This is a genomic window from uncultured Adlercreutzia sp. (assembly GCF_958431955.1).
In the GTDB taxonomy this organism is placed as follows: domain Bacteria; phylum Actinomycetota; class Coriobacteriia; order Coriobacteriales; family Eggerthellaceae; genus Adlercreutzia.
On the sequence record NZ_CAUASN010000005.1, the window covers coordinates 1 to 57,671 of the forward strand.

General features: G+C 66.1%; 47 protein-coding genes. 28 read left to right on the top strand and 19 right to left on the bottom strand.

Going from position 1 to position 57,671, the window contains the following annotated elements; all coding sequences use genetic code 11:
• Positions 1-530 (top strand): rubrerythrin family protein (locus Q5064_RS02615; RefSeq protein ID WP_302962036.1); only part of this gene is annotated, 530 nt, incomplete at its 5' end.
• A gap of 38 nt (positions 531-568) precedes the next feature.
• On the opposite strand, the gene Q5064_RS02620 is transcribed toward Q5064_RS02615, so the two are convergent.
• Positions 569-1,477 carry a LysR family transcriptional regulator gene (locus tag Q5064_RS02620; protein ID WP_302962037.1) on the bottom strand — a complete coding sequence of 303 codons (909 nt, stop codon included), beginning with the start codon at positions 1,475-1,477 and terminating at the stop codon, positions 569-571.
• Between the two features lie 174 nt (positions 1,478-1,651).
• Here Q5064_RS02620 and Q5064_RS02625 point away from each other — a divergent pair, with 174 nt between their 5' ends.
• A complete protein-coding gene (locus Q5064_RS02625; RefSeq protein ID WP_302962038.1) occupies positions 1,652-2,272 on the top strand; it encodes a hypothetical protein in 621 nt (206 codons plus the stop codon).
• 318 nt (positions 2,273-2,590) lie between these two features.
• Complete coding sequence (locus Q5064_RS02630; protein WP_302962040.1) at positions 2,591-3,388, top strand: SDR family NAD(P)-dependent oxidoreductase; 798 nt, start codon at positions 2,591-2,593, stop codon at positions 3,386-3,388.
• A gap of 188 nt (positions 3,389-3,576) precedes the next feature.
• Here Q5064_RS02630 and Q5064_RS02635 read toward each other — a convergent pair whose 3' ends face one another.
• Positions 3,577-5,304: an FAD-binding protein gene (locus Q5064_RS02635; protein ID WP_302962042.1), complete on the bottom strand. Its 1,728-nt coding sequence runs from the start codon at positions 5,302-5,304 to the stop codon at positions 3,577-3,579.
• A gap of 177 nt (positions 5,305-5,481) precedes the next feature.
• Here Q5064_RS02635 and Q5064_RS02640 point away from each other — a divergent pair, with 177 nt between their 5' ends.
• On the top strand, positions 5,482-6,936 hold the full coding sequence (locus Q5064_RS02640) for a response regulator transcription factor (protein ID WP_302962045.1): 1,455 nt from the start codon (positions 5,482-5,484) through the stop codon (positions 6,934-6,936).
• Positions 6,937-7,036: 100 nt separating this feature from the next.
• Here Q5064_RS02640 and Q5064_RS02645 read toward each other — a convergent pair whose 3' ends face one another.
• The gene (locus Q5064_RS02645; protein ID WP_302962047.1) at positions 7,037-8,032 is read right to left on the bottom strand and encodes a helix-turn-helix domain-containing protein; all 996 of its coding nucleotides are present in this window, start codon (positions 8,030-8,032) and stop codon (positions 7,037-7,039) included.
• Positions 8,033-8,234: 202 nt separating this feature from the next.
• On the opposite strand from Q5064_RS02645, the gene Q5064_RS02650 reads away from it, so the two are divergent.
• From Q5064_RS02650 to Q5064_RS02690, 9 genes are all read left to right on the top strand, one after another.
• Entirely contained in the window at positions 8,235-9,011 is a 777-nt protein-coding gene (locus tag Q5064_RS02650; RefSeq protein ID WP_302962049.1) for an energy-coupling factor transporter transmembrane component T, read from the top strand.
• On the top strand, positions 9,008-10,543 hold the full coding sequence (locus Q5064_RS02655) for an ABC transporter ATP-binding protein (protein ID WP_302962051.1): 1,536 nt from the start codon (positions 9,008-9,010) through the stop codon (positions 10,541-10,543). The genes Q5064_RS02650 and Q5064_RS02655 overlap by 4 nt, the downstream gene beginning before the upstream one ends.
• Before the next feature lie 39 nt (positions 10,544-10,582).
• On the top strand, positions 10,583-11,203 hold the full coding sequence (locus tag Q5064_RS02660) for an MptD family putative ECF transporter S component (protein WP_302962052.1): 621 nt from the start codon (positions 10,583-10,585) through the stop codon (positions 11,201-11,203).
• A 9-nt stretch (positions 11,204-11,212) separates the two neighbouring features.
• Positions 11,213-13,042 carry an ABC transporter ATP-binding protein gene (locus Q5064_RS02665; protein WP_302962055.1) on the top strand — a complete coding sequence of 610 codons (1,830 nt, stop codon included), beginning with the start codon at positions 11,213-11,215 and terminating at the stop codon, positions 13,040-13,042.
• Positions 13,032-14,765, top strand: coding sequence for an ABC transporter ATP-binding protein (locus tag Q5064_RS02670; protein ID WP_302962057.1), 1,734 nt, complete (start codon positions 13,032-13,034; stop codon positions 14,763-14,765). The genes Q5064_RS02665 and Q5064_RS02670 overlap by 11 nt, the downstream gene beginning before the upstream one ends.
• Before the next feature lie 217 nt (positions 14,766-14,982).
• Positions 14,983-16,503, top strand: coding sequence for an IMP dehydrogenase (locus Q5064_RS02675; protein ID WP_302962059.1), 1,521 nt, complete (start codon positions 14,983-14,985; stop codon positions 16,501-16,503).
• 196 nt (positions 16,504-16,699) lie between these two features.
• Positions 16,700-18,790 carry a hypothetical protein gene (locus Q5064_RS02680; RefSeq protein ID WP_302962060.1) on the top strand — a complete coding sequence of 697 codons (2,091 nt, stop codon included), beginning with the start codon at positions 16,700-16,702 and terminating at the stop codon, positions 18,788-18,790.
• 4 nt (positions 18,791-18,794) lie between these two features.
• Positions 18,795-19,793 (top strand): VanW family protein, encoded by a 999-nt coding sequence (locus tag Q5064_RS02685; RefSeq protein ID WP_302962061.1) that lies wholly within the window; start codon positions 18,795-18,797, stop codon positions 19,791-19,793.
• 213 nt (positions 19,794-20,006) lie between these two features.
• Entirely contained in the window at positions 20,007-20,825 is an 819-nt protein-coding gene (locus Q5064_RS02690; protein ID WP_302962063.1) for a hypothetical protein, read from the top strand.
• A gap of 62 nt (positions 20,826-20,887) precedes the next feature.
• Here the strand turns inward: Q5064_RS02690 and Q5064_RS02695 are convergent, their stop codons facing one another.
• Positions 20,888-21,772 carry a LysR family transcriptional regulator gene (locus Q5064_RS02695; RefSeq protein ID WP_302962064.1) on the bottom strand — a complete coding sequence of 295 codons (885 nt, stop codon included), beginning with the start codon at positions 21,770-21,772 and terminating at the stop codon, positions 20,888-20,890.
• Between the two features lie 236 nt (positions 21,773-22,008).
• On the opposite strand from Q5064_RS02695, the gene Q5064_RS02700 reads away from it, so the two are divergent.
• Complete coding sequence (locus tag Q5064_RS02700) at positions 22,009-22,998, top strand: TDT family transporter (protein ID WP_302962066.1); 990 nt, start codon at positions 22,009-22,011, stop codon at positions 22,996-22,998.
• A 230-nt stretch (positions 22,999-23,228) separates the two neighbouring features.
• Here the strand turns inward: Q5064_RS02700 and yihA are convergent, their stop codons facing one another.
• A complete protein-coding gene (yihA, locus tag Q5064_RS02705; RefSeq protein WP_302962067.1) occupies positions 23,229-23,813 on the bottom strand; it encodes a ribosome biogenesis GTP-binding protein YihA/YsxC in 585 nt (194 codons plus the stop codon).
• A 464-nt stretch (positions 23,814-24,277) separates the two neighbouring features.
• Here yihA and Q5064_RS02710 point away from each other — a divergent pair, with 464 nt between their 5' ends.
• A complete protein-coding gene (locus Q5064_RS02710; protein ID WP_302962068.1) occupies positions 24,278-24,508 on the top strand; it encodes a hypothetical protein in 231 nt (76 codons plus the stop codon).
• Between the two features lie 141 nt (positions 24,509-24,649).
• Here the strand turns inward: Q5064_RS02710 and Q5064_RS02715 are convergent, their stop codons facing one another.
• The 3 genes from Q5064_RS02715 to Q5064_RS02725 all read right to left on the bottom strand — a co-directional run bounded on the left by Q5064_RS02715 (position 24,650) and on the right by Q5064_RS02725 (position 27,820).
• Positions 24,650-26,197 (bottom strand): 4Fe-4S binding protein, encoded by a 1,548-nt coding sequence (locus tag Q5064_RS02715; protein ID WP_302962069.1) that lies wholly within the window; start codon positions 26,195-26,197, stop codon positions 24,650-24,652.
• Between the two features lie 207 nt (positions 26,198-26,404).
• On the bottom strand, positions 26,405-27,334 hold the full coding sequence (locus Q5064_RS02720; protein WP_302962070.1) for a LysR family transcriptional regulator: 930 nt from the start codon (positions 27,332-27,334) through the stop codon (positions 26,405-26,407).
• 108 nt (positions 27,335-27,442) lie between these two features.
• Positions 27,443-27,820: a hydrogenase maturation nickel metallochaperone HypA gene (locus Q5064_RS02725; RefSeq protein WP_302962074.1), complete on the bottom strand. Its 378-nt coding sequence runs from the start codon at positions 27,818-27,820 to the stop codon at positions 27,443-27,445.
• A 986-nt stretch (positions 27,821-28,806) separates the two neighbouring features.
• Between Q5064_RS02725 and leuS the strand changes: the two genes are divergently transcribed.
• A complete protein-coding gene (gene leuS / locus Q5064_RS02730) occupies positions 28,807-31,380 on the top strand; it encodes a leucine--tRNA ligase (RefSeq protein WP_302962076.1) in 2,574 nt (857 codons plus the stop codon).
• A 121-nt stretch (positions 31,381-31,501) separates the two neighbouring features.
• Here leuS and Q5064_RS02735 read toward each other — a convergent pair whose 3' ends face one another.
• Entirely contained in the window at positions 31,502-34,255 is a 2,754-nt protein-coding gene (locus Q5064_RS02735; protein ID WP_302962077.1) for an ATP-binding protein, read from the bottom strand.
• A gap of 186 nt (positions 34,256-34,441) precedes the next feature.
• Between Q5064_RS02735 and Q5064_RS02740 the strand changes: the two genes are divergently transcribed.
• Together Q5064_RS02740 and Q5064_RS02745 are read left to right on the top strand one after the other, a co-directional pair.
• The gene (locus Q5064_RS02740) at positions 34,442-35,137 is read left to right on the top strand and encodes a vancomycin high temperature exclusion protein (protein ID WP_302962078.1); all 696 of its coding nucleotides are present in this window, start codon (positions 34,442-34,444) and stop codon (positions 35,135-35,137) included.
• 10 nt (positions 35,138-35,147) lie between these two features.
• The gene (locus Q5064_RS02745) at positions 35,148-36,011 is read left to right on the top strand and encodes a hypothetical protein (protein WP_302962080.1); all 864 of its coding nucleotides are present in this window, start codon (positions 35,148-35,150) and stop codon (positions 36,009-36,011) included.
• Here the strand turns inward: Q5064_RS02745 and Q5064_RS02750 are convergent.
• Positions 36,008-36,448: a hypothetical protein gene (locus Q5064_RS02750; RefSeq protein WP_302962082.1), complete on the bottom strand. Its 441-nt coding sequence runs from the start codon at positions 36,446-36,448 to the stop codon at positions 36,008-36,010. The genes Q5064_RS02745 and Q5064_RS02750 overlap by 4 nt on opposite strands.
• A gap of 244 nt (positions 36,449-36,692) precedes the next feature.
• Here Q5064_RS02750 and Q5064_RS02755 point away from each other — a divergent pair, with 244 nt between their 5' ends.
• Entirely contained in the window at positions 36,693-37,322 is a 630-nt protein-coding gene (locus tag Q5064_RS02755) for a TetR/AcrR family transcriptional regulator (protein ID WP_302962084.1), read from the top strand.
• A 124-nt stretch (positions 37,323-37,446) separates the two neighbouring features.
• Complete coding sequence (locus Q5064_RS02760) at positions 37,447-38,367, top strand: 3-phosphoglycerate dehydrogenase (protein WP_302962086.1); 921 nt, start codon at positions 37,447-37,449, stop codon at positions 38,365-38,367.
• A gap of 136 nt (positions 38,368-38,503) precedes the next feature.
• Here Q5064_RS02760 and Q5064_RS02765 read toward each other — a convergent pair whose 3' ends face one another.
• Positions 38,504-38,974, bottom strand: coding sequence for a hypothetical protein (locus Q5064_RS02765; RefSeq protein ID WP_302962087.1), 471 nt, complete (start codon positions 38,972-38,974; stop codon positions 38,504-38,506).
• Positions 38,975-38,979: 5 nt separating this feature from the next.
• On the bottom strand, positions 38,980-39,786 hold the full coding sequence (locus Q5064_RS02770; RefSeq protein ID WP_302962088.1) for a DUF3990 domain-containing protein: 807 nt from the start codon (positions 39,784-39,786) through the stop codon (positions 38,980-38,982).
• Between the two features lie 224 nt (positions 39,787-40,010).
• Here Q5064_RS02770 and Q5064_RS02775 point away from each other — a divergent pair, with 224 nt between their 5' ends.
• The 7 genes from Q5064_RS02775 to Q5064_RS02805 all read left to right on the top strand — a co-directional run bounded on the left by Q5064_RS02775 (position 40,011) and on the right by Q5064_RS02805 (position 48,898).
• Positions 40,011-41,447 (top strand): phosphopantothenate--cysteine ligase family flavoprotein, encoded by a 1,437-nt coding sequence (locus Q5064_RS02775; protein ID WP_302962089.1) that lies wholly within the window; start codon positions 40,011-40,013, stop codon positions 41,445-41,447.
• 97 nt (positions 41,448-41,544) lie between these two features.
• Positions 41,545-42,216: a response regulator transcription factor gene (locus tag Q5064_RS02780; RefSeq protein ID WP_302962091.1), complete on the top strand. Its 672-nt coding sequence runs from the start codon at positions 41,545-41,547 to the stop codon at positions 42,214-42,216.
• A 3-nt stretch (positions 42,217-42,219) separates the two neighbouring features.
• On the top strand, positions 42,220-43,269 hold the full coding sequence (locus Q5064_RS02785) for a sensor histidine kinase KdpD (protein ID WP_302962092.1): 1,050 nt from the start codon (positions 42,220-42,222) through the stop codon (positions 43,267-43,269).
• Positions 43,270-43,431: 162 nt separating this feature from the next.
• Entirely contained in the window at positions 43,432-44,115 is a 684-nt protein-coding gene (locus Q5064_RS02790; RefSeq protein WP_302962094.1) for an ABC transporter ATP-binding protein, read from the top strand.
• Complete coding sequence (locus tag Q5064_RS02795) at positions 44,112-47,186, top strand: ABC transporter permease (protein WP_302962095.1); 3,075 nt, start codon at positions 44,112-44,114, stop codon at positions 47,184-47,186. The genes Q5064_RS02790 and Q5064_RS02795 overlap by 4 nt, the downstream gene beginning before the upstream one ends.
• 165 nt (positions 47,187-47,351) lie before the next feature.
• Positions 47,352-47,651, top strand: coding sequence for a helix-turn-helix domain-containing protein (locus Q5064_RS02800; protein ID WP_302962097.1), 300 nt, complete (start codon positions 47,352-47,354; stop codon positions 47,649-47,651).
• Positions 47,652-47,653: 2 nt separating this feature from the next.
• Entirely contained in the window at positions 47,654-48,898 is a 1,245-nt protein-coding gene (locus tag Q5064_RS02805) for a type II toxin-antitoxin system HipA family toxin (protein WP_302962098.1), read from the top strand.
• Positions 48,899-48,943: 45 nt separating this feature from the next.
• Here the strand turns inward: Q5064_RS02805 and Q5064_RS02810 are convergent, their stop codons facing one another.
• The 6 genes from Q5064_RS02810 to Q5064_RS02835 all read right to left on the bottom strand — a co-directional run bounded on the left by Q5064_RS02810 (position 48,944) and on the right by Q5064_RS02835 (position 54,711).
• Positions 48,944-50,302 (bottom strand): MATE family efflux transporter, encoded by a 1,359-nt coding sequence (locus tag Q5064_RS02810; RefSeq protein ID WP_302962100.1) that lies wholly within the window; start codon positions 50,300-50,302, stop codon positions 48,944-48,946.
• Positions 50,303-50,429: 127 nt separating this feature from the next.
• The gene (locus tag Q5064_RS02815) at positions 50,430-50,906 is read right to left on the bottom strand and encodes a MarR family winged helix-turn-helix transcriptional regulator (RefSeq protein ID WP_302962103.1); all 477 of its coding nucleotides are present in this window, start codon (positions 50,904-50,906) and stop codon (positions 50,430-50,432) included.
• Positions 50,907-51,009: 103 nt separating this feature from the next.
• Positions 51,010-51,714, bottom strand: coding sequence for an ABC-2 transporter permease (locus Q5064_RS02820; RefSeq protein WP_302962104.1), 705 nt, complete (start codon positions 51,712-51,714; stop codon positions 51,010-51,012).
• On the bottom strand, positions 51,711-52,595 hold the full coding sequence (locus tag Q5064_RS02825) for an ABC transporter ATP-binding protein (protein WP_302962107.1): 885 nt from the start codon (positions 52,593-52,595) through the stop codon (positions 51,711-51,713). Before Q5064_RS02825 ends, Q5064_RS02820 begins: the two co-directional genes overlap by 4 nt.
• Before the next feature lie 18 nt (positions 52,596-52,613).
• The gene (locus Q5064_RS02830; RefSeq protein WP_302962109.1) at positions 52,614-52,988 is read right to left on the bottom strand and encodes a GntR family transcriptional regulator; all 375 of its coding nucleotides are present in this window, start codon (positions 52,986-52,988) and stop codon (positions 52,614-52,616) included.
• A gap of 220 nt (positions 52,989-53,208) precedes the next feature.
• Positions 53,209-54,711: a LuxR C-terminal-related transcriptional regulator gene (locus Q5064_RS02835; protein WP_302962110.1), complete on the bottom strand. Its 1,503-nt coding sequence runs from the start codon at positions 54,709-54,711 to the stop codon at positions 53,209-53,211.
• A 141-nt stretch (positions 54,712-54,852) separates the two neighbouring features.
• Here Q5064_RS02835 and Q5064_RS02840 point away from each other — a divergent pair, with 141 nt between their 5' ends.
• Positions 54,853-56,520 (top strand): FAD-dependent oxidoreductase, encoded by a 1,668-nt coding sequence (locus tag Q5064_RS02840; RefSeq protein WP_302962112.1) that lies wholly within the window; start codon positions 54,853-54,855, stop codon positions 56,518-56,520.
• A gap of 106 nt (positions 56,521-56,626) precedes the next feature.
• Here Q5064_RS02840 and Q5064_RS02845 read toward each other — a convergent pair whose 3' ends face one another.
• Positions 56,627-57,514, bottom strand: coding sequence for a LysR family transcriptional regulator (locus Q5064_RS02845; RefSeq protein ID WP_302962114.1), 888 nt, complete (start codon positions 57,512-57,514; stop codon positions 56,627-56,629).
• Between the last annotated feature and the right edge of the window lie 157 nt (positions 57,515-57,671).

A 57,671-nucleotide genomic window follows, 5' to 3' on the forward strand; every position in this document is an offset into this window, starting at 1 on the left:
GCACCACGCTCGACAACCTGAAGGCCGCCATCGGTGGCGAGACCGGCGCCTCCGCAAAGTACGCCGCCTTCGCCAAGGCCGCCAAGGAGCAGGGCTACGACCAGATCGCCCGCCTGTTCGAGGCCACCAGCGCCGCCGAGCAGATCCACATCGGCCTGGAGGCCGGCGTGATCGAGGAGATCGAGCCGGGCTATGAGCGTCCTGCCGCTCCCGATGCCGAGGGCATCGCCACCGACCTGAACCTCATTGCCGGCGCCCTGGGCGAGATCTACGAGACCTCCGACATGTACCCGAGCTTCATCAAGGTCGCTCAGGAGGAGGGCAACAAGAAGGCCGAGTTCGTGTTCACCCGCGCCAAGCTCGCCGAGGCCGTGCATGCCGAGCTGTACATGGACGCCTACAACAACATCGACGCCCCCACCGACGAGGCCTACTACCTGTGCCCCATCTGCGGCTACATCCACAAGGGTGACGACTTCGAGAAGTGCCCCATCTGCTTCACCCCGGCCGACAAGTTCCGCAAGTTCTAATTCCGCAGCGGAAATACCACGCCACCAAAGCGGCCGCCTCACCCCGAGGCGGCCGCTTTTTCGTTCTCCGTCGCCAGCTGCTCGCGTACGAGGTCGCAGAATAGGCGGGCGGCCGGGGTGAGCCAGTGGGTCTTGCGGTGGCCGAGGTAGACGGGGAAGATGCGCTTGCCGAAGGGGTCGGGAATCTCGACGAAGGTGCCGCGCGCCAGCTCGTCGGCGACGGCGAAACGGGGGAAGACGGAAAAGCCCATGCCCATGGAGACGAGGCGCTTGATGGCCTGGGAGCTCCAGAGCTCCATCGTCTCGGCGAGCATCACGCCGCGCGCGTCCAAGGTTCGCTCGAGGGCGATGCGGAACACGTTGTCGGGCTCGTCGATGATGAAGGGAAGCTCCGCCCGCTGCCCCGCGGACTGGAAATCGGGGAGGGGTACGCCCGGCGCGGCCACGAGGGCCGTGCGGATCTGCCCCACCTCTTCGATGGAGAAATCCTCGGGCTGCCAGTCGAAGGCGTAGGTGAGCCCCAGATCGCAGGAGCCGTCGCGCAGGTTCTCGGACACCCGGGCGCAGGTGCGGTCGCGCAGACGCAGCGCCACGCCTGGGGCGCGCTCGCGAAACGCGGCGATCACCTCGTCGAGCGCATAGCACAGAAGCGTCTCGGCCATATCGACCCGCAGCGTGCCCTGCAGCGCCGTCTCCTCTGTGCCGAGGGCGGCCAGGCGGTCGGCGGCGGCGATGATCTCGGCGGCCTGGGCAAGCGCCTCGGCTCCTTTCTGCGTGAGCACCATGCGGCGCCCGATGCGCTCGAACAGCGGCAATCCCAAGTCGCGTTCTAGTTGCTTGATGTGCACCGTCACCGTCGATTGGGTGTAGCCGAGCCGGTCGGCAGCCTTGGCGTAGGTGCCGCAGGCCACGACGGCCTGGAAGGTGCGCAGGCATTTGATATCCACGATGGTTCTCCTTTTCGGCGCGCTTTGCGGGGGGGTCGGCCCCACCGCGCGCAGGCTCCAGCATACGCAACATTGATCGATTTAGTCAAACATATTCTTCTCAATCATTCGTTATACAAATGCTTCATGGCGTCCTATGCTAGAGCCAACGGAAACAACGGAAGGAGAGCGCCCATGGAGGCAGCGGAAATGACGATAGCGGCCACCCTGGCGGGGCTGGCGTTCTACTGCTTTGTGCAGGGCATCACCCCGGGGCCGGCGAACCTCTGCTCGCTGGCGACGACGCTGCGCTACGGTCGGACGCTTGCGCTGCGCCAGTGGTACGGGCTCATCGCCGGCTTCTACGCGGTGTCGTTCGCCTCGGTGCTGGTCGTGTGGACCGTAGGCCAGGTGGCGTCGGGCCTGATGGGGTGGCTCACCGTGGCGGGCGCGGTCTACGTGCTCTGGCTCGCCTGGACCATGGTGGCGCCCCGCCGGGAGGGGCACGCGCTATACGAGGCGAAGCCCACGGCGGCCTCGGGCTTCCTCTTGCAGATCACCAACGTGAAGATACTGGTGCTGTGCCTGACGGCGCTGTGCTCCTACGTGCTTCCCCTGAGCGACCACCCGCTGGCGCTGGCGGCTGCGGGGCTGGTGCTGCCCCTCATCGGCGTCGGCTGCAATCTGGCTTGGATATACGCGGGCGAGCTTCTGCGGTCGTTCTACGAGCGGCATCGCCGCCGCGTGGACGGGGCGATGGCCGCCTCGCTTGCACTGTGCGCCGCGACCATGGTGGCGCCCCTGCTCGGAAGCTAGCGCACGACGGCAACAGGCGCGAAACGAGTTGCGGGAGCTTCTTTTGGCTTAGAAATCACGGTTTTGTTACCAAAAGCCACGCGGAGAGGGCGCTGGGTAATACAGATGCGGCCGTTTCCCCAGGTGGCGTATTACGCCGGACGCGATTTTGCGCCCGCGCAGTAACAAAAGCGTCGATTCCAAGCCAAAATACGCGAAATTTAGTTCAGGAGGGAAACAGGTGCCGAGGGACGGCCGCTTTCAGGGGAGCGGCCTCGTATGATGGGGAAGTTGCCTATTCGCCGGGCAGAGGGCCCGGATGCGTGAAAGGACTTCCCCATGAGACTGCAGGATAAAGTGATAGTTGTGACGGCGGCCACGCGCGGTATCGGAGCGGCCATTGTGAAGGCGTGCGCCCAGGAGGGGGCGACCGTCTACATCGGCGCCCGCAACACGGAGCGCGCCCAGGCCGAGGCCGACGAGATGACGGCGGCCGGCCTTGCAGTGAAATGCGTGTACAACGACGCGTCCAAGCCCGACAGCTACCAGTCGATGATCGACACGGTGGTGGCTGCCGAGGGGCGCATCGACGGGCTTGTGAACAACTTCGGCGGCACGAACCCCGCCGAGGACAAGGACCTGCTGAGCACCTCCTACGAGCACTTCCTCGCCGGGGTGGACGCGAACGTGGGCAGTGTGTTCCTCGGCTGCCAGGCGGCCGCGCGCGAGATGGCGAAGACCGGCGGCGGCTCCATCGTGAATATCAGCTCCATCGCCGGCAGCGTGCCCGACATCAGCCAAATCGCCTATGGCACCTCCAAGGCGGCCATCAACCACATGACGAAGTCCATGGCGGTGCAGCTGGCCAAGTCGAACATCCGCGTGAACGCCGTGGCGCCCGGCATGACCGCCACCGATGCCGTGGCCGACAACCTCTCCGAGGAGTTCAAGCAGTTCTTCCTGCGCCACATTCCGCTCGGGCGCATGGCCGACCCGGCCCACATCGCCGCGGCCGTGGTGTACTTCCTCGGCGACGAGAGCGCTGCCACCACCGGCCAGCTCATCGAGGTGGCCGGCGGCTTCGGCCTGGCCACGCCCATCTACGCCGACGCCATGGACGCCGCCGTGGCACGATAGGGTGCTGCTTACCGCAGCGCGCGCATATCCAACGTAGGGGATGGCTTCAGCCGTCCCGCCCTTCAGCCTGCACGGCATCGCCTTGCGTCATCCAAAACCAAGGGTCCCGCAAGCATATTGCCTGCGGGACCCTGCTCGATTATGCGGCGCGACGGGGAGGGAGGCGCGCGCCGCTGTATCGCGAATCGTTAGGCGAGGCTCGCCACGTATTCGGCGGTGAACTTACCCTGGGTGACGGCGAAGGCGATGGAAACGCCGCACAGTGCCGTGGTGTACTGAATACCGAAACGGCTGCCCGCGGTGTTTCCGGCGGCGAACAGACCGGGAATGGGGCGGAAGGTCTCGCGCGCGAGCACCTGGCCGTTCTCGTCGATGGCCACGCCCGATGTGTTGCAGAGCATGCCGCCCAGGGATTTTTCGCCCTTGTAGGCGTAGTAGGGCGGCTGGTTCACGGCGAACATGAGCGACTTCTCCTTGCCGAAATCCTCATCGAGACCCGTGGCGCACAGTTCGTTGTAGCGTTCGATGGAGGCAACGAAATTGTCCAACGTCTCTCCCTCGTAGCCTAGATAGCCGCCGAGTGTTGCATAGTCGTCGGCAGCGTAGACGACAGGATTAGTGTCGGCGCCCGAGCCCTCGGCGCCACCAGCAACGGCCGCCTCCAGCAGGGCCGGAAGCCCGTCCATGCCGCCATTGGGATAGTCGATGCCCATGTGGCATGCCGGTTGGGCCTTGATCAGCGCCTCGTAGTTGCTATCGAACACATTGGCGACCGGTCCCTGGGGTTGGAGCGCGCCTGCATAGGCCGCCCATTCCATAAAGCCGAATCCCTCGTTGCAGTACCGCTTGCCGTCGGCGTTGATCCAGAGCGAGGCGGCCGACCCCAACGGATCCGTGGGGCTGTCGCAGGGGTAGTAGTAATCGCCGCCCATGGAAGACTGGTACGGATCCAGCTGCCCGCCGGCCCAGTAGCACAGTTTCAGGCCGTCGCCCTGATAACCGGAGCTGATGATCTCGCCGTCGTCGCCGATCATGTTGGTGATCTGGCACAGCAGTTCTTTGGCCATTTCCTGGTTGCCAGAGTAGTCGCCGGCGGCTACGATGACGCCCTTGGAGGCCGCCACCTTAACGTAGGAGCCGTCCTCCTTCTGGCCGATAGCGCCGGTAACGGCTCCGTCGGCATCGGTGGTCAGCTGCTGCGCGGGGCAGCCCCAATAGATCTGCGCGCCCGCGTCCAGGCCTACCTGCAGTAAGTTGCCGAGAATCTTCTCCTGGACAGGCATGGTGGAAGCGGTGCCGATATAGGTGCCCAAGCCGTTCTTGAAGGTCGTGTAAGACTCATCGGTGGGGTAGAACTGGATCTCCAGAGCGTCGCGCTCCTCCTGGGTAAGGCAGTCGATGTACCAGTCGAAGGCCTCGCCGCACGTGTTGGTGAATTTGCGGGCCAGGGCGGCGTTGGATCGGTTTGCCGCGCGAAGCTGCCAATTGTTGAGGAACTCAATGGGGTCAACCCCGCTCACGCCGCGCTCGCGCAAGAATTCGGAGTTGATATGGCCGAAATGCCCCATACCCAGGCACGTGTGATTGTCTTCAGGATGCGCTTCCATGGCGATGACCTTCGCGCCCGCCTCGGCGGCCGCGCGGAAAGCTGCGCATCCGCTAAAGCTGAGGCCGATAACGAGCACGTCGCAGTCAGCCGTCTCGGCGATGGCGTCCTCTGCGATAGGCTCGGGAGCTGTGCGCCAGCTGCTCGCGGCCGCCGATGATCCCGCCGTGCCCGTGGCGTTATCAGACGAGCCGCTGGTGGCGGGGGCGGACGGTGCGCAGCCGAACATGCCGGCGGCGGCGAGCCCCGCAGCTCCGATGCCCGCACCTTTCAAAAAATTACGACGCGTGCATTTCTGGGTGTCTTCCATGGTTCCCTCCTTGGATTGGTGGTAGACGAGGTGCCCGAATCGGCGGCCTCGCTTTCCATCATCGGTGCACGGGGGCGTTCTGCCTATACTCGAAACAAGGTAAACTCCTAACGAGAACCAGGTATTTTTCTCGTATGACCTCGTTATTTCAGGTTAATCAGGTAGGATGAAGATAGAGTGACGTTGCTAATGATGGGGAGGGATTTCGTGATTCGCCGACAAGAAGCTGCTCGGGCGGCGGCTTTGTTTTTGTCATTCGCTGCCTTTTTCATGACGTGTCCGCTGACTCTGTGGGATGCTGCGCTTTTCGCCCAGATCTCTATCGATCGCGCGGTGGAGGTCCTTGCGATTAACGGACTGACGGCAACAAGTGCCGTGCTGGCGATAGGCGCGGGGCTGTGGTCGATGGCCCGAGATTCCGTGCGCATGATGCCCGCTGCGACGGTGCTGGGAGGAGTGGCCTATGCCTTGGGAGGGTCGGCCTATGCGCTCGTGCAGACGCTTGCCCTGCCGGTCGGCCCGGCTGGCATCTGCGTTATCAGCGTCGCTATGGGTTTTGGATTAGCGATGCTCGTGCCTGGTTGGTGTCGCGTTCTCTGTCCGTTTGGGCTGAAACGCTCACTTCTGGGCATGAGCATCGCATGCGCGATGGCGACATTCGCCGAGCTTGGCTTCGAAGCCGGTCTTCTGCCAGCGTGCGAAGGGGCATTCGCCGTACTTCTGTGGCTCGGTGTCGCCGGTCCGGTTTGGAGCGCCTGCAAGGGAGTTGGGGAAATCCCTGCCGTTGACGACACGGTAGCAGATCACCTGTGGGAGTCTATGCGCACTATGGTGCTCAATCCGTGCCTGGGCCTGTTCCTGTTTCTCTTTGTCATGAGCGCGCGGGAATTCGTGTTCATGGAATATGAGCACATTGGGGCAATCTCGGTCATAGGCGCCGCGGGAATTGCCGTCGTTCTCGTGCGGTTTTGGCCGCGTTTTTCGCTCGGCACCGTTTACCGGACGCTTCTGCCCAGTGCGGCCGCATTTTTCATCGTGCTGAGCAGCTTTCCCGTTGGCAGTGTCTCGTTTGGCGCGGGGTTCCTCGTGTCTCATATTCTCATGGCTGTCATCGCCCTGCTTGCCCTGGCGTCGTTGTGCGCGGTGGCGCGGGCTGGAGAATTCTCCTCAGTGTTCGTGGGTTCCATATTGTGCGTGGCGACAAGCCTCGCAGTGTTGCTCGGCACCAACGTGGCGCAGGTTGTTCCCGACGACGATGCTCTCGGCGCCATCCTCCTCGTGTGTGCGATGGCTTATTTCGTTTATGTGCTCGCCTCGCCCTTGGTCGACTACCATCGTCTGCTTCGGGAGGGAGAGGAAGGGGAAGAGGTGCGCGAAAGGGACGGTCTGTCGCAACCTCACAGTGACGTTCTATGCGCCGCTTTGGCCGAGGAGCGGAACCTATCGGCACGCGAGAGGGAGATTTTGCCCTATATAGCTCGCGGGCACCGCCCTGCCTACGTGGCCGATATGCTCTGCATCTCCGAACATACGGTGCGCACCCACCTGCGGAACATATACCGCAAACTGGGAGTAGGGTCTCGTGAAGAGCTCATCCAGCTTGTCGAGAACGTGCAGAGCGCAAATAGGTAGCCGCTTGAATTGCGAGCGAAAAGCGGTCGCCGGCTTTCCCGGGTTTGCCCGATGTCCTTCAACCCAACGTAGGGGCGGCGCGCGGCGGCCCTCGGGCGTCCTAGCAGCGGAAGCGCTTGCGCCAGGTAGCCGGCGAGCAGCCCTGTTCGCGGGTGAAGGCGGTGGTGAAGCTGCTCGGCCGCGGATAGCCCACCGCGCGCCCGATCTCGGCGAGGGGCATATCGGTGCCAGCAAGCAAATCGGATGCGCGACTCATGCGCAGCTGTCGCAGATCCTCGGCCACTCCGCGCCCCGTTTCCGCCTTGTAGACGGCGGCGAGGCGCGTGCGGCTCACGCACAGCTCGCGGGCGATGGAATCCAGAGTCAGGGGAGCGTCAAGATGCTGCTCCATGATGGCATGGGCCTCGTGGATGAGCTGCGCCGCCGTGCGCGTCCCCTCGGCGCGAGCGGCCCACGCGGCGCCCTCCGCCGTCTCTATCAGGCAAGCGACTGCCTCGGCCATGAGCGCCGCAAGGCGAAAGCCGGTGGCCGGCGCATTGGCCGAGCGCGCATCCAGCCGATTGAGCATGGCGCTCACGTGGGGTGCTCTCAAGGGCAGCGACGACTCGGTGAGACGCTCGAGCAGCTCGTCGGCGCCGGTTCCCTGATCGCGGGCCACCTGCTCGATGAAGCGCGGGGTGAAGCAGAGCGAGCGCGAGGCGTAGGCGCAGCCAGGTTTCAGCTGGTAGGAATAGGAGCCGGCCCCCTGACGGTACATGACCAGATCCGACGCGTCGGTAGGGAAGGTGGGGTAGGGCATCGTCTCCAGGCTGCTCGGCGACATGGAGCCGAGGCAGAAATAGCCCGGTCCGCAGCTGGTGAGGCTCGATCCGTCACTCACCGTCAGATCGAGTACAGTGACCAGGCAATCGCGACCCAGGCCGGTCATCCAGGCGCTGCCGGAGCCCCGTGCGGGATCAAGCTGCGACACCACCCCGCACCGTCGTGCCTGCGGTTCCATCTGCAGCGTCTCGAGCTGCGACACGAAAAGATGGTGCAGGTTCTCGTCGATGTTCGCGAGTGCTGGGGCCTTCATGATCCTTCCCGTCGTTTCCATTCCGTCCGAAGTTCTTTCGCATTCGTCCAAAAGTTAACCATCAATAACATTCATATCAGATCGCATGATAAATTAGCCGACTGAAACTTTCAAGAAGAGCACGGCGGTGCGGCGGGGGAGTGCCTGCGAACGTCGATGCACGCGGCGAAAGGGAAGTCGGAACGTGGAAGGTACACTGGATCGGGGTGAGGGGGCGCCCTGTGTGAGAGGGATAGACGAACGGGAGGGCGCATCGCCCTCGGCCTCGGCGCGCGGAGGCGCCCTGCTGTTCGCAGGCGGCGAGAAGAGCCGCCGCCGCGTGGACCCGCGGGTGGCCCTTGTGACGCTCGTATTGCTCAATGTGGCCGTATTCGTGTCGGGCGCGAAAGCCGTGGAACTGGTCGCGGTGGCGGCCGATGCCCTGCTTATGGTGTGGTGCCATCGCGGGCGTCTCGCCTGCGCGTGGGTGGCGGCCTATGCGGCGATCTCGCTTATTTCCCTCGCCTGCATCCTCGGCGGTCCCTTCTTCATGCCGGTAGGCGCCTGCTTGCTCATGCTCGCGCGCCTGTTCCCCACGGCCATGTTCGCCGCGGCGCTCATCTCCACCACGTATCTGGGCGAGCTCGCGTTCGCGTTGCAGTCCTTCGGCCTCACGGGTCGCATGACGGTGGCCGTGTGCGTGGGACTGCGCTTCTTCCCTACCATCGCGCGGGAGGCGCGGGCGGTGCGCGAGGCCATGCTCACCCGCGGCATCCGCCTTACCCCGGCGGCCATCGTGACGAACCCGGCGGGGCTTCTGGAGAACTTCATGGTGCCCTATATCCATCGCATCTCGCTCGTGGCCGACGAGCTCGGCGATGCGGTGATGGCCCGCGGCGTGGAGACGTCGCGGCCGCGCACGAGCTACCACGAGCTGCGGGTAACGCCGCTCGACGGGGTGGTCGTTGCCGTTGCGGTGCTGCTGACTGGTGCCGCAGTGGCGGGAAAGGTGCTCTCATGAGGGGCGACAAGGCTTTGGCCGAGATGGCCGGGGCGGCCGTTCAGCTTGAGGGTGTGTCCTATACCTATCCGGGCGCGGCAGAGCCGACGCTGCGCTCGGTGAGCCTGGAGGTGCCGGCCGGCCAGTGCGTCGTGGTCACCGGGCCCTCCGGTTGCGGGAAGACGACGCTCTCGCGCCTGGTGAACGGCCTGGTGCCCCATGTGTATGCCGGCGAGGTGACGGGGCGCGTGCTCGTGGGCGGCACCGAGGTGGCGGCATGGACCTCCGACGAGCTGGGCGTGCGCGTGGGATCGGTGTTCCAGAACCCGCGCAGCCAGTTCGTGAACCTGGACGTGGCCTCCGAGATCGCCTTCGGCTGCGAGAATCTGGGGCTGCCGCGCGCAGAGATCGTCGAGCGCGTGGAGGAGGCGGCTGCGGCGCTCGGCATACGCCCGCTGCTCGACCGCAGCATCGAGGAGCTCTCGGGCGGCCAGAAGCAGGCGGTCATCTTGGCATCGGCTTTGGCCATGCGGCCTGCGGTGTTCGTGCTCGATGAGCCCACCGCCTCGCTGGACACCGCCTCCATGATGCGCCTGGCCGAGGTGGTGGCAGCGCTGAAGGCCCAGGGAAAGACCGTGATCGTCTCGGAGCATCGGCTTTGGTGGCTGCACGGAGTAGCCGACCGTGTGGTGCTCATGGAAGAGGGCACCGTGGCCGGCGACTGGGATGCCGCCTCCTATGGGGCACTTCCCCGCGCCGAGCGTGCCGCCCTCGGTATGCGCGCCTGGACGGTGGCCGAGATGGAGGAGGAGATGGCCGCCCGCGTGGAAGTCGCGACGGCCGCCTCCGCAGAGGGCAGTCCTGCGCCAGCTACGGGGGCCGGCACCGCGGAGGGCCTGGCAGCGGAAGGACTGACCGTGGCCTTTCGGCGCAAGCCGCCCGTGCTCGAGGGGCTCTCCCTTGCGGTGGCGCCGGGGCGCGTGCTCGGCATCGTGGGCCGCAACGGCGCTGGCAAGACCACGCTGTTGCGCTGCCTGTCGGGGCTCACGCGGGAGCGAGCCGGATCGGTGGCGCTCGATGGGCGCGCTCTCGCCGCACGTGAGCGACCGGGCACGGTGCACCTCGTCATGCAGGAGCCCGGCTACCAGCTGTTCGCCGACAGCGCCCGCGCCGAGCTGCGGCTGCCCGACGCTGAGGCCGACGAGCTGCTTGCCGCTTTCGGCCTGGCCGCCTGCGCCGAGCGCCACCCCCTGTCGCTTTCCGGCGGCGAGCGCCAGCGCCTGGCCATTGCCGCCGGCATCGCCCAGGGTGCCCGGGCCCTCGTGCTCGACGAGCCCACGAGCGGGCTCGATCGCGCCAATATGGAGCGCGTTGCCGCGGCGCTGCGCCGAGTGGCCGCCGCGGGAGCGCCTGTGGCGCTCGTCACCCATGATTACGAGTTCCTCTGCGCGGTATGCGACGAGGTGGCGGAAGTGGACGGTGGCCGTGTGAGCGCGCGCTACGACCTCGATCCCGCCCACGCCGCCCGTGTGCGCACGCGCTTCGGTTTCTGAATCTCTTAGGTACCCATCCCAACGGAAAGGATTGAATCTATGGCAGCAACGACAACGACAACGACGGCAGCGGGTCCTTCCGCCCGGCTCACCGCAAAGGACATCGTGCTTTTGGCGGTGTTCGGCGTGGTCACCTTCTTCGTGATGATGATCGTGGCCATGGTATGCAGCTTCAGCACCGATATGGCTTGGTGGACCCATGCCATCGGCTCCATCCCCGCCGGTATTGTGTGGGCCTATCTCATGGCGCGGGTGCCCAAGCGCGGCTCCGCTCTTATCGCCGGTGCCATCATGGCGCTGCTCGGCTTCGTCATGGGCATGGCCTGGACGGGGCCGGTGGGCATGCTCGTCGGAGCAGTGCTCTGCGAGCTGATCATGATCGCGGGCAAGCGGGCGAAGTGGTCGGTCGCCGTGGGCTTCGCCGTGCTCGTGGTGTGCTGGTGGTTCGGCCAGATCTCCCTCATTCTGTTCGCGAGCGAGAGCTACGTGCAGATGGTCATCGACATGGGCATGACCGCGGAGTACGGCCAGGGCCTCATCGACTGGGTCCACAGCCCCGTCTTCCCTGTATGCGGCTGCGTGACGGCAGCCTGCGCGCTGCTCGGCAGCTGGCTGGGCATGCGCATCTTCCAGAAGCACTTCGCGAAGATCGCGGCCTAAGGGGGAGCAGTGACATCATCGGAGAAAGCAGAGGCGCGCTCGGACAACGCCATCGCGCAGCTGCTGAAATTCGCGGGACCGCGGCGCTGCTTGGCCTATGCGGGCTCAGCGCTCGCGGCGCTCAACGGCGTGCTCACCATCGTGCCGCTCGTGCTCGTGTGGTTCGTGCTGCGCGACTTCGTGGCCGTGGCGCCTCGCTATGAACTGGCAGCCGACGCCACGCTGTGGGCGTGGCTCGCCTTCGCCGTGGCCGTCGCCGGCGCGCTGTGCTACTTCGCCGGCCTCATGCTCACCCACACGGCCGCCTTCCGCGTGGCCGCCAACATGCGCAAGGCGTGCCTGGCCCATGTGGCGAAGGTGCCGCTGGGGTATTTCGACGCGAACGCCTCGGGGCGCCTGCGCCGCATCATCGACGGCTGCGCCGGGCAGACCGAGGACGTCATCGCCCACAAGATGCCCGACTTCATCGCCTCGTGCACGGCGCCCGTGGCGTTCCTCGTGGCCATGTTCCTGTTCGATTGGGTCATGGGGCTTGTCTGCCTCATTCCTGTGGCGGTGTCGCTGTTCGCCATGTGGTGGATGATGGGGCGCGATGTGCCCGAAGGCGGCCGCTTCTTCATGCAGCGCTACCAGGAGGCCCTGAACCGCATGTCCACGGCAGCCACCGAGTATGTGCGCGGCATTCCCGTGGTGAAGGTGTTCCAGCAGACGGTGCACTCGTTCAAGGCCTTCCACGCGGCCATCATCGACTACCGCGATATGGCCACCCAGTATGTGAACTTCTGCCGCTTGCCCCAGGTGGTGCAGCTCGTGGCCATCAACGGCACCTTCGCAGTGCTCGTGCCGGCGGCTATCCTGCTGGCCGCAAGCGCCGGCGATTTCGCGCGGTTCCTCACCGACTTCCTCTTCTACGTCGTGTTCTCGGCCTTTACCACCACGGTGATGAGCAAGATCATGTACGCATCCGAGGCCCTCATGATGGCCGAGGACTCCGTGCGCCGGGTGAACGAGATTCTGGCGGTGGAGCCCATGGAGGAGGTGCGTTCGGAGGCGGCGGAGCACGTATCCGATGCGTCTGTGGCCCTGCGCGGCGTGACGTTCTCCTATCCGGGCGCCGCGGTGCCGGCTGTGCGCGACGTGACGTTGGAGGTACCCGCCGGGGCTACGGTGGCGCTCGTGGGGCCCTCTGGCGGCGGGAAGAGCACACTCGCGAGCCTCATCCCGCGCTTCTGGGACCCGCAGGAGGGCACGGTCGCGGTGGGAGGCGCCGATGTGCGCGCCGTGCCGACCGCCGAGCTGATGGATACCGTGGCCTTCGTGTTCCAGAACGACCGCCTGTTCAAGGGCACGCTTGCTGACAACATTCGCATGGGGCGCCCCGATGCGAGCGACGAGGAGGCGCGCGCGGCTGCCGAGGCCGCCCAGTGCGCCGACATCATCGCCAAGTTCCCCGAGGGGCTCTCCACGGTGGTGGGGTCGGCCGGGGTGTACCTGTCGGGCGGCGAGTGCCAGCGCATCGCGTTGGCCCGGGCCATCCTGAAGGACGCGCCCGTGGTGGTGCTCGACGAGGCCACGGCCTTCGCCGATCCGGAAAACGAGGCGCTCATCCAGCAGGCGCTGGGACGTCTGGCCGCGGGCAAGACGGTGCTCATGATCGCGCACCGGCTCTCCACGGTGGTGGATGCCGACCTCATCGCCGTGGTGGATGGCGGCACCATCGTGGAGCGCGGCACCCATGACGAGCTCTTAGCGGCCGGCGGCCTGTACGCGCGGCTGTGGGCTAACTATCAGCAGGCAACCCAGTGGAAGATCGAAGGAGGTGGCGCCCATGCTGCGTGATGCGCTGGCCCTCACCGAGCAAGGTGTGAAATCGCTGCGCCGGGGTGCGGCCGTGTGCGCCCTGGCGAATGTGGTGCTCATGCTGCCCGTGGGCGTGTTCTATCTGGTGACGGGGGAGTTCCTCGCCCATCTGGAGGATCCGGCGACGCCCCTGCCGCTGCTGGCGCCCTACCTGGCGCTCATCGTCGCGGCGCTCGCCGTGGTGTTCGCCACTCAGTATTGGCAGTACCACGCCACCTACAGCGTCGTGTACCAGGAAAGCGCGCGCAAGCGCATCGGCTTGGCCGAGCGGCTGCGGGTTCTGCCCCTCTCCTTCTTCGGGAAGCGCGACCTGGCCGATCTGACGAGCGTGGTCATGAAGGACACCGCCGACCAGGAGCGCCTGTTCAGCCACACGATGCCCCAGCTGTTCGGCACGGGCGCGTCCACGGCCATCGTGGCCGTGATGCTGCTCGTCTTCGACTGGCGGCTCGCCTTGGCATCCCTGTGGCCGGTGCCGGTGGCCGTGATCGTGCTTCTGGCCACGACGCGCCTGCAGACGGCGGCCACGCGGAAAAAGAACGCGGCGGCCCTCGTGCTCGCCGACGGCATTCAGGAGTACCTGGAGTCGAATCGCGAGGTTCGCGCCCTGAACCGCACTGACGACTTCCTTGCGCGCCTGAACGGGAACGTGGATGCCTTCGAGCGGGCGAAGCTCGCCTCGGAGCTGACCACGGGCACGGCCGTGAGCTCCACCCAGACGCTACTGCGCTTGGGCACGGTCACGACCATTCTCGCCGGCACGGCGCTCGTGGCCGCGGGCCAGTGCGACCTGCTTGTGTTCTTCTGCTTCATGCTCGTGGTCACGCGGCTCTACGACCCTATCAACCTCATCCTGCAGTCCACCGCCGAGCTCATCGACATGCGGGAGTCGCTTGCCCGCATGCGGGCCATCGAGCAGGAGCCGGCCCAGGTGGGCTCTGTGGACTTCGCGCCCCGGGGTCACGACATCGTCTTCGACGGGGTGTCGTTTTCCTACGAGAACGGCGAGCCGGTGCTCGCCGACGTGAGCTTCACGGCCCGCGAGGGCGAGGTGACCGCGCTCGTGGGGCCCTCGGGATCGGGCAAGTCCACGGCCGCGAAGCTGGCGGCCCGCTTCTGGGACGTGGACGCGGGGCACATCACCGTGGGCGGTGTGGACGTGGCCGGCGTGGACCCGGAGACGCTTTTGACCGACTACACCGAGGTGTTCCAGGATGTGGTGCTGTTCAACGGCACGGTGATGGAGAACATCCGGCTGGGCAGGCGCGAGGCCACCGACGAGGAGGTGCTCGCCGCGGCCCGCGCCGCCAACTGCGACGAGTTCGTGCGCAAGATGGCCCAGGGCTACGACACTCCCATCGGCGAGAACGGAGCGCTCCTGTCGGGAGGAGAGCGTCAGCGCATCTCCATCGCCCGCGCTATCTTGAAGGACGCGCCCATCGTCCTGCTCGACGAGGCCACCGCCTCCCTCGACGTGGAGAGCGAGTCGCTCGTGCAGGAGGCGCTCTCCCGGCTGCTCGTGGGCAAGACGGTGCTCGTCATCGCCCACCGCATGCGCACCGTGCTCGGCGCTGACCACATCGTGGTGCTCGCCGAAGGCCGCGTGGCCGAGGAGGGAACGCCTGCCGAGCTTCTGGCGGCCGGCGGCCTGTTCGCCCGTATGGTGAGCCTCCAAGGCTCCGCTGCCGACTGGAAGCTGTAGCCCTTTCCGTCGCGGTTCGCCTCGCCCATCAAACTCTGTAGGGGGGGCGGCTTCGGCCGCCCCGCCAGCCCCGTCTGGCCGCTTGTCCGTCTCGGTCTCTCGTGCCGCTGCCGAAAATATGGAGCGGCTCGGAGGGACTCTGGCACAGGTTTATGCTCTCGGCCTATAATGAATCAATTACCGTCCAGGGCATCGAGCGGCAAAGGAGCGCACAACTATGGCCTACTACTTCGAGGAACCGTCCCGTACATTCAACGAGTACTTGCTGGTGCCGGGCCATACGCCTGCTGATTGCGTGCCCGCGGCGGTCAGCCTGAAGACGCCCTTGGTGAAGTACCGCAAGGGCGAGGAGGAGTGCCCCCTCGAGCTTTCCGTGCCCATGGTATCGGCCATCATGGCCGCCGTGTCCGACGATAAGATGGCCGTGGCCCTGGCCACCGAGGGCGGCCTGTCGTTCATCTACGGCAACCAGTCCATCGAGGACGAGGCCGCCATGGTCGCCCGCGTGAAGGACTACAAGGCCGGCTTCGTCACCTCGGACGCGAACCTCTCGCCCGACATGACGCTCGCCGAGGTGGTGGACCTGAAGGAGCAGTTCGGCCATTCCACCATGCCCGTCACCGAGGACGGCTCGGCCCACGGCAAGCTGCTCGGCATCGTCACCGAGCGCGACTACCGCCTCTCCCGCATGGAACTGACCGAGAAGGTGGCCGACTTCATGACCCCGCGCGAGAAGCTCGTGGTGGCCCCGGCCGACACCTCGCTCAAAGAGGCCAACGACATCATCTGGGACCACAAGCTGAACTCGCTGCCTATCGTGGACGCCGACGACCACCTGGTGGCGCTCGTGTTCCGCAAGGACTACGACTCCCACAAGTCCAACCCCGACGAGCTTTTGGACGCCCACAAGCGCTACATGGTGGGCGCGGGCATCAACTCCCGCGACTACGCCGAGCGCATCCCGGCCCTCGTGGAGGCCGGCGCCGACGTGCTGTGCATCGACTCGTCGGAAGGCTACTCCGACTGGCAGAAGTTCACCATCGAGTGGGTGCGCGAGCACTACGGCGACTCGGTGAAGATCGGCGCGGGCAACGTGGTGGACGCCGAGGGCTTCCGCTTCCTCGCCGACGCGGGCGCCGACTTCATCAAGATCGGCATCGGCGGCGGCTCCATCTGCATCACCCGCGAGACCAAGGGCATCGGCCGCGGCCAGGCCACGGCCACCATCGAGGTGGCGAAGGCGCGCGACGAGTATTTCCGCGAGACCGGTGTGTACATTCCCATCTGCTCCGACGGCGGCATCGTGTACGACCACCACATCTCGCTCGCGCTGGCCATGGGCGCCGACTTCGTCATGCTGGGCCGTTACTTCGCCCGCTTCGACGAGAGCCCGTCGGCCAAGGTGATGGTGAACGGCACCTACATGAAGGAATACTGGGGCGAGGGTTCCGCCCGCGCCCGCAACTGGCAGCGCTACGACTTGGGCGGCAAGAAGAAGAACCTCTCCTTCGAGGAGGGCGTGGATTCCTATGTGCCCTACGCCGGCAGTCTGAAGGACAACATGGCCATCACGCTGCTGAAGCTGAAGAGCACCATGTGCAACTGCGGCGCGCTCACCATCCCCGAGTTCCAGGACAAGGCGAAGCTCACGCTGGTGAGCGCTACCTCCATCGTGGAGGGCGGCGCCCACGACGTGCTGCTGAAGGACAAGGCCCCCTACGCGAGCAACACGCGCTAGGGAGTATCCAGCAGACGGAATCGGGGCGGTCCTGCGGGGCCGCCCCGCTGCTTTCACTGAGCGGTTTGCTTACCAAAAACCCGCTGGTTGTGTCTATAATTTCAATAAAGCGTCATCAGGTGGTTTAGTTTCTTGACGGATGCTATACTTCCCCTTTAATGGATAAGACCGTCTTTTTGCGAGGGAAGGAAGCGACGTGGGCAGTATGACGATCGGCATCGCGCTCTTTGTGCTGATCATTATCGCCGGCCTCATTATCGGGCTGCGCTTGAGCTCGACGTCGCCCCAGCGCCGCGCGGTTGCCGTCGCCTTCGTTCTCATGGCGGTGGTGGCCGGCCTGTTCTGGGGTGTGGCCATGGGCGCTGCCCAGGTGTGGACGGCGCCGTTCTTCGCCATTGCCTGCATCGTGGTGCCGGTGGCCGCCTACACGGGCATTATGAAGGCGTCGAAGGGGGCGCGCCCCGAGCCGAAGCGCCGCGAGGACACGCGCGGGCGTGCGGCGAAGGCGAGCCCGGCTCTTGAGGCGGCCGTCATGCCCGTGGCGCCCAACCATCCCGTGAACGAGTTCCTCGATCTGCACACCGCCTCTGACGAGGGGGCCGACGAGGCCGCCGAGGAAGAGCTCGTGGCGACGTCGGAGGCCCCCAAGGCCGATACGGCCGACGAGGCCGCCGAGGTCGAGGCCGAGGCCGCCGAGTCCGATGCTGCCGCAGAGCACGCCGACGCGGCTGCCTCCGAGGGCGCATCGGCCGAGGCACCTGGCGCGGCTCCCGAGGACGAGGGCGCGCCGCAGCGCGCCGAGGCGTTCATCGAGGAGTACCTTGTCGACGAGAACGAGGGCGAGGACGGCATGTTCGAGCCCGAGGCCGCCCCCTCCCTGCATCCCCGCAAGAGCGAGAACCACACGACGTCCACCATGGTGCTGACGGTTCCCTTCGCCGAAGGGGACGAGCAGTACCTGGTGGTGTCCGACACCACCTCGGTGCCCAATCCCATCATGGCCTACAAGCGCTCCACGTCCTCGCATCTGGTGCCGCTCGGCACCCCGCGCCGCGGCGTGCACGCCAAGCCGGTTGAGGCGGCGTCGGAGAAGGCGTCGCGCCAGGAGGCCGCCCCCGCCGCGAAGGGCCGCGTCGATGCGCGCCCGGCGTCCCCGATGCCCCAAGTGGAGGAGCCGGTGGAGCTGGAGGAGCCTGCTTTGGGAGAGCCGCCGGCGAGTGTCGATTTCGCGGCGCTCTACCGCAAGGAGCCCCCGGCCGCCGCGCCGGCCGCCGCGCCCCAGCTCGAGCTCGACTTCACGCCGCGTCCCGAGAGCCCGTTCAAGCCCGCCTTCCAGCCCTTCGCGAAGCACGGCGCCCCGGCCCCGGCTCCGGCCAGCCCGGTCATCCCAGCCGACGAGCCTGCGGCCCCGAAGCCCGAGAGGGCTTCCGCCCCGGCCCCGGCTCCTGCGCCTGCGCCGGCTTCGGCTCCGGTTTCCGCTCCCGTCGTTGCCCAGGCGGCTCCCGCGATGGCGCCCGCGCCGGTCGAGCCTCCGGCACCCGCGGCCGATCGTCCTGCGGAGCCGAAGGCCGCCGAGCCGGCCGAGGCCCCGGCTCGCTCCATCTTCGCCACGGCTCGCCGCAAGATGGCGGAGTCGAGCGCCCGCTCCCAGCAGCCCGCTTCCGCTTCGGCGCCCGTTGCGGCTCCGGCTCCCGAGGCCGTCTCGGCCGCGCCCGCCGCCTCCGCTCCGATGCCTGCCGCGGCGGCTTCCGCTGCGCCGGCTTCCGAGCACCGGGGCGCCGCTTCGGCCCCCGCTCCCGTGCGGCCCGCTTCGCCCGCGCCGACGCCCGCGCCCTTCCAGGCCGCCCCGACGCCTGTCGTCGCCCCGGTCCCCGCTCCGGCTCCCGCCGAGCCCGTGGTTCCCGCTCCGGCGGCCGCCTCCGCTCCTGCCGCGACACCCGAGCCCGTGGCCCCGGCGCTGGCTCCCACCCCCGAGCCGACGCCCACAGCTGTTCCGGCTCCTGGCCCGGCCACGACGCGCGATGCCTGCTACGAGGAGTTCCTCGGCAAGGCCCAGGGCCTGCGCGACAAGGGACTGTTCCCCGTTGCCGCGCGCCTGTACGGCGAGGCCGCTGCCGCAGCCTCCTCCTCGGCCGACGCGCGTCGCGCCCGCTTCGAGGAGATGGCCTGCTATGTGAAGGCCGGCCAGGGCGACAAGGCCCGCGCGCTCGCCGCCGAGCTGCGCCGCGCCAGCGTGCTGACCCGCGTGGAGCGCATCAAGCTCGACGCCGTCGAGAGGATGGGGTAGACCCATGGCCCCGTCGAACCGTCCGACCCTGCGTCAGAGCGACAGCCGTCCCGTGCCGGCGCGCCCCTCGGTGGAGCGTCCGGCCGAGCCGCGCGTTCCCGCCGACCGCCCGGCTTTCGGCCGTCGGCCGCGGATGCCCGTCGCGTCGCCCTACGTGGCGCCCTTCGTGGCAGTGTGCGCCGTGGCGCTCTCCGCGTGCATGGCCTTCGGCAATCCCGTTCTGTGGAGCCCGGCCGCCCAGTTCTCCGACCCGGAGACCGTGAGCGACCAGCCGGCTCCCGCCGCCGCGCCAGAGCAGGGGGGCGAGCAGGAGGCCCCCGAGCAGGAGGGCCAGGAGGTCATCAGCAGCTACCAGGCCATTTCCCAAAGCGACGATCCCGGCCGCCGCGAGAACATCCGCCTCGCCACCGAGGCCATCGACGGCACGGTCATCGAGCCGGGCGGCACCTTCTCGTTTAACGACGTGGTGGGCGACACCTCGGCCGAGCGCGGCTACCAGGAGGCCGCGGTCATCAACGACGGGCAGGTGGCCCAAGGCGATGGCGGCGGCGTGTGCCAGGTTTCCACGGCGCTCTACATCGCCGCGGTGAAGGCCGATATGGAAATCGTGGAGCGCCATCCCCATTCGGTGCCCTCCGATTACGCGCCCATCGGCCTGGACGCCACCATCGTCTACGGGTCGTTCGACCTGCGCCTGAAGAACAACTCGGATGCGCCCATGGTCATCCACGCCAAGGCGGTCGGCCAGACGGTGGACGTGTCCATCGAGGGCGCGCCGCTGCCCGAGGGCCTTACCGTGGATGCCACCTCGCAGATCGTCAGCCGCTACGAGCGCGATGACGCGGCGGGCACCTCGCGCCAGTACTACGTGTCCGAGGCGTTCCGCGTCTACTACCAGGACGGCGAGCGCACCACGCGCGACCTGCTTTCCAGCGACATCTATCAGGTGGACGAGACCACGCCGGTGACCACCTCGGAGGGCAGCGTCGATCCCAACAAATAGGGTTCGGGCGCCTTCGGGGCAGCATCCGGCTCTCCCGCCGGGCTCCTTCGGGGGACTGCGGGCCCCAGTCCTTGAATTTTCCCTGCATACCTGTCAATCTGCGGTCAGTTCTCGCTGACGTGGGCGAAGGTTTCGCCTATAATGGGGCCTACTTGCAAGAATGAGCGTCACGGCTGCCGCAGGTGGCCTGCTCCCCTCGAGAAAGAGCTGAAGATGGAGACTAATGAGTCCATTCTCGTTCGCAACGTCGTGGGCCTGGACGACCGCCGGGTCATCGGCAAGATGCGCGAGCTGCGCGTCGATTGCGACACCCTCGCCGTAAGCCACTACATCGTGGCGAGCGCCACCACCACCGCGCCGCTGGTGCTTCCCTTCGACCGCGCGCTGGCCATCGGCGACACCTTCGTCACCGTGCAGTCGCGCGAGAACTTCCTGCCGGCCTCCGATGCCGACGCGCAGGCGCTCATCTCGGGCGGTTTCAAGCTGGCCGGCGTCGAGGTGTTCAGCCGCACCGGTGACAAGCTGGGCACCGTGGCCACCTACGAGTTCGATCCGGTCTACGGTACCGTGACGAGCGTGGTGCTGGACGACGGCACCGTGTTCGCCGCCGACAGCTTCGTGTTCTTCGCCCCCGAGTTCGTCTTCGTCGACAACGGCTCCAAGACGGCCGCCGAGCTGCGTGCCGGCGAGCTCGAGGCCGAGGTTGAGGAGACGGTGATCGAGGAAGTGGCCGACGACGCCGAGGCTGAGGACGCCGAGGAGACAGCCGAGGAAGAGGCCGAGGGGATCGCCGAGGATGCCGAGGACGCTGCTGAGGAAGCCGCCGAGGAGGCCGCCGAGGACGGCCCGGAGCTTTCCGCCGAGGATGCGCAGCTCGTCGAGCTGCTCGTGGGCGCCACCCTCGTCGACGACGTGGCGAGCGAGGACGGCTCCTTCACGGTGAAGAAGGACACGGTGCTCACCCGCGAGATCGTGAACGACGCCATCTCCCACGACGCGCTGCTGCTGCTGACCCTGGCCGCCGACCTGTAGGCCGCCCGAGTCTGGGCGATCCCATTAAGGCGCCCTCCCCGCGGAGGGCGCCTTTTTCGTGCCTATGCCGCCTGCAGGCCCTCGAACAAGGCGCGCAGGTCGTCCTCGAAGATGCTGTGGGGCAGGCGCACGAAGGCGATGTCATGGGTGATGGGCTCGCCGGAAAGCGGGATGACGCGCAGGCTTCCCTCCTGCACCTCGCGCTGCACGGCCGACTCGTAGACAAACGAGATGCCCAGATCGCCTGCCACGAAGATCTTGATGATGTCGAGGCTCTCCACGACGCAGGTGTCGGCGAAGGCGGCGGGGGAGAGGTTGTGCTTGGCGAGCGCGTGGGCGAGCACGTCGCGGCTGCCGCTGCCCTCTTCGCGCAGGATGAGCCGCTCGCCGAGCAGGTCCTGCACCGATGTGGGCTCGCTCGCGAAGACGTGGTCGGCAGCGCAGATGCACACGAGCTGCTCAGTGCGGAACGTATCGCCCGCAAAGGCGCTCTTGTCGAAGAGCCCCTCCACGAAGGCGCAGTCGATGGCGCCCTGGGCGAGCAGGGACAGAAGCTGCTGGGTGCCCCCCGAGCGCACGGTGGCCCGGATCTCGGGATGGGCGGCGAGATAGCGCACGAGGGGGGCGGCCACTAGGTACTCGCCAGCGGTGAGGGTCATGCCGATGCGCAACTGGACGGCCGCGCCGTGGGCCACTTCGGCGATGCGCTCGTGGAGCAGGGCGTCGTCGTGGGCCATGGTGGCAAGAGCGTCGCGCAGCACGCGGCCCGCGCGGGTGAGCTCCAGCTTCTTCTTATGGTAGGTGAACAGCTTCGCGCCGTATTCCCGTTCTAAATAGGTGATGTGCTGTGACACGGCCGGCTGCGTGAGGGCCAGCTCCTCGGCGGCCCGGGTGTAGTTGAGCGTCTTGCAGACGGTGAGGAAGGTCTTCACGCGGAAGTCTTGCACGGGGTTTCCCTTCTCGAGCTGCGTGGCCGCGACGGCGAAGATATCCGGCCTGTTGATGCCGGATAGTCTAACCATAACATCAGTTTATGCCAACATAAATATATATAAGTTTTCTTTTGGTAAGAAACCCCGCATAATAACGGCACTGAATTTCCTGCGGCTCGCTGCGGCTTCTCCCGGCGGTCCGTGGTCGAAAACCCTTCATCGATCAATGAGCCCCGAATGAAAGGCAGCCCATGCGCGACATTATCAAGAAAGTACCGATTCCCACCGCCGGCGTGGCCCTCGGCCTGGCGGCGCTGGGCAATCTGCTCCAGCCTTACACCGAGATCGCCCATGTGCTCTGCGGCGGCCTCTCCCTGTTCATGGTGAGCATGCTCATCGCCAAGGTAGTTCTGTTCCCGTCCATGATTCGCGATGATTTGCAGAACTCCATCCTGGCCAGCGTGTCCGCCACGTTCTTCATGACCCTCATGCAGCTGGCCGGTTATTTGGCGCCCGTGGCCATTGTGCCCGCCTTCGGGTTGTGGTGCGCGGCCATCGTGGGCCACTTCACGTTGATGGCGTGGTTCACGGCCCATTACATCCGCCATTTCAAGCTGAGCGAGGTGTTCCCCACCTACTTCATTTGCTATGTGGGCATCATCGTGGCCGCCGCCACATCCCCGGTCTTCGGCATGGAGGCCTTCGGCCAGGGCATCTTCTGGTTCGGCTTCGCCTGCTTCGCTGTGCTGCTGGCCGTGGTGACCGCTCGCTACCTCAAGCATGAGATTCCCGAGCCCGCCCGTCCGCTGTTCTGCATCTTCGCGGCTCCCCTGGGGCTGTCGCTTGTGGGCTACCTGGCGGTCATGCCCGACCCGAACCCGCTGTTCGTGGGCGTGCTTATGGGCCTTGGCCAGGTCATGCTCATCGGCGTGATCACCCAGCTGCCGAAGTTCGTCGCTCTGAAGTTCTACCCGAGCTACGCGGCCATGACCTTCCCCTTCGTCATCTCCGCCACGGCGCTCGGCAAGGGCGTGCAGGCACTCTACGCCGCCGATGTCGCCATCCCCGCGCTGCCTGTGGTCGAGGCGCTCATCGCCCTGGAGACCGTGTTCGCCGCCGTGATGGTCACCTACGTCTTCGTGCACTACATGAAGTTCTTCTTCGGCACGCCGAAGGGCGCGGTCGTTGCGGCCCCGGCCGTGGAGGCCCCCGTCGTGCTCACCGCCGAGACGGCCGAGTAACTCCGATACTCCTTGCCTCGGGCGCAGCGGCCCTAGTCGCCACCGGCCCGATGGCTTCTCCTCTCTCCCCGAACGCCCCGGCTCCTCCCGGGGCGTTCCCTTTTTCGGGGCGAATCCCGTCCCTCGGTAGCGCGGGCACAAGAAGAGCCCCTGCGAACAGGGGCTTGCGGGGCTATGGGAGTGGCGGTCGGGCTAGGCGCTAGCGTTCTCGCGGAGCAGCGAGTAGTGCCCTATCCTTCCATGGCGCGGGCGATGAGGGCGCGGAGCTCGTCGATGCCGTCGCCCCTTTCGGAGGAGGTGACCACCATGGGCACGCCCTTCGGCAGATCGAGCGCCTTTTTGATGGCGGCGCGCTGCTTTTGCTGCTGCTGCTTCGAGAGCTTGTCGGCCTTGGTGAGCGCGATGGCGAAGGGCAGCTCGGCGTCCTGCAGGAAGCGCACCATGTTGCGGTCGAGGGCCGAGGGATCGTGGCGGATGTCGATGAGCGACACCACGAGCGCGAAGTCGCGGTCCTGGTTGTAGTAGCCCTCGATGAGCTCCGACCAGCGGCCCTTCTCCGATTTCGACACCTTCGCGAAGCCGTAGCCGGGCAAGTCCACCAGGTCGCGGCCATCTACGTCGTAAAAGTTGATGGTGGCCGTCTTGCCGGGCGTGGAGGACACCTTCGCGAGGCCCTTGCGGTACATGAGCTTGTTCAGCAGCGACGACTTGCCCACGTTCGAGCGCCCCGCGAAGGACACCTCGGGGCCGGTAGAGGCGGGCAGCTGCGCCGAGGTACCGTAGGCTGCCTTAAACGATGCGTTATGGAAGTTCATGGGCGCTCCTTTGGGGACGGGACGGCGGCATGCGCCCATGGGCGGACGCAGATCGTGGCGCACGGGCGTATGCGGTGGCCGGTGGTGCACTGCATGCGCACCGATGACCAATGGCGCACCGCTGCGTGCAGACGATCGGTGGTGCGCCATTGCGTGCGGACGGCCAGTGGTGCGCGTCGCTGTGCATGGGCGCGTGGCTTGAAAACAACGGTTTTGCGACCTCTTCGCCTGATAACTCGTATTTTGGCTTGAAAACGACGGTTTTGTGACCGAAAAGCGCGCAAAATCGGTTGCGGTAATACACGATCAGGGGAAATGCCCTGCCGATAATACGCTTGACGCTGAAAATTGGGCCTCCGGGTAACAAAACCGTCGTTTTCAAGCCATTTTACAGCCAATAAGGCGGAGAATGGCCCTATTCATGGTAGCCGAAGGGCAACGCAAACAAGGTTGGGGGCAAGGAAATGACGGAAAAGGGACGCAGCGACAAGCTGGAAGTGGCGCGCATCACGGGCGTGCAGGGCATTCGCGCGGCTATGGCGCGCCTGGCCGACGAGGAAGCGGAGGTGCCGCTGCCCACCGACGAGGTGGACGCTCCCCGCGCGCGCAAGACCTGCGCCGTCTGCGCCGCCGACAACGACGGCGCCCGCGAAACCTGCTGGAACTGCGGCGCGTCGCTGCGCCGCGTGCGGTAGGTGCCCGCGCAACGCGAAGGTGCTTCGCCCGAGTCCTTCCCGCAAGAAGAAAGAGCGCCTCAGCTGAGGCGCTCCAGGGGAGGGTGAGGCTTGTGGCGCTCCGGCGCGAAGCGGTTGCAGCGCCCGCGCCCGCGCGGTGTCCTAGAAGTGCGACTCGCTCGTGGCGGCGTTATCGCGGCCGATGAGGTTGTGCTCGAAGCGCCAAGCGGCCTTCAAGTTGTAGTCGTCCTCTAGCAGATGCGGCAGCGGCGCGATCTCGTCGTCGGGACGCTTCACCAGCTTGCGGGCCTTCTGCGGACACACGTAGGCGCACTGGCCGCAGCGCCGGCAGAGGTGGTCGGTCACCTGGGGCGAGCCGCCCATGCCGTCCATGGTGATAGCCTGCATGGGGCAGCGGCCGGCGCAGGTGCCGCAGGTGATGCACTTGGTGAAATCCACTTCCAGCTCGTAGTGCGAGCGGTGGTTGAAGGCGATGGACTGCTCCTGCAGCTCCTCCCAGCCGCCGAGTACGGTCGCTCCGGCTTCCCACTGGGCCGTGATGCCGCAGACCTTCGGGTTGCACATGCAGGCCCAGGCATGCTCCTTGCCGTAGAGGCAGTGCAGGATGCAGCCCTCGTCGCGTGACTTCTGCACGATTTCCAGGGCTTCCTCCTGCGTGATGCGGCGCCCGAGGCCGAGCGACACCAGGTACTCGGCGTCGTCGCCCAAAGCCAGGCAGGTCTCGATGCGGTCGCCGTTGTTGTCGCGGTAGTCGCTGAACTCGCCCGAGCAGAAGTCCTTGAAGGTGGGGAAGGACTCGCCGTTCTCGTGGCACTGGAACACGTAGGCCTCGTAGCGGCAGGAGCAGGGCTGCACGGCGATGTACTCATGGTCGCGGATAACCTGGTCGAAGTCGTCGTAGGCCAGCATCTCGCTCTCCTCCGACACCACCTCTTTGTTCAGCGGCACCGACATGAACACCGGCGTGCCGGAAAGGGCATGGTCCTCGGCCAAGCCAGCGCTGCCGAGGAGCGGCCACACGAAGCTCTCCGGATCGGCGTAGTACTCATCGCAGTAGGTGTAGGTGTTCACGCCCTCGGCGAAGCCGGGGATGTTGTAGGCGCGGCCCTCGTTGGTGGTGCGGAAGGGCAGGTAGGTGTTCGCGCTGAAGAACTCGCAAAGCTCCTTGCACTCCTCATAGGTGCGCTCGATGCCCTCCTGCTGGCACTTGTGGTAGTACTCGTTTACGGTGAAGTCCTTGCCCCAGGGCATCTCGAGGTAGGCTTCCGCCTGCTCTTCGGTGAAGGTGTCCATCATGCGGACGAACATCTCCTTGTTCAGCCCCTCGCCGCAGCCGAAGCCGTGGGTGTGGATGAGCGCGCGCATCTTCACGTAGGGGGCGGGCACGACCGTGCCGTCGTCGGCGACGAACTCGGTCTGGGAATCCACGTAGGCCTTGCGACGGCGGTTCAGCTCCTCAAGGGGCATGGTGGAGGCGCCCAGTGCGGCGATCTCGGGCGGCGTGCCCTTCCACACGGTGCCGTCGGACAGGACGACCTCCTCGCCCTCGGGCAGCGTGGTATTGGGCAGGGGGTTCTCCTCGGCGCCGGCCATGCGCGGCGCGCATCCGGCCATAGCCCCCATGGCCCCGGCAGCGCCCATCAGGCCCGCGGCGCTCAGGAAATGCCTGCGCGAAATGTTTCCCATCATAATGCTCCTCCGTCCCTTCCGCCGTTACATCGGCTGCTGTTAGGTGCCAAACGAAATATGATTGGCTGACACAGCTATTGTAGGATCGGGAAAACCGTGCGGAAGAGGGGTCTCGTTGGCATTATCGGCACCGCCGATTCACAAAAGGGAGGACCTGCGTTCGGGAAACGGAATCAGCGGGTTCGGGGAAATGGAACAAGGTGATGATCAGGCCTTATGAGTGCTTTCCTGCAGGGTGCGGGCGAGTTCGAGATACTCGAGCTGAAGGGGGCTGAGGGAGCCCGGGTGGTACAGGATGTAGCCGTCGGCGACGATGTCCTCCTCGAAGGGCATGAAAGGGTAGCCCGGCAGGCGGAAATCACCCGGTGCGCCGTCGATGGGCACGATCCATTGGACGTACTCGTCCCGCACCCCGTCGAGGAAGGCCTCGTCGTTGCGCAGGATGCGCTTGTACAGCACGCGAACCGGCGCGCCGTATTTCTCGAGGACCTGCGCGACGCCCTCGGCGACGATGGACGCGACGGGATTGAGCCCCGATATGACCGTCGCCCGATGCAGGTCGGCTCGCGTGAGCGCGGACTTCGCCGCGTTGGGGTGGTCGGGGGTGCAGGCGAAGACGCAGCGGTAGGGGCCGACGGGGATCCACGATACCTCCGGTGGCACAGCTTCCTCGATGGTAAGGCCGCCGCCCCGCACGAGGAAGATGGCCGAGGCGTCGCTGAGGCCCTCGGTCAGCACCTCCACGGGGTCGGCGGCGTCGTAGCTGTTGGGGCTCAGAATGATCTTCATGCCCGGGTGGCGCTCAGCGAACAGGGGCTCGGCGGCCGCCAGGGGCGGTTGGCACACGTCGAATTCCGGGAAGCTCAGGCGCAGGGCCTTCTCGGTGCTGGAGGCGCAGTCGCGCAGCATCTCGCCGTATTCGAAGAGGATCTTCTGCGCATGATCGAGGGCCGTTTCGCCCTCGCGGGTCAGAGTGAAGCCGCCCTCGCGCGAGAACAGCTCGCAGCCCACCTCCTTTTCCAGGGCCGCCAAATGCTGGCTCAAGGTGGAAGGAGACATGTGCAGGGCCCGGGCAGCGGTGGTGAGTTTCGTGTAGCTGGCCAGCCCCACGAACTCCTTCAGGTACGACATTCTCATGGCGAGGATCCCCTTTCCCCTGCGGTTGCAATCACATTAAAGCAGCAATGGCGCCGACCTGCAAATGGGAAGTTCGACGAGGGGATGGGCCAAAGCATTGCGGAGGGGCTAGGCCGAGAGCGGAGCAGCTTGGCGGCTCACGAGGATGTTGTCGACCATGAACTCCATGCCCGAGAAAAGCCGGTAGTCTTTCGCAGCACCGCACTGGGGGCAGACCCAGGTGGCATCGTCGCGCACGTTGATGGGGAACACTTCGCCGCACTGGTTGCAGCGCACCGTGTAGGGGATGCGGTGGATCACGAGCTTCGCGTGCTCGGCCACGGTGCCGCGGGCCACAAATGAGAACAGGCCTCCCATGTAGTCCTCGATGACGTCGCGTCCTTCGCCGATAGTGAGGTGCACGGCGGTCACCTCGGTCACATCGGTTCCCTTCACCTGGTCGAGCACCAGGTTAACCACCTGGTGCACCAAGGCCATCTCGTGCATAGCCGGCTCCTCTCCGATTGGCGAACGCTTACGTGCGGGCTCGGGTGCCGCGCTGACGACCTGCAGCCGCCGATGTCTCGCCCTGGCGGAAAGCCGGCGGCTGAAGGGGTTGGCCACGGCCGGCAAAGAGGCGGCATCGTCGCCCGCTGCCAGTATATCGCCCGCACTCGGCGGCTTCAGACGCATCTCGTTCGGGATTGCGAGAGCCCCGGTTCGCCCTTTCGGAACGACGGGGTCGAGCGGTCTTGCAGGCGACTGCGCTTTCCGCAGTGCTACTGCGGTGTAGGGTCTGCTTTCCGCAGTGCTACTGCGGTGCGGAAGAGGTGCTTTCTCGGGGCGCTGCTGCGGCGGGGCTGCTTTTGCGGGCGGGGATGCTCGCAGATCAAAAAAACGCGCGAATTGGCTTGGAAATCACGGTTTTGTTACCGGAAAACGCCGGAAACGGCCCGAAAAGCGCCGGATGTATTACCGGGGAGGACGTTTTGCCTGATGACGTATTACCAAACGCGTGAAGGAATCGCCCCCCTGGTAACAAAACCGTGATTTCCAAGCCAAAAGAGAGGAAAAAAAGTTCCCGGCCTTTCGAGCGCTGGCGAGGAACGCCGGGTGCTCGACGAGGAACGCCGGGTGCTCGACGAGGAGTGCTGGGGCACGGCGGCAAACGGCGGGGCGAGGAGTAGCGGCAGGCGGCGAAGCGCGTGGGGGTCGCTGACGAGGAGCGCCAGAGGGCGGCGAGGAGCGCACGGGAGGCAAGGAGCTCGACGCGCTCCGAGAAATACGGGGTACTGACAGGCTGTGGGCCTCTGCTCCCCGTGCGGGGTGCACGGTGGCGGGCGCGCGCCTTCCTTTGGGGGAAATCACGGCTATAATGGGGCAATCAATTCGCGGTCGGGAGCGGGCGACGGGCGCGGTCGGTGCGGGGGCACGGGCCGTTGCGGGCGTCTGCGGGTCCGGCCGAGCAAGCCGCGAGCATTCGAGGGAGTGCCATGAAAGCCTACAATCCCCATGAGATCGAGCCGCGCCTCCAGCTTGCCTGGGAGGAAGCGGGCCTGTTTTGCGTGCCGGAGAACTCCGACGCGCCGAAGAAGTACGTGCTGGAGATGTTCCCGTACCCCTCGGGCGACATGCACATGGGCCATGCCAGCAATTACACCTACGGCGATGTGGCCGCCCGCTACGCGAAGATGCAGGGCTTCGACGTGCTGCATCCCATGGGCTGGGACGCCTTCGGGCTGCCCGCCGAGAACGCTGCGGTGAAGCACCACAGCCATCCGGCTCTGTGGACCTACGAGAACATCGAGACCCAGCGCAAGAGCTTCACGCGCATGGGCTTCTCCTACGACTGGGACCGCAAGGTGGTGGCGTGCGACCCCGAGTACTACCGCTGGGGCCAGTGGATCTTCCTGAAGTTCTGGGAGCGCGGCCTGGTGGAGCGTCGCAACAGCCCGGTGAACTGGTGCCCGAGCTGTGCGACGGTGCTCGCCAACGAGCAGGTCATCGAGGGGAAGTGCTGGCGGTGCGACTCCGAGGTGGAGAAGCGCGATCTGACCCAGTGGTACTACAAGATCACCGACTACGCCCAGGAGCTGCTGGACGACCTGGATCAGCTCACCGGCTGGCCCGAACGCGTGAAGCAGCAGCAGGCCAACTGGATCGGCCGTTCCGACGGCGCCAATGTGGACTTCATCCTGTGCGACGAGGCGGGTAACGCGCCGGCCGAGCCGACTGAAGACGACATCATCACCGTGTTCACCACCCGCGCCGACACGCTCTTCGGCTGCAGCTTCTTCTTGCTGGCGCCCGAGAGCAAGCTGGTGCCCCAGCTGGTGGCCGGCACGGAATACGAGCAGCCCGTTATGGAGCTCGTGGAGGCTGCCAAGAAGGTGAGCGCTGTGGAGCGCGCCCAGGGCGAGCGCGAGAAGCACGGCGCGTTCACGGGCCGCTACGTGGTGAACCCCATCAACGGCGAGAAGGTGCCCGTGTGGGTGGGCGACTACATCGTGGCCGACTATGGCACCGGCGCTGTGATGGCCGTGCCCTGCGGCGACCAACGCGACTTCGAATTCGCGCGCAAGTACGACCTGCCCATCATCCCCATTATCCTTTCCGAAGACGACCCGCTGTTCCCGCAGCTGAAGGACGAGCAGAACCGCGTGGTGACCGAGGTGGACTGGCCCGAGGCCTACAACGCCGAGGGCATGCTCGTGCAGAGCGGCCCCTACACCGGCATGACCGGCGGCAAGCACTCCGAGGGCGAGGGCGCCGTGGTGGCCGCGCTCGAGGAGATGGGCCGCGGCCGGCGCACCGTGGAGTTCCGCCTGCGCGACTGGCTCATCTCCCGCCAGCGCTACTGGGGCAACCCCATTCCCGCCATCCACTGTGAGAAATGCGGCGTGGTGCCGGTGCCCGAGGAGGATCTGCCCGTGCGCCTGCCTGAGGACATCGACCTGGCCGCCGGCGAGACGCTCGCCACTCACGCGGGCTTCGCCGAGTGCACCTGCCCGGTGTGCGGCGTGCCAGCCCGTCGCGAGACCGATACCATGGACACCTTCACGTGCTCCAGCTGGTACTACATGCGCTACACCGACCCGCACAACGAGCACGGCCCCTTCGACCCCGCGAAGGCCAACAGCTGGATGCCCGTGGATCAGTACATCGGCGGCATCGAGCACGCCATCTTGCATCTGCTGTACAGCCGCTTCTTCACGAAGGTGCTGCGCGACATGGGCATGCTCGATTTCGACGAGCCCTTCACGAACCTGCTGTGCCAGGGCATGGTGCTCGACGCCCATGGCGATGTGATGAGCAAGTCGAAGGGCAACGTGGTCTCGCCCGAGGCGGTCATCGCCGAGTACGGGGCCGACGCCGTGCGCGCCTACATCCTGTTCTTGGGGCCGCCCGAGAAGGAGAAGCTGTGGAACGACGACGGCCTGCCGGGCATGTACAAGTTCCTGAACCGCGTGTGGCGCCAGGTGCACGACTTGGTGGGGAAGGCCGATGACGAGACGCTCTTCCAGCAGAAGCCGGCCGACGAGGCGGCCGTGGCCGCGGCGAAGAAGCTCGTGCGCGAGCGTCATCGCGTGGTGCAGAAGGTGAGCGCCGACATCGAGCGCAACAACTTCAACACCGCGCTCGCCGCCATCATGGAGCTGTCGAATGCCACCGGCGAGTACCTGCGCGCCTTCAGCCCCGCCGACCGCGCGGCTTGCGAGGACCATCGCGCGCTCGATGCCGAGGTGGCCGAGGTGCTCGTGAAGCTGCTCGCCCCCTTCACGCCGCACATGGCCGACGAGCTGTGGCAGCAGGCGCTCGGGCGCGAGGGTTTCGTCTACGACGAGAGCTGGCCTGCGTTCGACCCCGAGCAGGCAAAGGCCGACGAGGTGGAGCTGGCCGTGCAGATCTGCGGCAAGGTGAAGGCCCGCATTATGGTGGCCGCCGACGCTCCCGAGGCCGACGTGCTCGCCGCCGCCCGCGAGGCCGTGGCCGCCGCCATCGAGGGCAAGCAGGTGAAGAAGGAAGTCTACGTGCCCGGCCGCCTGGTGAACATCGTGGCGGTTTAGGCGCCGCTACCGTTCGAGCAGCCCAGGGGAAGGCGCCCGCGATGCACAGCACGCGGGCGCCTTCTTGCGCAGTGGCTTTTTGCCGAGCGAGAGCTCCGGGATCGGCGCGGCATCAGCCAGATCAGTTCAGCATGAGGTCGAGGGCCGCGAAGAGCTTCTCCATCTCGATGGGCTTGGTCAGATGCCCGTCCATGCCGCAGCGCAGAGCCTTCTGGCGATCTTCCTCGAAGGCGTCGGCGGTCATGGCCAGGATGGGTATGCCCGCCAGCCGCTCGTCGTCGAGGTGGCGGATGGCGCGTGTGGCCTCGTAGCCGTTCATCACCGGCATCTGCACGTCCATGAGCACCAGCTGGAAGTGGTCGGCCCCCGACGACTTCAGCTTGTCCACGGCCTCCTGGCCGTTCACGGCGTACTCCACCGTGAAGCCCTCGTCCTCCAGAAGCGTGATGGCGATCTCGCGGTTCAGGTCGTTGTCGTCCACGAGCAGGATGTGGCTACCGTGCATGCGGTGGTGCGTGTGGGTGTGCGACGTCTTCTCGGCCTGCAGGCGCGCGGCCGCCGCGCCGCCCTCATCCAGCGCCAGCACAAGCTCGATGGTGAAGGTGGTGCCCTCGCCCTTCTTGCTCTGCACTCCGATGGAGCCGTGCATCATGTCGACGAGGTTCTTGGTGATGGACATGCCCAGTCCCGTGCCCTGGATGCCGCTGATGGTGCTCGTGCGCTCGCGCTCGAAGGGGTCGAAGATGTGCTCGACGAAGTCCTCCGCCATGCCGATGCCCGTGTCCGCCACCGTGAAGCGGAAGCGGCCGTAGCCGGCCGGCGCGCCGTCCAGCTCGTCCACGCGCACCCGGATGAAGCCGCCCGGGTTCGTGAACTTCAAGGAGTTCCCCAAAAGGTTCAGCAGGATCTGGTTGATGCGCAGCTTGTCGCAGCGCACGTCGGTGTGGGTCACCCCGTCGGTGCTGATGGACAGGTACAGCTGGCGCGCGCTCGCCTCGGCCTGGATGATGCTGTTCAGATCCTCCAGAAGGTCGATCAGGCTGCACGGCTGCTCGTCGAGGGCCACCTTGCCGCTCTCGATGCGGCTCATGTCCAGGATATCGTTGATGAGGCTGAGCAGGTGGGTGGACGACGACTGGATCTTGTCCAGGTACTCGCGCACCCGTTCGGGTTGGTCGATGCGGCTGCTGGCGAGCGTCGTGAAGCCCACGATGGCGTTCATCGGTGTGCGGATGTCGTGGGACATGTTCGAGAGGAAGGCGCTCTTCGCCGCGTTGGCCTTGTTCGCCGCCTGCAGCGCCTCCTCGAGAAGGGCTCGCTTTTTCACCTCCTCGCGCGTCTGCGCGTCGACGCTGCGGAAGCCGAGGACGATGTCGTGGCCCTCCTCCCAGTTGCCGGTGCGCACGGCGGTGGCCTGGCAGTACTCCACCTCGTCCCCGCGGCAGATGCGGTAGTTCACGTGGGTGCGTGTGGTGCCGCCCAGTTCCTCCAAGAGGTTCTCGGCTGCCAGGGCGCTGCCCAGGGTGGCGCGGTCGTCCTCGTGGACGGCGCTCTCCAGGTAGGCCCCGATGCAGGTCTCCAGCTGCAAGGGGCCGGTGAACAGCTCGTCGAGGTGGCGCATCTTGTCGCCGCTCACGCGCAGCGATATGCCCTCGCCGGTATCCAGGTTGAACGAGCACACGATGAGGTAGTCCTCCGAGAGCGCGTGGATGAGCTCCTTCTGGTAGCGCTCCTTCTGCACCTCCTCGAGCTTCTTGTCGGTGTAGTCTAAAAGGAAGCGCTGGAACAAGAGCTCGCCGTCGCTCTCGATGAGCTTCACGTTACCGAGCACGTGCAGGATGTCGCCGTTGCGGTGGCGCACGCGGTACTCGGTGCTCACCGAGTCGCCGACGTTCTTCAGCGTGGCGATGCTGTCGCGCAGCCGCTGGGCGTCCTCGGGCAGCACCGAGGGGGCCACCATGTCGAAGCCGTGCTCCATGAGGCTCTCCTCGGACTCGTAGCCGAGGATGCGCAGGGCCGCCTGGTTCACGCCGAGCACGCGGCTGCCGTCGAAGGAGTGGGTGATGACGCCGCACTCCATCGTGGTGAAGATGGTCTCGAGCGTGCGGTTCTTCTCGACGATCTCCGTCTCGAAGGCGCGCTCCTGAGTGATGTCGATGCCCACGCCCACCGTGCCCATGACGGCGCCGTCGATGTTGTACAAAGGCGACTTGTAGGTGGTGAGCAGGCGGATGCCGTCGTTGGTCTGCACCGTCTCCTCCGAGACGATGGTGGACTCGCTCTCCATCACCTGGCGCTCCGACTCGATGCAGGCCGGATCGTCGGCCTCCACGTCCCAGATGTAGGCGTGGCCGCGGCCCTGCACGTCGTCTTTGGCCTTGTTCACCGTGGCGCAGAAGGCGTCGTTCACCTTGTGGTGGATGCCGTCCTTCGACTTGTACCACACCAGCGACGGGATGGAGTTGATGGTGGCCTCGAGATACTGGTTGTCGCGCCAGGCGTCGGCATCGCGCTTGCAGCGGTCGAGCCAGCGTCCGAGGCGGTAGGCGGCCTCGCGGGCGGAGAGCGGCGCCACCCAGATGTCGTGGATGCGGTCGAGCAGGGGCGCCAGCTCCTCGATCTGGTCGCGCGAGGCGATGACGATGACGCAGGCCCGCGGCTTCTTCGCCTCGATGGCGCTCCGCACCCAGGCAAGCGCATCGCGGCCGGTTACGTCTATGAAGAGCGCGTCGGCCTCGCCCACGGCGCCGTCCTTAGGGCCTTCCACCCGCACGACGGAGTGGGAGAACAGCTCGCGGGGCGGCGTGGCCTCCACGAGCTGGGCAAAGTCGTCGGCAACGTCGATGAGGCAGATGTTAACCGGGCAGTGGTACATGACGCGCGTCCTCCAGGGGATACCGGGTAGTTTACGGAAGCGTTACGACACGGCAACGTTTTCGATCACTGTAGTATACCAAGTTTAATGCCAACTTTATCTGGGCATTTCAACGACAGCTCCCCGCTGGCCCAAATTTGCTATAGTGAACGCCTTCCATCCCGTTTTCCGCCTAGGAGGTGTCCCGTGCCCCGCGATAGCGCCCATCGCCTTGCGCCCATCGTCCGCCTGCTGTGGGTGCTGCTCGCCGTGGCCGCGCTCGCCGTGCTCGCGGTGGCCGTGGCGAACGTCGTCACCGTGGGGGCGACGCGGGGAGATGTGCACACGGTGGCGCAAACCGCCGAGCTTTTGGAAGACGACCCCGCCGACGCCGTGGTGGTGCTCGGCGCGAGCGTGCATGCCGACGGCACCCCGAGCGACATCTTGGCCGACCGCCTGGAAGTGGCCGTGGACCTGTACCTCGAGGGCGCGGCGCGCGCCATTATCGTGAGCGGCGACAACCGCTCGTCCCACTACAACGAGTCGGACGCCATGAAGGCCTTCTGCGTGGAGGCCGGGGTGCCGAGCGAGGACGTGTACGTGGACCACGGCGGCGTGAACACCTACGAGTCGATGTACCGGGCCCGCCACGTCTTCGGCGCCGAGCGCATTGTGGTGGCCACCCAGGCCTACCATCTCTACCGCGCCATGTTCGCCGCCGACTGCCTGGGCATGCAAGCCTGGGGCGTGGCCTGCGACAAGGGCGCCTACGACAACCAGCAGACCTACAGCGTGCGCGAGATCATGGCGCGGACGAAGGACTTCTACGCGGCGCTGCTGCGTCTGCCCGTGGACACCCGCGGCGAGACCGTCTCGCTGCACGATTCCGGCGATCTGACCTAGGAGAATCCCTATGCCGAGCCTCTTCTCCGAGTTGAGCCAGCTCACGGCGAGCCTGCCCCCCGAGGCTGCGGCGGCTCTGAAGCGCGCCCGCAACAAGGAGCGCTACCGCGCCGCCGTGGAGCGCACCTGGCGCCGCCGCCCCGAGGTCGGCCGCCTCGTGCTTGCCCACACCAACGGCATCTACATCGCCAAGGACGACCGCCCCCGCAAGGGGCCCGACAAGGACCGCGACTGGTGGGTTTTCGGCATCTACCTGGACGACGCGGTCGTGCGCACCGAGGTGGACGCCTGGCAGTCGATCCTCTTGGAGGCCCTGCGCGACGAGGGGCTCTCCGTCGACGAGCTGCGGTTTTTCCCCGCTAAATGGGACATGCGCGCCCGCAAGCTCTTCCCCGAGATAGCCGCAGGGGGCGACGACGCCCCGGGCAGGGTCGAGGCTGCGGCACCGTCGGGCGACGGGAGGCGCCGCCGCGACGCCTCCCGCGGGCTCGACATCGTGAAATGCGCCGTGTGCCTGGTGTTCGAGGACGTCGATCAGGCATGGGCGCTGCTGGAGAAGGTGCGGGGCGCGTCCCTCGACGAGGTGCTCCTGCGCGAGCCGCGGCAGAACGGATCGCGCCGCGACGACACGCTCCGCAGTGGCGAGAAGAGCTACTGGCTCACGTTGTACGTGGACGACGTCGAGGGCGTGCAGCGCATCATCGATGCCTTCGGAGACGCCATCCGCACCCGTGCCTGGCGCTTGGGCCTGAGCATCCGCAAGATCGGCGTGCGGAAGGCCTCGCCGGCGCTGGCTGGCCGCTGCGCCTTCCGCCGCCAGGGACCCTCGATTCCGCTGGGCGCCCCGGACGGCTCGGACGGCACGGCAGCCTAGCCGAACTGCTCGAGGGGCACCTCGTCGCACAGCGAGATGCGCAGTTCCCAGCAGTTGCCCAGGTTGTAGGTGTAGAACAGCGGCGCCTGCCGATCGGCGAGCACGTTGCCCACTGGCACCTCGGCGGCCGGGTATATCTTGCGGCAGCGGGCCGAGAGGCGGTCGTTGGCGCGGAACAGCTCGGGATCCTCGTAGCGGTTGCTGCCGTGGCTGAAGAAGTAGTTGTGGGAGTCGTCCCAGCCGAACAGCTCGGTGATGGCGCGGTGCAGGTCGGCGAGCGAGTCGCCCGGGTGCACGCAGGCGCGGCGCACATGGGCCGGCTCGGTGTCCATGAGCTCGATGGCGAGGTCGAGCGGCGCGCCCCCCTCGACGGTGCGGGCCGTCCCGTGCGCCCCCGTGCGCGGATCGACCGGAAACTTGATGATCTTCGCTGCCATGCCTGTGCCTTTCCCCGTGGTCGACAATGGCTCGGGCGCATTGTAGCAAGTCTTTTCCCGTCTTGGCTCGCAATGGTTGAAATAGCGTTAAAATGCGGTGGTTATCAGGGGATTATCGGTTGTTAATAATGAGTCAATAGGTCAGGTAATTGGGGAATTGATGAGCAGGGCGCTTCGCGATGACGGCCCGGGCGGGCGCGGTATAATCTTCCGCATGACGACGAAATGCCCGGAAAGGACGAGCGTGGCCCAGCGGAAGACGAGGACGACCAAGGCGGATGCCACCCGGCGCCAGCTTCTGGACGCCGCCCTCGCCGTCATTGCCGAGCACGGCTACGCCGAGGCGACGGTGGACCGCATCGTGGAGGAGGCGGGGGTCTCCAAGGGCGTGGCCTACTACTATTTCCCCAGCAAGGCCGCCATCGCCGAGAGCATCCTCGTGGAAGGCATCGGGGAGCTGATCGCCTCGTTCGAGGGCGTCGCCGGCCAGGCTCCCTCGGCCACCGAAGCCCTCATCGCCATGGTGGAGCTGTTCGCCGAGGTCATCTTCGACAACGCGGCCTTCGGCCGGTTCTTCGTAGCCGAGCTGTGGCGCCCGGGCCGTGCCTGGTCGGAGGCGATGCGCGACCACGAGCAACGGCTCTTGGCCCTGCTCGAGGCGCAGCTGGCGCGCGGGCAGCGCGAGGGCACCGTGCGCGCCGAGCTCGACCCGGCCTTCGAGGCGGTGGCGCTCGTGGGCATGGTTCTCACCACCACGCTCTACTACATCGCCGAGGGCGAGGCCGAGGGAGGCGATCTTGAGCGCTCGCGGCATCGCTTCGTGGCCCGCATCCGCGACTTCGTGCACCACGCGAACGCGCCGGCGGCGTCCTGAGCGCGCCGCATACGCGCGCATTTGACCCGCACGGGCGCAGGGCGCACGGGCGTGCGGCGAAATCGCGGTATGCTGGGGCGGTAAGCGACCCCGGGATGCCCGGGCTTTCGAGAAGGAGCGCCCCATGTACAAGATCCACTGCCTGAACAACATCTCGCCCGAGGGCCTCGCCCTGCTCACCGATAGCTACGAGCTGACCGATAACGTGGAAGAGGCCGACGCCATCCTGGTGCGCTCCGCCGACATGCACGACATGCCCATCCCCGCCAACTTGAAGGCCGTGGCCCGCGCCGGCGCCGGGGTGAACAACATCCCGCTTGACAAGTTCGCCGAGGCCGGCATCGCCGTGTTCAACACGCCGGGGGCCAACGCCAACGCCGTGAAGGAGCTCGTGCTCGCGGGCATGCTGCTGGCGAGCCGCGACATCATCGGGGGCGTGGAGTGGGTGCGCGCCAACGCCGACGACGAGAACGTGGGCAAGAGCGCCGAGAAGGCCAAGAAGCAGTTCGCCGGCGGCGAGATCATGGGCAAGACCCTGGGCGTCATCGGCCTGGGGGCCATCGGCGCGAAGGTGGCCCAGGCCGCCGAGGCCCTCGGCATGAAGGTGGTGGGCTACGACCCGGCCCTCGACGGCATCACGGTGCACGAGCGCATCTCGCCTGACGTGGAGTTCGCCGACGACTTGTCCAAGCTGTACCCGGTGTGCGACTTCATTACCATCCACGTGCCGGCGCTGCCTGCTACGAAGATGATGATCAACGCCGAGGCCCTGTCCCAGATGAAGGACGGTGTGGTGTTTTTGAACTTCTCCCGCGACGTGCTCGTGGACGACGCGGCCATGGCCGAGGCGCTGGATTCCGGCAAGGTGGCCGCCTACGTGACCGACTTCGCGAACCCGGCCGTGGTGAAGATGGAGCGCGCCATCGTCATTCCGCATCTGGGCGCCTCCACTGCCGAGGCCGAGGATAACTGCGCCAAGATGGCCGTGGAGGAGCTTATGGCCTACCTTGAGCGCGGCGAGAAGATCCATTGCGTGAATATGTAAGTAGCAGCATCCTGCCTTGCAACAGCGGGCGGTGCGGGGAGAACCCGCGCCGCCCGCTTCGCGTATAAGGGCCGAAGGACTTTTGTTATCCCAAGGGGGCGACTGGCTGGTCGCCTCCTTCTTGTCGGGAACGACCTCAGGCAATTCCCCGAATGGCCTTCAGGATTTGAACTCCCCGTTCGATTTGGGATTCTCCGAGGAGGCCCTTGGCTTCGAGGATGCGCTCGACGGCTTGCTCCGGGTCGAGGGAATGGTACGGGTAGTACAGGCTGCGCAGTTCCCGGGCTCCGATGAGGCGGTACACCTCCTTGCTTGGCTTGCCCGTTATCTGGCAAAGGCAACGGTACAGATACCCCATCCAGTGCATTTCGTTCGCTGTGTACTTTTCGCTTCCGTAAGGCGCCGTCGCGTAATGGTCGTCCACCTCCTCGATCAAGGCGTGCGTCTCGTCGGATTCGAAGGGGAAGCTGCCGTTGTCGATGCGCTGAGCCAGAGGGGAGCGCATGAACCTTCTCACGAAGGATGCCGAGCTGCCGGGGCTGGCGGTAAGGGAATGCTCAAACAGCGCGGCTTGGGCCGAGCAGAGTTTTCGGTCGAGTTCGTCCATGGCCCTCATGAGAGCACCTCGTCGATATAGAGGCCCTGGCCGCGGAACTGCCGGCGAGCGACGCGAACCTTGTCGGCGCCGACGGAGGCTCCTCGTTGGCGCTCGCGAACGTAGGCCGACTTCTCCTCGTCGGATAGGAAGCACCGCTCGACGCAGGATGTTTGGGCGAGGGCCCTCTCGGTCAGGAGGACGTATTGATTGCCCAGGTTGGTGGCCGAGAGGCAGTGCTGACATTGCACATCGGTGATCTCTCCGTCCATGAACTGATTGAGAATCTCGAACATGCGGTTGTCGGCAATGGGGGCAACCAGATAGTCGATGCCTTCGAGCTGCCGGCGCAGGGCTGCAATCTTCTCGTGCTCGGCATAGGCGTTCAATTTTCCGCGGAACCATCCGATGGAGAGCATCCAGTCCCGGTCGACGCGATAGGTGCGGCTGGAGAGTCCGGCGGGGTTAAAGCTGAAGATGTAGACTGATGAAGCGGGGTAGCCGGAAACGAACATGGCGGACTGCTCCAGGCTCTCGCCACAGTAAAAGCCGCAACCGAAGTCGTTGGCCGGACGGGAATGGGCGAGCGAGAGGGGGCCGGCAATCTCTCGCTTGGCTCCGTGGAAAAGCGGAATGAGGCCTGCGGCGCCGAGTTGCTCCTTGTGGAGTTGCGCCTTGATGTCGTTCAGACGCACCCCTTCGCGGAAGGCAAAATCGTAGAAGGCCATTTGACTCGCGGAGGAGGGGGCGTAATCACCGCCCTTCCAGCGGCTTATCGTCACAGGATCGACTCCGATACGCTCCGCGAGGTCGCGGTAGCTCATATTGAGGAGTTCCTTCACCAGTTCTATGTCCTCCGAGAATCGGAAATCCTCCATGCGGGCCTCCAAACTTGCTATTAGTAAATGTTAATAGTAAGTTTAAGCAGCGGCCGCGCGGGCGTCAAGAGTTCGGCGTGGCGCATTCGCAGGAGCAGACTTCCGCCTGCTCTTTCTCGCGAGTTACGGTCGCGTATAATGGGCGGAAAGGCTTTCGGAAGGAGCGAGTTATGAGCGTTGAGCGGCCCTGTGTTTTAGTGGGCGTGACCGGGTGCATTGCGGCCTACAAGGCCTGCGAGATCGTGCGCGGGCTGCAGAAGGCCGGCGTGCGCGTGAAGGTGGTCATGACCGAGCACGGCACGCACTTCGTGGATCCGGTGACCTTCCGGGCGCTCACCCACGAGAAAGTGGCCGTGGGTCTGTTCGACGACCCGAGCGACCCCATCCACCATATCTCGCTCGCTCAGGAATGCGACGTGTTTCTCATCGCGCCGTGCACCGTCAACGTGATGGCGAAGGTGGCCTGCGGCATTGCCGACGACTTGCTGTCCACCACGGCGCTGGCCACCACAGCCACGCTGGCCATCGCGCCAGCGGCCAACGTGCACATGTACGAGGCGGCGCCCACCCAGGAGAACATGGCGACGCTGCGCCGCCGCGGTGTGCGCTTCATCGAGGGCGATGCGGGTTATCTGGCCTGCGGCGATGTGGGCCGCGGGCGCTTGGCCGACCCGGCTGTCGTGGTGCGCGAGACCCTGGCGCTCCTGGCCGAGCGCGTGGGGCTGGACGCCCTGCGTGCGGCCTGCGAGCAGCACGGCGAGATTCCCTTCACGGCGGTGCTCGAGCAGGTGCACGCCGCTTGCGAAGCAGTGACGCGTGCAGAAGGGGAGGGGGCGCGTGCGGAAGCCGGGGACGCCTCGGCTGCTGCCGCGGCTCGGGTTGCCGCGATCCCGGCCCCCGAGGACGCGCCCTTGCCCGGCGCCGTCGCCGACGGGGCCGCCACCATGCCCGCCCGTGCCCTGGCCGGGCGCACGGTGCTCGTGACGGCCGGCCCCACCGTGGAGCCCATCGACTCGGTGCGCTACATCTCCAACTACTCCTCGGGCAAGATGGGTTACGCCATCGCCGAGGCCGCGGCGGCCGCCGGGGCGCGCGTGGTGCTCGTGTCGGGCCCCGTGGCGCTTGACGCCCCGGCGGGGGTGGAAGTGGTGCCCGTGAAGACGGCCCGCGACATGCTCGCCGCCGCCTCCGAGGTGTTCCCCGCCGCCGACGCCGCCATTTTCGCGGCGGCCGTGGCCGACCTGCGCCCGGCGAACCCCGCCGACCGCAAGCTGAAGAAGGGTCGCGACGACGCGGCGCTTTCCACCGTGCCCCTCACGGAGAACCCCGACATCCTGGCCACGCTCGCAGCGGGCAAGCGGCCGGGCCAGTACGTGGTGGGGTTTGCCGCCGAGACCGACGACGTGCTCATGAACGCCCATGCCAAGCTGCAGAAGAAGAACGCCGACATGATCGTGGCCAACCAGGTGGGCGACGGGCTCGCCTTCGGCACCGATGACGACGAGGTGTGGCTCGTCACCGAGGGCGACGACGTGCTTCTGCCGCTCATGAGCAAGCGCGCCGTGGCCGAGCGCCTCGTGGAGGTGGTGGCAGCGCATCTGGCCTAGCCATTACGCTTCCGTAAGCAAGCCCAGGTTTTTCGCGAAAGCGCTCCGCAGCCGGGGCGCTTTCGCTATGATGGTGCCCGAACGAGAAAGGGGCATCATGCGCGTACTGCTAGTGGAGGACGACGGCGCTATCGTGCGCACGCTCTCGGAGCTGCTTGCCGACGAGGGCTTCCAGGTAACGGCCGAGGCCACCCAGCACGGCGCCCAGGAGCGCCTGGCCGCCGAGCGCTTCGACATCGCGCTTCTGGACGTGACCCTGGCTGAGGGCAACGGGTTCGCCGTGTGCGCCGCGGCCCGCGAGGCAGCTCCCGACATGCCCGTCATCTTCCTCACGGCCTCCGACGACGAGTACTCCACGGTGGCCGGCCTCGACATGGGGGCGGTCGACTACATCGCCAAGCCCTTCCGCGCCCGCGAGCTCGTGAGCCGCATGCGCGGGGCGCTCCGGCGCACGGGGGCGGTCGATAGCGTGCTCGCCGCCGGCGACGTGCGGCTCGACGTGACCTCGGGCGCGGTGACCAAGGCCGGCGCGGAGGTGTTCCTCTCGGCGCTCGAGTACCGGCTGCTGCTGTATTTCCTCCAGCACAAGGGCAAGCTCGTCACCCGTGAGATGCTGCGCGACGCCATCTGGGACAGCGCCGGCGAGTACGTGTCGGACAACGCCCTGAACGTGTACATCAAGCGCCTGCGCGAGAAGGTGGAGGACGATGCGTCCGACCCGCGCCTCATCGTCACGGTGCGCGGGCTCGGCTACAAGGTGGGGGAGTAGTTCATGGGCTCCTTCTCGACGTTGCTTCGCCAGTGCGCGGTCATGGTGCTCGCCGTGGCCGTCTTGGCGTGGGCGGCGCCGACTGAGGCGAAGCTGTGGGTCATCGGGGCCGGCGCGGTGCTCATCGCCCTGTTCGTCGGCATTTCCCTGTGGCGCCATCGTCAGATCGCGCGCCTGACGGCCGAGATCGACGAGGTGCTGCATTCCGGTCGGACCGTGGATTTCTCGAATTGCCGCGAAGGGGACGTGGCGGTGCTCGCCAACGAGCTTTCCAAGGTGGTGGCGCGCCTGTCCCGCACCGGGGAGCAACTTGCCGCCGAGCGCAACGCCCTCTCGGACTCGCTCGCCGACGTGTCCCATCAGATTCGCACCCCGCTCACGGCGGCCGGGCTCATGCTGCCCCTCATCGAGCGGGCCGACGACTCCCGCGAGCGCCGCCGGGCGGTGCGCGAGCTGGAGGCGATGCTCGAGCAGGTGTCGTGGCTCGTGACCACGCTGCTGAAGATCGCGAAGGTGGACGCCGGCGCCATGCGGGTGGACAGGCGCGAGGTGCGCGCGGCCGAGGTGGTGCGCCGCGCCATGGCGCCCCTGGCCACGGCCATGGACCTGCGCGATGTGAACCTCGTGCTCGACCTGGACGAGTCCGCCGTCTTCCAGGGCGACGCGCCGTGGACCGCCGAGGCGGTGGAGAACGTGGCGAAGAACTGCATGGAGCACACGCCCGCCGGCGGCACCGTCACCGTGACGGCCCGCGAGGATGCTCTGGCCTGCACGATTGTAGTGAGCGACACCGGCCCGGGCATCGCGCCTGAGGATCTGACGCACATCTTCGAGCGCTTCTACCGCGGTCGCGTCGAGGTGCCGGCAGCCTCGGCGGGGGAGCGGCGCGGGGAAGGTGCCGATGCGGAAGACGTGCGTCAGCCCGCCGGCTTCGGCATCGGGCTCTCGCTCGCTCAGGCCCTCGTCTCGGCCCAGGGCGGCACCCTGCGCGCCGCGAACAACCCCGAAGGCGGCGCCCGCTTCGAGATAGCCTTCCCCAAACTCGTGGTGTAAGAGGACTCTCGTCCACGCTCTTTTGCGGGCAGGCTGCTCAGGGGGTCTCGATTCTCTGTGCTTTTCGCTTACACTTCCGTAATGGGCGCGTTATGGGGCGGCAAGAACGCTTGCCCATACTTGTTCCGTAGATTGGGAAACCAGGAGAAGAAAGGCACTTCCATGGATATTCTGACCGTCAGCCATCTGACGAAGGTCTACGGGGAAGGGGAGGCGGCCACCCGCGCGCTGGACGATGTGTCGTTTACCGTGGCCGAGGGCGAGTTCGTGGCCATCGTGGGCTCGTCGGGCTCGGGCAAGTCGACGCTTCTGCACCTCATCGGCGGCGTGGACCGCCCCACCTCGGGCCACGTGCTCCTAAACGGCGCCGACGTGTACGCGCGAAGCGACGAGGAGCTGGCGGTGTTCCGCCGCCGCGAGGTGGGACTCGTGTACCAGTTCTACAACCTGGTGCCGGTGCTGAACGTGGTGGAGAACATGACGCTGCCCGTGGCCCTCGACGGCCGCGCGGTGAACGGCGCGCGCCTGGCCGACCTGGTGGCGCGCCTCGGCCTTGAGGGCCGCGAGGGGCATCTGCCGAGCCAGCTTTCGGGCGGTCAGCAGCAGCGCGTGGCCATTGGGCGCGCGCTCATGAACGCGCCGTCGGTGGTGCTCGCCGACGAGCCCACGGGCAATCTGGACACGCGCAACAGCTGCGAGATCATGCAGCTTCTGCGCGATTCCAACCGCGAGTTCGGCCAGACCATGATCGTCATCACCCACGACGAGGAGATCGCGCTCGCGGCCGATCGCATCATCGCCGTGGAGGACGGCCGCATCGTGCGTGACGAGAGGATCCGCCGATGAACGCCATGACGAACTTCACGCTGAAGTCGCTGCGGGCCAACAAGGTGCGCACGCTGGTGACGGTGGCCGGCGTGGCCCTGGCCGCGGCGCTGCTCACGGCGGTGCTCACCACCTACGCCTCATTGAACGACTACCTGTACCGCTCCGAGGAGGCGCTCGCGGGCACGTGGATGGCCCGGGTGGAGGCCGAAGGAGACGCTGCCGCCACCGAGGTGGACACGATCGCCGAAGAGCCCGGGGTGACCGGCGTAGCCGCGCTTACCGATGTGGGCTTCGCGGAGCTGACCGCCGTGCAGCAGGAGAGACAGGGCCTCTACGTGCCCATCCGCTCCTTCGCGGGCGACATCGGAAACCTCTGCGCTATCCAGCCGAGCGAGGGGCGCCTGCCCGAACGCGCTGGCGAGATCATGCTGTTTGCCACCTGGCAGACTTACGGGGGCCTGCACGTCGGCGACGAGGTCACCTTCAACGTGGGCCAGCGCGTGGCCGTAGCCGCTCCCGATGCGGATGCGGAAACGGCCGAGATGGAAGCCGGCTGGGGCTTTGCCGGAGAGGAGACCGCGCCCCACACCATCGAGGACGGCACGCCGCTCAACTCGTCCATGGGCTACCTGCAGGCAACGCCCGATGGGGCGCCCTTCAACGAGGAGCTCGTGAACGCGGAGCCGCGCACCTACACCGTGGTGGGCTTCTACAACCGATCGGGCTACGCGCTGTCATCGTCGGTGGGCATGGCGGGCCTTACCGTGGCCGATGGGGCTAACGGGTCTGGCGGAGCCGTGTCCGGGTCGGCTGACGCGGACACTTCGGCCGCCTATACCGACATCTACCTGGCCTTCAGCGGCGTGGCCGACGTGCAGCAGGTGAGCGAACGCGCCGAGGCGCTCTTCCCCGACGACCATATCGTGCTGCATACGGCCATGCTGCGTTACATGGGCATCTCCGACGACTCGGCCATCTGGTCGACGTTCTACGGCATCGTGCTCGTGCTGGCCGCGGTCATCGTCATCGCCTGCGTGTCGCTCATCTTCAACGCCTTCAACATCTCGGTGGCCGAGCGCGTGAAGCAGTTCGGGCTCCTCTCGTCGGTGGGCGCCTCGCGCCGCCAGCTGCGCCGTGCGGTGGTGCTGGAAGGGGCGCTCGTGGCCTGCGCGGGCATTCCGCTCGGGCTCGTGGTGGGCCTTGCCGGCTGCGCGGCCACCTTCGCGGCGCTCGGGCCTTCCATCGCCCAGGTGATGGGAGATGTGGGTGTTGCCTTCCGCGTCGTGGTGAACGGGGCGGCTCTCGGCGCGGCGGCGGCGCTCACGTTGGTTACCGTGCTCGTGTCGGTGTGGATACCGGCGAAGCGCGCGAGCCGCACGAACGTCATCGATGCGCTGCGCAGCGCAAGCTCGGTGCGCGTGACCCGGCGCGGGGCGGACCGGGCGGCGAAGTGCACGGAGACGAGCCGTTTGTGGAAGGCCCGCGGCGTGATGGACCGCCTGTTCGGCGTGGGCGGCGTGCTGGCCCGCGTGAACCGCCAGCGCGGCACGGGGAAGGGACGCGCGGCCTCGGTGTCGCTGGCGCTGGCTATCGTGCTGCTCATGACGGCCGGGTCGCTCAACGTGTTCCTCGGCACGCTGGTGGATGTGGCCGGCGGCGGGGAATTGCCCGGCGAGGTGGGAGTTATGGCCCAGTTCTCGTTTGCGACCACGGAAGAGGCAGAAGACACGACCGGTGAGGCCGCACCCGATGGCACGAACTCGTCCGAAGCGCCCGCAGCAGATGCGAAGCCCTCCGAGCCTGCGACTCCCGAATCGCTCATGGCGGCCGATGACGCGCTGCTGGCCGAGGAGGCCGACCTGTACACCCGAGCCTTCGACTACCTGAGCGCTACGCCGAATGCCCGGCCCGTGGGTTGGAAGCTCTCCGGCGGGGTGGATGCGGTGCTGCCCGAGTCCATGGTGGGCGAGGCCTTCCGCGAGGACGGTTCCCTGAACGGAGGCCCTCTCGCCGACGGAAGCTACGGCACGGTGGGCTCGGTGATCTACCTGGATGATGCCGCTTTCGACGCCTATGCGGAAAGCCTCGGTCAGAACCCGGCCGACTACCGCGATCCGTCCCAGGTGCGGGCCATCGCGCTCGCAAAGGGCTACGGCAACGACGGCTCGGTCTATCAGCTCATCGACGTGCTGCGCGCGCCAGGCACCATCGAGGTGCTCACAGCGGCCACTTATCAGGGCGAGCCCGTCGACGGTTTCAGCCTGACTTACGACATGACAGCCGAGGGCGGTGCCCCTACCTACCGGTTCATGCCCTTCATGCTCGACGACAGCGACGCGGCGCGCGGTATCGACGAGCTGTCCTTGGACGATGTGGAGGTGGCCCGGGTACCGGTGGAAATCGCTGCTATAACCGACGAGGCCCCGGCGCTCGCGGGCGGCCCGGGCGAGGGACTCCAGCTCTTCCTGCCCATGTCGGCCGCCTCCTTCTCGAGTCTCGGTAGCGTGGATCCGGTGTTCTACGCCTACTTCGATGCCGCCGACGGCGACCACGGAGCGCTCTCCGAGGAGCTTGCCACCCGCGGATCCGAGTTCTTCCACGACCAGAGCCCCTACGAGCTGGCGTTCTACTCCTACAACGACTACCTGGAGCAGCAGGACTCCGCCCGCATGCTCGCCACTATCGTGAACGTGTTCTGCCTCCTGTTCACCGTCATCTTGGCGCTCATCGCCATGGCGAACGTGTTCAACACGGTTACCAACAGCCTCATCCTGCGCCGCCGCGAGTTCGCCGTCATGAAGTCGGTGGGCCTTTCCGACGGGCAGTTCCGCCGCCTTATCGCCGACGAGTGCGCGCACTTCGGCATCGCGGGGCTGGTGCCAGGCCTTATTATCTCAGCGGGGGTCGCGTGGCTTCTGTGGGTGATGGTGGCCCAGTCGATGCGCGGTCTCGGCTTCGCGCTGCCCTGGGGCTACGTGGCGTTGTCGGTGGCCCTTACGGCGGCGGCCATGGGCATCTCCGTGGCCTACGGCATGCACCGCTGCCGCGCCGACAGCGTCGTGGAGGCCCTCCGCGCCGACGCCGTGTAAGAGCAGTCTGCGAAAGCGAAGGCGGCATGCAACAAGCGTGCCGCCTTCGCGCTTATTGGCAACTTCCGCGAAGGCGGGGATGTCGCCATCCATTGTGCTATAATGTCGTAAACAACGGTCATAAACTGGTTTAAAGATCTATATTTACGACATTAAGGAAGACTCATGAAGCGGCCCACTCCCATGAAGACGAAGCTGGCGGCCAAGCGCGTCGGCGAGGGCGTGTGCACGTGGCGCAAGCTGCGCGGGCTCACGGTGCAGCAGTTGGCGGAGAAGGCCAACGTGAGTCGCGGCACCATCTCCCGTCTGGAGAACGGCGACCCGTCGGTCTCGTTCGAGACGGTGCTGAACGTGGCGACCATGGTTGGCATCATGGACCGCGTCGTAGACGCCTTCGACCCCTATGAGACGGACTACGGTCGCCTGCGCGCCGATCAAGAGCTCCCCCAGAGAGTGAGGCGGTAGCGATGGTCCCGCTTTTTGAGGTGGTCGACGGCTCGGCGGGGGCCGAGCGCATGGTGGGAACGGCGCGCTTCAGCCTGCGCCGCGGCATGGTTTCCACGACGTTCTCCTATGCCGACTCCTACCTGGAAGATGCTGCTTCCTACGCCATCGATCCGGCCCTGCCCCTGCGTTCCGGCCCCCAGCATTGCGAGGGGCTGCCGGGGGCGTTTCGCGACTCGGCGCCGGATCGGTGGGGCAGGCATTTGGTGGAGCGCGACCATCGTGCGGCGGCCGCGGCCGACAACCGCGCGCCGCGCCAGCTGGACGAGGTCGACTACCTGATCGGCGTCTTCGACATGACCCGCGAGGGATCGCTGAGGTTTCGTGAGCCGGGAGGGTCCTATCTGGCAGAACGCGCAGCCATCCCGCCGTTGGTGGAGTTGCCGAGGCTGCTGCACGCAAGCCGCGAGGTGGCCCTCGGCGAGGCGGGGCGCGCCGAGGTGAAAGCGCTGCTGAACGCGGGCTCCGGCTCGCTCGGCGGTGCGCGGCCCAAGGCCTCCGTCTGCGATGGGGACCGTCTTTTGCTGGCGAAGTTCTCCCATCCTTCCGATGAGTGGAACGTGATGGCGTGGGAGAAGACGGCGCTCGATATGGCGGCCGCTGCGGGCATCGCGGTTCCAGCTGCGCAGCTTATCTGCATCGGGGACGAGTGGGTGCTGCTCCTCGAGCGGTTCGACCGCGCAGGCTCGCTTGTCCGAGGCGCGCGCATTCCCTTCATGAGCGGCATGACCGCCCTGGGGAGTGCCGACGGCGACGCGCGGGACTACGCCGAGCTTGCTGAAGTTGTGGCCGAGTTGGCTTCCGAGCCGGCTGTGCAGCTGCAGGATCTGTTCGCCCGGGTGACTTTCTCGGTGGCCATTGCCAATACCGACGACCACCTGCGCAACTGGGGGTTCTTACGGCAACAGAAGGGCTGGGATATGGCGCCCCTCTTCGATGTGAATTCGAATCCCGAGGAGGGCGCGTTCAGGGTGACCTCCATCGCGGGCGAGCGCGGCGATCGGGAGGAGCGCGGGCTGCGGGATCTGGCGGCCTACGCTGGCTTGAGCGAGGATGCCGCCCGCGAGGTGGTCGGCCGCGTGCTGGCTTCCACCATGCTCTGGAAGGACGTCGCCCGCAAAAACGGCTGCCCCGAACGCGAGATCAAGCTGTTCGCCCCCACCTTCGCCCAGAAGGCCCGACAGCTGCGGAAGGCTTTCGGGCTGTAGGGCCTGCGCTTCCGCCGCTCCGCGCACCCGAGCCCGCAGCTGCCTCTATGCCGCTGCGGGCTTCTTTCCCCGCTTGCGGTAGCCGTAGCGGCCGGAGAGCGCGATCATGAAGAGGGCGGCCACCAGGCATGTGAGCGCGTCGCCCACGGTGACGGCGAGCCAGATGCCGTCGATGCCGAAGACCAGGGGCAGCGCGATGACGGCTGCCACCTGGAACACCAGCGTGCGCAGAAACGAGATGGTCGCCGAGACGAGCCCGTTGTTAAGCGCGGTGAAGAACGCCGAGGCGTAGATGGCGAATCCCATGAACAGGTAGCAGAGCGCGTAGAGCTTATAGGCCGTCGTGGTCAGCTCCAGCAAGGCGGCATCGTAGCTGACGAAGATGGCCGCCAGGGGGCCGGCGAGCCACTGGCCCAGCAGGAACATGACGACGCTGGCCACGGCGATAAGCCCCAGGCTCTTCCACAGAAGCGAGCGCATCTCGGTGTGGTTTTGCGCGCCGAACTGGAAGCTCATGAGGGGCGACGATCCGATCGAGTAGCCCATGAACACGGCGGAGAAGATCATAGCCGTGTACATGATGACGCCGTAGGCCGCCACGCCGTCCTCGCCGATGAAGCGCAGAAGCTGCCAGTTGAACAGGATGCCCACGAGGCTCATGGCGATGTTGGTGACCATCTCCGACGACCCGTTCAGGCAGGCCTTCCCGATAACGGGCCAGCGCAGGTGCGGTCGCACGAAGTACAGGTGCGTGGAGCGCTTGCGGGCGAAATACACGAGCGGCACGCCGCCGCCGATGAGCTCGCCGATGTTGGTGGCCAGCGCCGCGCCGACGAGCCCCCAGCCGAACACGCCGACGAACAGCAGGTCGAGCAGGATGTTCGCCACGCCGGCCGCCACGATGACGTAGAAGCCGTAGTTGGGCTTGCCCGCCGTGACGAAGAAGCTCTGGAAGGCGTACTGCAGGATGAAAAACGGCATGGAGATCATCATCATGCGCCCGTAGAGCGTGGCCTGGGCGGCCATCGGCCCGGTGGCGCCAAGGAGGTGCGACGTGGGCTCCATGAAGAACCAACCGCCGACGGCGAGCACCGAGCCCACGGCGAAGGCGAAGATAACGAGCAGCGAGAAATGGCGCCGGGCCCGGGGACGGTCGCCCTCGCCCAAGGTCTTGGCCACAAGCGCGCTGCCGCCGGTGCCGACCATCATGCCCACGGAGGCCAAGATCATCACGGCGGGGAAGATCAGGTTCACGGCGGCAAGGGCCGTCTTGCCCGCGAAGTTGGACACGAAGAACCCGTCCACAATGGTGTAGCACGAGGTGAAGATCATCATGGCGATGGTGGGCAGCGTGAACTTGATGAGCGCGCTGGTGGAGAAATGCTTGGACATATCGACGGGCATGGGAAAACCTTTCGGGGTGGTGCGGTGGTACGGAAGTGCGGAAGGGGCGGACGCCGAGGAGGCGCGGGGGCGCCGGGCTCGGGGCGTTTGGCCGGGGCCCGCGGCCGGCGACCCAGATCGATGCTGGCTAACGGAAGGAGAGGGCCGACAGCCGTGCATCGAGCGCGTCTATGTAGCGCTCCATGGCCCCCGTGAGCCAGCGCTGCTCCTCGTCGCTGAAGATGGCCACGGCGTCGCGCTCGGCGGCCAGCACCGCGCGGATGGGCCCTTCGTACTCGCTGCGGCCGCGCTCGGTGAGGAAGGCGCGCATGGTGCGGGGGCTGTCGCCGCGCAGGGCGATGAGCCCTTTGGCCTGCAGGCGCTTCACCGAGGAGTGCACGGTCTGCTTCGAGGAGAACCCGCGCTCGCACAGCTGCTTCTGGGTGAGGCCATCCTCTTCCATGAGGGCGTACAAGATGTCGAAGGCGCAGTCGGCCAGCCCCATGCGCCAGGCGGTCTGGCGGTACAGCTCGTCGGCGCGGCGGTAGAAGTCGTCGATGGCGCGGATGGTCTCCGCGGTGCGCTCGGGGGTGGCTGCGGTGCTGGTCTTTGGTGCGGCGGTCATAGGTTCCTCGAAACAAAAATGGTCTGATTTCGGACTAACGAGTTCGCTAGTATAGTCCGAAATCAGACCAAAGCAAGAGATTCACAAGGTTTTCAGAAGGGGCTTAGAACTCCCGGCCCTCGTAGAGCTTGGCGGAGATGAAGGCGCTCGCGATGTAGATAGCGGAGACGGCGAGCAGCATGGCCGCGGCGAGGAACAGGTAGTTGTTGCCGGTATCGAGCCACTGCGCAAGGCCGGTAAGCGCGCTGTCGATGGCCGCGCCGTCGCCGATGAAGCCGATGGCGGCCGACATGACCAGCACCACCACGAGCGGCACGATGCGCGCGCCGCGGGTCATGCCGAAGCGCGTGATGAGGGGCAGCGCCACCGATGCGCCCACGCCGATGACGACCACAATACCCACCACCGCCCCGATGATCAGGGTCGGCGGATTCGCCTCGGCCGTAAGCCCCGCCGGCGCTGTGCCCGCGGGCAGTGCGGTTGCCACCCCGATGAGGGCGGCGGCGAGCAGCAGCCCGAAGAGGGCGGTGACGGCCATGAGCAGCGCGAGGCTCGCGTAGCGGCCGAATACCACCTGGCGCCGGGTGATGGGCATGGTGAGTCGGAAGCGCTCCCACCCGTTCTGCTCGTCAGTGGCGGCCAGCGAGAACAAGAACATGAAGGGCAGCATGGCGGTGATGGCAGCCACGGCCCCCACCACCGTGTCGGCGATGACGCCCATGAAGACCGCGATGATGAGGCAGATGCCGACAAGTTGCAGCAGGGCGCTGCGCATGGTGGCGAAGTCGGATACGATCATGGTCTTCATCGGGATTCCCCCTTCAGCATCAGCGTCATGTAGTCTTCGATGGTGGCCTTGTCCACGACCAGGTCGGGGAAGGCACGGGCGGCGGCGAAGCGGTCGGGCACGAGCACGTCCACGCCGTAGTCGTGGCGCAGCAGGCGCAGGGCGTCCGGGGCGAACAGGCCAGATGAGAGGAGCGTCTCTACCTCGGCGGCGCGGCAGCGGGCCACGCCGGCCTCGTCGGTGATGACGTCCTTGGGCTTCGTGAACACCATGCGGCCGCCGTCGATGCAGGCCACGGTGTCGGCGATCTTCTCCAAATCGGAGGTGATGTGGGTGGACATGAGGATGCCGCGCTCGCCGTCGGCCATGAAGTCGCGCAGGATGTCGAGCACCTCGTCGCGGGCCATGGGGTCGAGCCCCGCCGTGGCCTCGTCCAGAACGAGCAGCTCGGGGTGGTGCGCCAGGGCGAAGGCCAGCGTCAGCTTCATGCCCATGCCGCGCGACAGCTCGCTCACCTTCTTCTTGGGGGCCAGCCCGAAGGTATTCAGGAGCCGGTCGAAGAGGGCCGCGTCCCACGTGGCGTAGGCCGCGCGCCCGAGGAGGCCCGCGTCGCGCACGCGGTAGGTGCTCGGGAAGGCGCAGGTGTCCAGCACCACACCGATACGGCTCTTCAGCTCGTCGAGGGCCGCCGAGCCGGGCGTGACGGCCTGGCCGAACAGGCGCACCGTGCCCTCGTCGGCGCCGATGATGCCGAGGGTCGCCTTTAAAGTGGTGGTCTTGCCGGCGCCGTTGGAGCCGATGAATCCCACGACGCAGCCCGGCTCCACGGCCAGGTTCACGCCGCTGAGGGTGAAGTCGTCGTAGCGCTTCCCCAGGTTCTCTATGTCGATGAGGTTGGTCATGACGGGTGGTTCCTCTCGCTATTGCTCGCTCAGCAGCACGTCCAGCATTTCGCGCACCTCGTCGGCTCCGATGCCGGAGGCCGCCGCCTCGGCGACGGCACGGGCCAGGTGACTCTCCACGCGGCGCAGGCTCTCCTCATGGAGGAGCTCGCCGTTGCCGCCGGCCACAAACGATCCTTTGCCCTGCACAGTATCGATGAAGCCGGCTTCCTCCAGCTCCGCGTAGGCGCGCTTGGTGGTGATGACGCTGACGCGCAGATCGTTCGCAAGTGCACGGATGGAGGGAAGGGCCTCGCCCTCGGCCAGCTGCCCGGTGAGGATGGTCGCTTTCACGGCGTCGGCGATCTGCTCGTAGATGGGCTTGCTGCTTCCATTCGCTATGATGATGTCCAATGTGCCTCTTTCGCGGGGCGCGCGGCGCTCGATGCGCAGCCGGCCCCTCGGTCGGCTTCCGCGGCCCCAGCGTCCCGGATGCCTCAGAAGCGTGAATAGTGTATATACCCTACAAGCACAGTATATACACACCTATACACACCCGTCAAGGGAAATCTGCGCGTCTTTTCGGCGCGTCCGGCACGCGGTCTCGCAGACCGCCTGGAAGCGCCAGCTGCGCCTATCTCTTAATTGCCCGAACGGTTTCGTCGAGACGGTCGAGGAGGTCTTGGCGACTTGAGACGCCAAGCTTCCGGTAGGCATTTGCCATGTGGTAGTTGACGGTTCCCCGCGAGATCATCAGCGCCTCTTGGATGCGCTCGTAGCTGCGCCCCCGTGCAAAGAGGAGGAGCACCTCGCTTTCGCGGGGAGTGAGGCGATAGGTTTCGGCGAAGACATCCCAGTGGTCGAAAGGGTCGGCACTATGCGGCCGCGGGTCAGTATCGTTTTCGTCGGGAACGACAATCGGGGTTTCGTTCGATCCGGCAGCTTGCTTCGACCACAGGGCGGAGCGCCGATTGAATACCATCTGGTAGGCGACAAAGGAAATGAATGCCCCCACAAGACAAAGAGCGTTGAGCTCGACGGGCGAGGAGGCGATCTCGCTGAAGACGTCTTGGGCTGCGACGCGGGCCAGAACGATTTGTAGCCCCAGAAAAGAGCCGATGGAGCAACCGTATACCATGCCGGGACCGAGGGAGTGCTCCCGGCAAATTTGCGCGGAGAGGATCCATGTGAGCACGGACAGCGCGGCGAACCCGAGGAACAGCGCGTAAAACGGTACCGAGCTCTCGATCCCGAGAACGGGCACGAGGAGAAAAGCGAGAAGAACGGTGGCGAAGATGATGGTGTAGAGCTGGGCGTCCCTCATTGCGCAAACACTGGTGACGATGAGGAGTAGCCCTAGGAAGAGCACTTCGATGAGGGCGGCGGGTGCGGAAAGGCCGGCGAAATCGAGAGGCGCGCAATAGCGGTATATGTTGTAGAGCAAGTTGATGGCGATGGACCAGAGGTTGATGGCAACGATGAATCGGACGAGGATGCGCCGTCCCGCTGAGCTTGTCGGGATGCTGCGAGACAGGCGCTCGCGAGCGACCTGCCGCGGGTGGCAGGTCTTCTGCGCGATGGCGAGCATAAGGCCCGACCCGACGAGAAGCGCGCCTCTGACGACAGTTTCCGGAAGCGGAGGCAGGAAATAGGAGGTGAAGTGTATGACCGACATGAGCATTTGCGCCATGATGGTTTCCGGGATGACCTTCTCCATATCCTGTCCGCTGAAAAGGCTGCCCCATCCGAGCGTGAAGACGCTGAGACCGACGGCCGTGATGAGGGGACATATTGCGCTTGTTACGACGAGGTCGTCGACAAAAGAGGGGATGACGGTTCCCAGGCCCGCGGCTGCGCCGAGGAGGGGGTATGCCAGCGGATGATTGCATCGCGCTATTCGACCCCGCGCGGCGACGGCGGTGCCGAATAGCAGCAGGGTGAACGCCGCCAAGGTGAGGGTGTCCGAGCGGTTGGCTGACGGAGATGACGAGAGGAACCCACTCGCGCTAAACCACGCAAGGAGACACGCGAAGCCCACGATGCGGGCCGCACGCAGTAGGGCGGTGCGGCTTTCCCCGGAAAAGGAGTAGTTGTCGGTAAGCGTGTCCACTGACAACATTATATCCGTCTGGCGCACGAGCTAAACCCATATGTTTCTTACGGGAAAATGGGGACAAACAGAGAATTCGATATGGTCACAACAAACTCTTCGTCTCCTAGGATGGGGATTGCGCCGGTGTTGCGCCGGCGCGACTTTTAACCGAGGAAGGGAGATGCAATGACAGTGCGTTATGATGAGTGCGGGAAGAGGCCGGTCTCGCTGAGCCGTCGCTCTTTCTTCAGAGGGGGCGTTGCCGTCGGGGGTGCCATACTGGCTGCGGGCGCAGTGAGCGCGTGCGCTCCTCAGCAGTCGACGGAAGGGGCTGAGCCTCTTAGTCCCGTCGGGCTGCCTGACGCCTGGGATGCCGAGACGGATGTGGTGGTCGTAGGATTTGGCGGCGCCGGAGCCGCTGCGGCGTGGGAGGCCCTGAATGCAGGCTCCTCAGTGACGATTCTGGAGAAGCAGTCAAAGGCCGGCGGCTCGACCAACATATGTGGCGGTCTCATTTATATGGGCGGTGGGACGCCCACTCAGGTGGCGGCTGGGTTCGACGAGACGCCCGACAACTACTACCAATATCTTGTCACGGCAACGGGTCCCGGTGTCAGCGAGGATCACTGTCGGGTAATGGCAGATGAATCCCTCGATTTGTATCACTGGCTCGTGGACACTCTGGGGGTTGTGTTCCAGCCCGGCTACAATCCTCCGTGGCCTGAGGAGGAGAACTACAGCGCTGGTCTAGCATGTACGGGCGACGAGCTCAATCTCGACTACGTGGGGTACTGCGAGGCCGTGCCGCACAGTCATTGGGTCGATGGCCTGACCGACGATCTGGAGGGAACGTTGACGGGCGCAAAGAACGGATCGGGCTTCTTTGCGCCCCTTCAGAAGGCAGTCGAGGATTTTGATCCCGAGATTCTCTACAAAACACCCGCCAAACGTCTGATCGTGCATCCGGAAACGGGCCGTGTGGTTGGTGTTCAGGCCGAAAAGGACGGGAGCCCCTATACCGTCAAGGCCAACAAGGGGGTTATCTTGTGCTCCGGCGGATTCGCCTACAACGATGCTATGGTGCAACAGTACGTGCCTTACGCCGTGGGAAGTTTCATCATCGGCACAGAGGGAGACACCGGTGACGGGATTCGTATGGGTCAGGGCGTGGGGGCCGACACGCGGCACATGAACTTCGCCTATGGCCAGCTCTCTCACGGCGCTTGGATAGCGCGAGACAGCGTCGTCGGCGGTCCACTCCTCTTCAGTGCGCTTGTGAACAAGCGAGGTGTGCGCTTCATTGCCGAGGATCACTACGCTGGTTCGTATTATGCGCAGATGGTCCGCAATCCCTATTACTACCGGGACTACGAGACCTGCTATATGGTTTTCGATCAGCAGACTTACGACCAGATGGCCGAGATCAAGGAAGTGGGAGACGTCGTCGTCGCTCAGGCGGACACGGTGGATGCCCTTGCTGCGGCTCTCGAGATGCCCGTGGGGGTTCTCGAGAACACCATCGCCTATTACAACGAGTATGCCCAGCAGGGTGAAGACCCGCTGTGGATGAAGCGCCCCGAGTATACGCGACCGATTTCCCAGCCGCCCTTCTATGCGGTGGCGGCGACGACCCTCAACGGCCTCTTTACCTACGGGGGGTTGAAGATCAATACTGATTCTCAGGTTCTCGCCGCCTTCGATGACGCGCCCATTCCCGGGTTGTACTCGGCGGGTCGCAATGCGAGCGATATCCTCGGAACGGGCTATTGCGGCAGCGGCGCATCGGTGGCCAGCTGCTACACCTTCGGGCGTATTGCGGGCAGGAATGCATCTGCCGAGGAACCCTGGGCGTAGCAGTTCGCCAAGGCTGGATTCTGCAGAACTTCTTGTCCTCCCCTTGAAGGAGGGTCGCTGCCGGCGGCCCTCCTTGGACGCGCCGGGCCTCGGGCCGCCGGCTCCCTTAGGCGCCGTAGCGCTCGGCCACCCAGGTGCGGGCTACCTCCACGAAGGCGCGGGTGGCGGCCGAGGCGGTGCCCTCGGAGCGCACGGCCAGCGATATCTCGCGGGCGCACTCGCGTTCGGCGGGCAGCACGGCCAAGGGGAACAGGGGCCGCGACAGGATGAGGCTCGGCAGCACCGAGAAACCGAGCCCCGCGCTCACCATGGACATGACGGCGTAGTCGGAGTCCACGGTGAAGCGCACGTTGGGCTCGACGCCGTTGGCCTCGAAGAGCGCCTCCATCTCCGAGGGGCGCGCGTTGCCCTGGAGCTGGATGTAGGGCTCGCTCGCCAGGGCCTCGGTGGGGAAGATTTCGGCGTGGGCCAGCGGATGGTCGGGCGGCAGCACCACGAGGAGCGGGTCGGTGTGCAGGGGCACCGCGTCCAGGTCGCGCCGCTCGGGCGCGATGGAGAACGCGCAGTCGGCCCGGCCCTCCCAGGCCGCCTCCACGAGCTCCTGCTCGTCGTCGATGCACAGAAGCTTCAGGTCGATCTTCGGGTACTGGGCGAGAAACGCCTTGGCGATGCCGGGGAACCACTCGATGGCCACGCTCGTGAACGACCCGACGCGCACGAGGCCCCCCTCCCGGTCGTTCAGCTCGCGCACGCGGGTGGCGAGCGCGTGCTCGTCGGCGTTGATCGTCTGCACAAGGCCGAGCACCTCGCGTCCCTCGGTGGTGAGGTGCACCCCGCCGTACTCGCGCACGAACAGCGTGAGGCTTAGCTCCTTCTCCAGCGCATTCACCAAATAGCTGATACCGGCCTGGGTATAGCCCAATTCCTCGGCCGCCGCCTTGAAGCTTCCCAGGCGCGCCACGGTGAGGAACGCATCGTATTTCTGGTTGGACACGAAAGGCCCCCTTTCGTCGTGCATGCGCACAAGTATAAGACTTTCTTCAAATGTTTTACAAGAAGTCCCGTTTTACTTTCATTAAGGCGAGGCTTAGTATGTCAATCGTTCCAAATTCAAAGAAAAGGCGCCCCCGCGGGGGCTTGGTATTGTGCGC

Coding starts and splice junctions, on each gene's coding strand:
- Q5064_RS02745 (WP_302962080.1), top strand. CDS start 35,148: ATGCCGAGCCTCTTCTCCGAGTTGAGCCAGCTCACGGCGAGCCTGCCC.
- Q5064_RS02805 (WP_302962098.1), top strand. CDS start 47,654: ATGGTCCCGCTTTTTGAGGTGGTCGACGGCTCGGCGGGGGCCGAGCGC.
- Q5064_RS02735 (WP_302962077.1), bottom strand. CDS start 34,255: ATGTACCACTGCCCGGTTAACATCTGCCTCATCGACGTTGCCGACGAC.
- yihA (WP_302962067.1), bottom strand. CDS start 23,813: ATGAACTTCCATAACGCATCGTTTAAGGCAGCCTACGGTACCTCGGCG.
- Q5064_RS02635 (WP_302962042.1), bottom strand. CDS start 5,304: ATGGAAGACACCCAGAAATGCACGCGTCGTAATTTTTTGAAAGGTGCG.
- Q5064_RS02825 (WP_302962107.1), bottom strand. CDS start 52,595: ATGACCAACCTCATCGACATAGAGAACCTGGGGAAGCGCTACGACGAC.
- Q5064_RS02815 (WP_302962103.1), bottom strand. CDS start 50,906: ATGACCGCCGCACCAAAGACCAGCACCGCAGCCACCCCCGAGCGCACC.
- Q5064_RS02630 (WP_302962040.1), top strand. CDS start 2,591: ATGAGACTGCAGGATAAAGTGATAGTTGTGACGGCGGCCACGCGCGGT.
- Q5064_RS02660 (WP_302962052.1), top strand. CDS start 10,583: ATGGCAGCAACGACAACGACAACGACGGCAGCGGGTCCTTCCGCCCGG.
- Q5064_RS02700 (WP_302962066.1), top strand. CDS start 22,009: ATGCGCGACATTATCAAGAAAGTACCGATTCCCACCGCCGGCGTGGCC.
- Q5064_RS02810 (WP_302962100.1), bottom strand. CDS start 50,302: ATGCCCGTCGATATGTCCAAGCATTTCTCCACCAGCGCGCTCATCAAG.
- Q5064_RS02800 (WP_302962097.1), top strand. CDS start 47,352: ATGAAGCGGCCCACTCCCATGAAGACGAAGCTGGCGGCCAAGCGCGTC.
- Q5064_RS02715 (WP_302962069.1), bottom strand. CDS start 26,197: ATGATGGGAAACATTTCGCGCAGGCATTTCCTGAGCGCCGCGGGCCTG.
- Q5064_RS02720 (WP_302962070.1), bottom strand. CDS start 27,334: ATGAGAATGTCGTACCTGAAGGAGTTCGTGGGGCTGGCCAGCTACACG.
- Q5064_RS02790 (WP_302962094.1), top strand. CDS start 43,432: ATGGATATTCTGACCGTCAGCCATCTGACGAAGGTCTACGGGGAAGGG.
- Q5064_RS02710 (WP_302962068.1), top strand. CDS start 24,278: ATGACGGAAAAGGGACGCAGCGACAAGCTGGAAGTGGCGCGCATCACG.
- Q5064_RS02775 (WP_302962089.1), top strand. CDS start 40,011: ATGAGCGTTGAGCGGCCCTGTGTTTTAGTGGGCGTGACCGGGTGCATT.
- Q5064_RS02765 (WP_302962087.1), bottom strand. CDS start 38,974: ATGGACGAACTCGACCGAAAACTCTGCTCGGCCCAAGCCGCGCTGTTT.
- Q5064_RS02625 (WP_302962038.1), top strand. CDS start 1,652: ATGGAGGCAGCGGAAATGACGATAGCGGCCACCCTGGCGGGGCTGGCG.
- Q5064_RS02675 (WP_302962059.1), top strand. CDS start 14,983: ATGGCCTACTACTTCGAGGAACCGTCCCGTACATTCAACGAGTACTTG.
- Q5064_RS02725 (WP_302962074.1), bottom strand. CDS start 27,820: ATGCACGAGATGGCCTTGGTGCACCAGGTGGTTAACCTGGTGCTCGAC.
- Q5064_RS02795 (WP_302962095.1), top strand. CDS start 44,112: ATGAACGCCATGACGAACTTCACGCTGAAGTCGCTGCGGGCCAACAAG.
- Q5064_RS02785 (WP_302962092.1), top strand. CDS start 42,220: ATGGGCTCCTTCTCGACGTTGCTTCGCCAGTGCGCGGTCATGGTGCTC.
- Q5064_RS02685 (WP_302962061.1), top strand. CDS start 18,795: ATGGCCCCGTCGAACCGTCCGACCCTGCGTCAGAGCGACAGCCGTCCC.
- Q5064_RS02780 (WP_302962091.1), top strand. CDS start 41,545: ATGCGCGTACTGCTAGTGGAGGACGACGGCGCTATCGTGCGCACGCTC.
- Q5064_RS02820 (WP_302962104.1), bottom strand. CDS start 51,714: ATGAAGACCATGATCGTATCCGACTTCGCCACCATGCGCAGCGCCCTG.
- Q5064_RS02645 (WP_302962047.1), bottom strand. CDS start 8,032: ATGGAAACGACGGGAAGGATCATGAAGGCCCCAGCACTCGCGAACATC.
- Q5064_RS02770 (WP_302962088.1), bottom strand. CDS start 39,786: ATGAGCTACCGCGACCTCGCGGAGCGTATCGGAGTCGATCCTGTGACG.
- Q5064_RS02760 (WP_302962086.1), top strand. CDS start 37,447: ATGTACAAGATCCACTGCCTGAACAACATCTCGCCCGAGGGCCTCGCC.
- Q5064_RS02690 (WP_302962063.1), top strand. CDS start 20,007: ATGGAGACTAATGAGTCCATTCTCGTTCGCAACGTCGTGGGCCTGGAC.
- Q5064_RS02655 (WP_302962051.1), top strand. CDS start 9,008: ATGAGGGGCGACAAGGCTTTGGCCGAGATGGCCGGGGCGGCCGTTCAG.
- Q5064_RS02750 (WP_302962082.1), bottom strand. CDS start 36,448: ATGGCAGCGAAGATCATCAAGTTTCCGGTCGATCCGCGCACGGGGGCG.
- Q5064_RS02840 (WP_302962112.1), top strand. CDS start 54,853: ATGACAGTGCGTTATGATGAGTGCGGGAAGAGGCCGGTCTCGCTGAGC.
- Q5064_RS02670 (WP_302962057.1), top strand. CDS start 13,032: ATGCTGCGTGATGCGCTGGCCCTCACCGAGCAAGGTGTGAAATCGCTG.
- leuS (WP_302962076.1), top strand. CDS start 28,807: ATGAAAGCCTACAATCCCCATGAGATCGAGCCGCGCCTCCAGCTTGCC.